Source organism: Arthrobacter sp. TMS2-4 (assembly GCF_054511075.1).
On record NZ_JBTNDI010000016.1, the window covers coordinates 1 to 47,591 of the forward strand.

A 47,591-nucleotide genomic window follows, 5' to 3' on the forward strand; every position below is an offset into this window, starting at 1 on the left:
GGGTGAGGGGAGGGAAAGGCGGGGTGGGACCTACCGGGGGGGGGCAGACACCTCCCCCCCCCCCCCCCCCCCCGCACGACGGTGGATCCTGCCGATCGTTCGCCCGTGCACGACGGCATCCCTTAACCTGAAGTGGTGTCCTCCTCCGTCGAAGCCCTTGCCAATCTGCCCCTGCGGGACGACCTCGTCGGGCTGCACCCGTACGGCGCCCCGCAGCTGGATGTTCCCATCCTCCTCAACGTCAACGAGAACACCCACGGCGTGCCGGCCGACGTGCACGCGGCCATCGTGGAGGCGGTCGCGACGGCGACCCGGGGCCTCAACCGCTACCCCGACCGCGAATTCACCGAACTGCGGAAGAATCTCGCGAACTACCTCGGGCACGGGCTGACGCCGGAGCAGCTGTGGGCCGCCAACGGCTCCAACGAAGTGCTCCAGCAGGTTCTCCAGGCCTTCGGGGGCCCCGGACGCACGGCCGTCGGCTTCCCGCCGACCTATTCGATGTACCCGCTGCTCGCGAGCGGGACGGGCACGCGCTACGTCACGGCCCCCCGGGGTGCCGACTACACCATGACGCCGGAGGACACGGCCCATGCGGTCCGCGCATCGGGGGCGAACATCGTGTTCCTGTGCTCGCCGAACAATCCGACCGGCACGGCGCTCGGCCTCGATGTCGTCGAGGCGGCCTACGAGGCCGGCGAGGATGCGCGCGCGATCATCATCGTGGACGAGGCCTACGGCGAGTTCGCGCACGAGGGCACCGCGAGCGCCCTCACCCTTCTTCCGGGCCGCCCGCGCCTGCTCGTGTCACGGACCATGAGCAAGGCCTTCGCCCTGGCCGGGGCGAGGCTCGGCTACCTCGCGGCCGCGCCGGAGATCACCGACGCCCTGCGGCTCGTCCGGCTGCCGTACCACCTCTCCGCCGTCACCCAAGCGGTCGCGAACGCGGCCCTCACGCACGCGGACACGCTTCTGGCGAACGTCGAGGCGATCAAGGTGCAGCGGGACCGCATCGTGCGGGAGCTCGAGGCGCTCGGGCTCTCGCCGGCCCCCTCGGATTCGAACTTCGTCCTCTTCTCGGGCCTCGAGGATCCGCACCGCGTCTGGCAGGGCCTCCTCGCCGCGGGCGTCCTTGTCCGCGATGTCGGCATCCCCGGTTCCCTGAGGGTCACCGCGGGCACGGAGGACGAGACGACGGCGTTCCTGAGGGCGCTGGCAGCGCTGCTCTGACCCCCGACCGCCGGCCTGCCGAGGGCGCCGGGGACGGGTCCGACGGATCTTGCGCCGCCCGGGCGCATCGCCCATCATGACTCGCATGGATCGTCCGATCTTCGATGAGGCGCAGTCGTTCTTCGCCCGACTGGAGGCGGACAACACGCGCGAGTTCTGGGCCCGCCAGCGCAAGCTGTACGACGTCGGCATCCGGCCCGTCTTCACCGCCGTGTGCGCGGCCCTGACGGTCTTCTCGGACTGGCGGATCTACCGCCCCCACAACGACGTCCGTTTCCGTGCGGACAGCCCGCCGTACAAGACCTTCATCGGCGCCGTCGCGGAGCGACCGGACGGGGTGGGTGCGTTCCTCCGCGTGAGCAGCCTCGGCCTGCTGGTCGCCACCGGCCTGCCGTTCCCCGCAGCGGACCAGCTCGCCGCCTTCAGGGCCGCGGTGGCCGACGACGTCTCGGGAGCGGCCCTGATCGCCGCGGTCGGCGCAGTCACCACCAGGGGCATGATGGTCCGCCCCGGGCGTGCGGAACCGCTCAAGCGCGTTCCGCGGGGCTACCCGGCAGGCCATCCCCGCGCCGATCTGCTCCGATGGAAGGGCCTCGAGGTCAACCACCGCGTGCGCCGGCCCGCATGGGTGGACGTCGACTCCGCCGCGTCAGCCATCGACGAGCTCCTGCGCGAACCCGCGCCGCTGCACGAGTGGCTCGCCACCTACGTGGGACCATCCGCACTCACCGCGGAGCAGCGGTTCGGCCCGCGTCGCGGCATCGGAGCGCACTGACGTGAACCTGCCGGGCGCGTACATCTAGAATTGAAGGGCAGGACCGCCGGGTGGCTCGCGCCGTCCGTCCTGGTCCACGTCCATCCGCGCCTGAAGAACGCGCACAGAAGGAAGATGCTATGACTGTTGATGCCGCCCGCGGCCGTACGGCCCGTATAGAGCGCGTCACGAGCGAGTCCAAGGTCCTCGTGGAGCTCGACCTCGACGGCACCGGGGCGTCGTCGATCGACACCACCGTGCCGTTCTACGACCACATGCTCACCGCGCTGTCGAAGCATTCGCTCATCGATTTGACCATCGCATCCTCCGGGGACACGCACATCGACGTCCACCACACGGTGGAGGACACGGCCATCGCGATCGGAGAGGCCCTGCGCATCGCCCTCGGCACGAAGGCCGGCATCCGGCGCTTCGGCGAGGCGACCGTCCCGCTCGACGAGGCGCTCGCCAATGCCGTCGTCGACATCTCCGGGCGTCCGTTCCTCGTGCACGGCGGGGAACCCGCAGGCCAGGAGTACCACCTCATCGGTGGGCACTTCACGGGGTCGCTCACGCGCCACGTGTTCGAGGCGATCGCCCTGCACGCCCAGATCTGCCTCCACGTCACCGTTCTCGGCGGGCGCGATCCGCACCATATCGTGGAAGCCCAGTTCAAGGCCCTGGCCCGCGCCCTCCGCGCAGCGGTCGAACCGGACCCCCGGGTCGAGGGGATCCCCTCCACGAAGGGAGCGCTATGAGCGCGCGCACCGTCACGGTCCTCGATTACGGATCCGGCAACGTCCGTTCCGTGGTGCGCGCCCTCGAGCACGTGGGTGCCGACGTCGTCCTCAGTGCCAAGCCCGACGACGTCCTGAACGCCGACGGCCTGCTCGTCCCCGGTGTCGGTGCGTTCGCCGCCGTCATGAAGGGCCTGAAGGACGTCGACGCCCTGCGGATGATCGGGCGTCGGGTCGCGGGCGGCCGTCCCGTGCTGGGAATCTGCGTGGGCCTGCAGGTGCTGTTCGACGAGGGCGTGGAGCACGGCGTGCGCACGCCCGGGATGGGTGAGTGGCCGGGCACCGTCGAGCGGCTCAAGGCCGACGTCGTGCCGCACATGGGCTGGAACACCGTGGAGCCGCCGGAGGACACCGTCCTGTTCGACGGCCTCGCCGACGAGCGGTTCTACTTCGTGCACTCCTACGGGGTGCAGGACTGGTCCTTCGACGTCACCCAGCCCGCCATGAAGCCGCCGCAGGTCACCTGGTCCGACCACGGCGGACGGTTCATCGCCGCCGTCGAGAACGGACCGCTCAGCGCCACCCAGTTCCACCCCGAGAAGTCCGGTGATGCGGGAGCCCAGCTCCTGCGCAACTGGATCGACGGTCTGCGCTGATCCGGTGGTGAACCGATGCTGAGCCTCGTGCTCATGGGCGTCGCCGGCCTCCTCATCGGCGGCGCCTTCTCCCTGCGCGGCCAGGACTTCCCGCGCTGGGTCTGGATCGCGTTCCTCGTCCTCGCCGGCCTGGCGCTCCTGGCCGCCTACCTGTTCACGCTGCCCGGCTGACCCCGCCCCGCACCCATCCAACCTCCCCGCGGCCCCGCCGCCCGTACGAAAGCAGACCATGAGCCCCTTCACCGAATCGCCCACCCTCGAGCTCCTTCCCGCCGTCGACGTCGCCGACGGTCAGGCCGTCCGTCTGGTCCAGGGCGAGGCGGGCAGCGAGACCGGCTACGGCGATCCGGTGGACGCCGCCCGCGCCTGGCAGGACGCCGGCGCCGAGTGGGTGCACCTCGTGGATCTCGACGCCGCCTTCGGCCGCGGGTCCAACAGGGAGCTGCTCGAGCGCGTCGTCAGGGACCTCGAGATCAAGGTGGAGCTCTCCGGTGGGATCCGCAACGACGCGTCGCTGGAGGCCGCGCTCGAGCTGGGAGCGACGCGCGTCAATCTCGGCACCGCGGCGCTCGAGGACCCCGAGTGGACGGAGCGGGTGATCGCCCGGTACGGGGACGCCATCGCCGTCGGGCTCGACGTCCGGGGGACCACGCTCGCGGCGCGCGGCTGGACCGAGGAGGGCGGCGACCTGTGGGAGGTCCTCCAGCGCCTGGAGGATGCCGGCTGCGCGCGCTACGTCGTGACGGACGTGACGAAGGACGGCACGCTCAAGGGCCCGAACCTCGCCCTCCTGAGGGACGTGCTCGCGAAGACCTCGCGTCCCGTCGTCGCCTCGGGCGGCATCTCCAGTCTCGATGACATCGCCGCCCTCCGCGACCTCGTGCCCCTCGGGCTCGAGGGCGCGATCGTCGGCAAGGCCCTCTACGCCGGGGCCTTCACCCTGCCGCAGGCCCTGGACGTGGCAGGGCTGCCCGCCTCGGACGCGTGAGCGGCCGGCAGCTCCCGGCCCACATCGCCGCGGCTCTCGCCGGCAACACGACCGACTCCGCCGGGCAGCCGTGGGCGGGCCGCGACCTGACCGGTCCGGAGAATCCACTGCACGCCTTCGACGACGACGACGGCGCGGCCGATCCCGGTCTCGTCGCGTCGCTGGCAGGGCTCCTGGGCTCCGCCGGCCGGCCGGGCGATGCCGAGCGCGCCGTGTTCGGTGCCCTCACCACGGCCCGGGTGTTCATCCCGATCGTCGCCCGGCTCAGCGAACAGGCGGAGGCCGCCACCGGGCTGCACGCCGACAAGGAAGCCGAGATGGCGCTCGTCACCCTCGCGGCACCGGACGGCCGGAAGGCCCTCCCGGTCTTCTCCTCGACCGCGGCGTTGGCCCGCTGGCACCGCGAGGCGCGGCCCGTCGCGGCGTACGCGTCGCGGGCAGCCCTCGCGGCCGCCGCCGAGGATGCGCAGCTGATGGTGCTCGACCCGGGGGCCGACCTCACGTTCGTCCTGCGTCGCCCGGCCATGTGGTCCCTGGCGCAGCAGGTCCCGTGGACGCCGTCCTACGAGGACCCCGTACTGGCGTCGCTCGTCGAGAAGGCGGCCGGCCAGGAGAAGGACATCCTCGCGGTGGGCCTGCGCCCGGCGGGCGGGGTGCTGACGCGGACGGCCACCGGTAGCATTGCCTCCGGTGGGGGGCCGGGCCCCGAACTCCGGATGGATCTCCAGCTCCGCCCGGGGCTGTCGCCCGAGGGGGTGCGCGACGCCGTCGCGTCCTTCCGCGGGAAGCTCCTGGAGCTCACCGGCTTCGTGGACCGCGTCGACTCGCTCGACATCAAACTCACCCGCTGACGGGGTCGTCGGCCAGAAAGACGGAACGTGAACTTCGCCGTATACCGGGACCTGCTGCGCATCCGCTCCGTCCGGAGGCTGCTCCTCGTCGGGATGATCGCCCGCTTCCCGCATTCGGCCGCCGGAGTGCTGCTCACCCTGCACGTGGTCCAGACCCTCGATCGTGGCTACGCGGAAGCCGGCGCCGTCGCCGCCGTCGTCACGATCGGTATCGCCGTCGGTGCGCCATGGCGCGGCCGGCGGATCGACAGCGCAGGACTGCGCCGCGCACTCGTCCCCTCCATCGTCGCGGAGGCCGTCATCTGGTCCGTGGCGCCGCACCTGTCCTACCAGTGGCTGCTCGTCGCGGCGCTGGTCGGCGGTCTCTTCACCCTGCCCGCCTTCTCCGTGATCCGCCAGGCGCTCGGCGTGCTCGTGGACGGGGACCGGCGGCGTACCGCCTTCACGCTCGACGCCATCACCACCGAGGTCGTCTTCATGGCCGGTCCCGCGGTAGGCGTGGTGCTGGCCACCCAGGTGTCCACGGTGCTCGGCCTGACCCTGGTGGGGATCGCCACCGCCTCGGCGGGCCTGTTCCTCATGTGGTTCAACCCTCCGACGCGGTCCGATCAGCTGCCGGACGCCGTCACGGTCGCCGCCTCCGCGCCGGCCGGCATCAACGAGGCCGCGGCCGACCTCATCGGCGCCGGGGACGCCGGCCCGCAGGCGCGCCGCTCTGCCTCGACGCTGCGCAGGGGAGTGCGCCGGGTACTTCCCTGGCTGACCGTCCCGCTGGTCATGGTCATGGTCACAGCCGCCGGTGCCGGGCTCCTCCTCTCGGGATCCGAGGTGGGCATCGTCGCCGCGCTCGAGCAGACGGGGAACGAGAGCCAGCTCGGTCTCGTGTTCGTGGCGTGGTGCGCCGCGTCGGTGGTCGGCGGTCTCGTCTACGGCGCCCTGCACCGGCCGATCCCTCCGTCGCTCCTGCTGCTGGGCATGGCCGTACTGACGCTCCCCATGGGGTTCGCCGAGACCACGCTGTCCCTGGCCCTGCTGTCGATCCCGGCCGGCCTGCTCTGCGCGCCCGTCCTCTCCGCCGCCTCCGAGAAGGTCGCGGACCTCGTGGCCGAGGACCGGCGCGGCGAGGCGATGGGCTGGTACGGTTCCGCGCTGACCTCCGGCGTCGCTCTCGGAGCGCCGGTCGCAGGGCTCCTCATCGATGCCGTCGGCCCCTGGGGCGGCTTCACCGCGGTGAGTGTGGTCGGGGCGATCATCGGGGTCGCCGGTTTCCTGGCACGCGACCTGGGCAGCCGGACGACGACGCCGGCCACCGCCGACGCCACCCGCTAGCCGGGCGGCGCGCGCATGCCCCACAACGCGGACGGCCCGCACCCGGGTGGGTGCGGGCCGTCCCGGACCTGGCAGCCGGGGGAGGGGTCAGTTGACGGGACCCGTGTACTTCTCGCCGGGCCCCTGCCCGGGTGCATCCGGGATGATCGAGGCCTCACGGAAGGCAAGCTGTAGCGAGCGGAGCCCGTCACGCAACGGCCCTGCGTGCTGCGAGCCGATCTCGGGAGCTGCCGCCGTGACGAAGCCGGCCAGCGCGGTGATCAGCTTCCGGGCCTCGTCGAGGTCCTTGAGCTGCTCGGCGTTCTCCTCGTGGCCGAGGCCGCACTTGACGGCAGCAGCGCTCATGAGATGCACCGCCGAGGTCACGATGACTTCCACCGCGGCGACCTCGGAGATGTCCCGCATCTGCTGGCGGACGCCCTGCTCGGCCTCGGCCGACGCATCGAAGCCGTGGTCCTGCTCCTCGGAGAAGCTGCGGCGCGAGGTGGCAGCTGCTGCGTCGGGGGGCGTGTGCTGCGGGTTGTCGTGTGGCGTGTTCATACTGGTAAGCTTGGCATAGACCAACCGGTCGCTGTTAGCCGCTGTGCTCTTCGCGCAGGCTGACGTGCCGGTATGCAAGCGGAGTCCTCTCCCACCCGCGTTTGCCTGGTGCGACCTCAGGTCGCATTGCAGGTAGCCGGGTTCCTGGTCGGTCCTGGCGGTGATCGCGCAGGGAGCTCAGGCTCCCACCGATCGTCGATGACCGGTCGTCGAGGCCTCCGATTGCGCATGCGATGGGAGGCCTTCTTTCGTCTGCAGGCGGTTTTCAGCTCGAGAATCCCCAGGAGTCACACATTAGCGAGCCAAGAATCAATGATCGTATCCGCGTTCCCGAGGTGCGGTTGGTCGGACCTGCCGGCGAACAGGTAGGAATCGTCCGTATCGAGGACGCACTCCGACTTGCCGCCGAATCCGACCTGGATCTTGTCGAGGTAGCACCGCAGGCGAAGCCCCCGGTTGCCAAGCTCATGGATTTTGGTAAGTACAAGTACGAAGCGGCCGTCAAGGCCCGCGAGGCGCGGAAGAACCAGACCAACACGGTCCTGAAGGAGATCCGCTTCCGCCTCAAGATCGATACGCACGACTACGAGACCAAGCGCGGGCATGCCATGCGCTTCCTCGGCGCCGGCGACAAGGTCAAGGCCATGATCCAGTTCCGCGGACGTGAGCAGCAGCGACCCGAGATGGGCATCCGCCTGCTGCAGAAGTTCGCGGACGACGTGGCCGAGGTCGGCATCGTCGAGTCCTCGCCGCGCATCGACGGACGCAACATGGTCATGGTGATCGGTCCCACGAAGAACAAGGCCGAGGCCAAGGCGGAGGCCCGCCGGGAGACCCAGCGTGCCGAGGCGAAGGCCGCCAACGAGGTCGCGAAGTCCGGTGGCGAGCCCAAGCGGGTCGACACCTCCGGGTCCAGCGGTGCGCCGCTGACGCAGTCCCTCGCGGACCTGCTGCCCGAGGGTTACGAGATCCGGAGCGAGCCGGAGCCGGCGAAGGCTCCCGCGCAGGAAGCCCCCGAGGCTCCCGCGCAGGAGGCTGCTCCGGCGGCCACCGAGGCTGCGCCCGTCCAGGCCGCACCTGCCCGCCAGGCCGCACCTGCCCGTCAGGCACCGCGTTCCACCTCGTCGGCACCGCGGTCGACGTCGTCGAGGCCGGCGGCCGAACGGCCCGCGCCCAGCCGCTCCTCCGCCCCGGCGGCCAGGACCGGGGACGCCCCCCCGGCAGCCGCACCGGAGCCGGCGCTAGCGCCGAAGCCGGCCGTGGCCGCCAAGCCCATGGCCATGCCGAAGCCCGGAGCGCCCAGGCCGCCGGCAACCCCCAAGCCCGCCGGACGGACGGCTCCTCCCAAGAGCCCGACCAGCCGCCCCAAGCCCGGAAGCACGGACTAGGGCCGCGGCCCTGTCCCTTCGGACACGACACACCAGCAGGCACCCCCGGGTGCCGAACTCCGGGTGCATCCGCCCCGGCTATCCAAAGGAGATCGGTTCCCATGCCGAAGATGAAGACCCACAGTGGCGCCAAGAAGCGCTTCAAGCTCACCGGTAGCGGCAAGCTCAAGCGCCAGCAGGCCAACCGCCGCCATTACCTCGAGCACAAGTCCTCGACCGTGACGCGGCGTCTCGCCGGCGACAAGATCGTCTCGAAGGCCGACACCAAGACCATCAAGAAGATGCTCGGCGTCTAACCACCAATCCACCCCCTCCCGGGAAAGCGTCGGCACCCACGGTGCCGCGCTCACGGCTCGGCCGTGACCGGAGAAGAACTGAAGGAGTACGCACGTGGCACGTGTGAAGCGGGCAGTCAATGCCCACAAGAAGCGTCGGGTCATCCTCGAGCGCGCCAAGGGTTACCGCGGCCAGCGCTCGCGCCTGTACCGCAAGGCGAAGGAGCAGCTGCTCCACTCGTTCGTCTACAGCTACGGCGACCGCCGCAAGCGCAAGGGTGACTTCCGTCGCCTCTGGATCCAGCGCATCAACGCTGCCTCCCGCGCCAACGGCCTGACCTACAACCGCCTGATCCAGGGCCTCAAGGCCGCCGACATCCAGGTGGACCGCCGCATGCTCGCCGACCTCGCCGTCACCGACGGCGCAGCGTTCGCGGCCCTCGTGCAGATCGCCAAGGACGCCCTCCCGGCGGACACCTCGGCGCCGCTCAAGGCCTCGGCCTAGGCGCATCGGCTGCTGCGGGCCGTCGAACCCGCGCACCGGACGACGATGACTGTGAACGGACGCCCCCAGGCGCCACTGATGACCAACACCCATGCTGACCGGGTGAAGGAGGTGGCACGCCTGGCCGGGCGTCCGTCGCGTTTAAGGCGGCGGGAGTTCCTGGCCGAAGGCCCCCAGGCGGTCCGGGAGGCGCTGCGCCTGCATCTCACCCGTCACGCTGCAGGGCAGGACGGCGTCGTCGTCGATGTGTACGCGACCGCCGACGCGCTCGACCGGCACAGCGACATCGCGCACCTCTCCGGGCAGGACGGCGCGCCCGCCGTGCGACTCGTGACCGCCGACGTCCTCGCCGCCATGTCGTCGACCGTCACCCCCCAGGGCTTCGTCGCGGTGTGCCGGTTCGTCGACGTCCCGCTCGCCGACGTCCTCTCCACCACGCCACGCCTCGTCGCCGTCCTCGTGGAGGTGCGGGACCCCGGGAATGCCGGCACCATCATCCGCGCAGCGGACTCCGCGGGCGCCGACGCGGTCATCCTGACCGGCGCCAGCGTCGACCCCTACAACCCCAAGACGGTACGCTCCACCGTCGGCTCGCTGTTCCACCTCCCGCTCGTTCTCGGCGTCGAGCTCGCCGGGCTCATGGACGCGCTGAGGGACGCCGGGATGACCGTCCTCGCGGCCGACGGCTATGGAAGCACCAGCCTCGACGACCTGCAGGATGCCAGCGCCCGGCGACGGTTCGCGGTCGATGCGCCGCAGGACCGGGCGGACGCCGCTCCTGTACGCCTCGAGGAACCCGGAGCCTGGCTGTTCGGCAACGAGGCCCAGGGGCTGCCATCCGAGGTCACCGCCGCAGCCGATGCGCGGGTCGCGGTGCCCATCTACGGCAGTGCGGAATCCCTCAACGTCGGGACCGCCGCCACCGTCTGCCTGTACGCCTCAGCCCGCGCGCAGCGGCTCCGCTGAGTCGCTCTGCTCCGTCTGGTCCGTCGGCTCGGTTGCTCCGGGATCGGTGCCTCCCGAACGATCCTGCGTGCCGCGCCTGTCCATCCTGCCGCTGACCAGGGCGACGCCGAGCCCCAGGACCGCGAGCACCGCGCCGACGAGGGCGGGCGCGGTGAAGCCCCACCCGGCCGTGATGACGGCGCCGCCGAGGGCCGCGCCGAGCGCGTTGGCGGTGTTCAGCGACGAGTGGTTCATCGAGGAGGCCAGCGACGGCGCTCCCGGCGAGACGTCCAGCAGGCGGGCTGTCAGGGGCGGGATGAGCGCCGATCCGCTCGTGCCGACCAGGAAGACGAAGAGGCAGGCCGTCCAGGGAACGGTCGCCGCGAGCGGGAACAGCAGCAGCACCACCGCGATGGCCACCATGACGCCGTAGATGCTGCCCATGATGGACCTGTCCGCGAGACGTCCGCCCAGAATGTTGCCGGCCACCATGCCCATTCCGTACAGCGCGACGACGAGGGGCAGCACCGAGGCGTCGAGGCCGGCCACCTCCGTCATGGTCGGGGAGATGTACGAGTAGACGGCGAAGAACCCGCCGAAACCGACGATGCCGACGAGCAGTGTCATCCACAGCTGCGGGCGGCGCAGGGCGCCCAGCTCCGTGCGGATGCTCGCGCCCGGCCGCACGGGGATGTCCGGGACGAAAGCGCGGATCAGCACCAGCGTCGTCGCCCCGATCAGTCCGACGAGCAGGAACATCGAGCGCCAGCCGAACTGCTGGCCCAGCCAGGTCGCGAACGGGACGCCCACCACGTTGGCGATGCTGAGTCCCAGCATCACCATGGCGATCGCGCGCCCCCGCCGCGCGGGATCCGCGAGGGACGCGGCGATGACGGCGGCGACGCCGAAGTACGCCCCGTGGGGGAGGCCGGACAGGAACCGTGACGCGAGCATCCAGCCGAAGCCGGACGCGAAGAAGGACGACAGGTTGGCCAGCGTGATGAGGCCCATGAGCCCCAGGGCGACGGCGCGCTGGGGTTTCTTCGCGCCGAGGGTCGCGAGGACCGGAGCGCCCACCACGACCCCGAGCGCGTAGGCGGAGATGACGTGCCCGCCCTGCGCGTAGTCCACGCCGAGATCCGCCCGCATCTCCTCCAGCAGACCCATGATGGTGAACTCGGTGGTGCCGATCGCGAAGCCGCCCACCGCGAGCGCGCCGATGGCGAGGAGGAGCGGGCGGCCGGTCAGCCGGTTCGACGTCGACGGGCGAGCGGAAGCGGTCATGGGTGTCCTTGCGGCTGGATCTGGGGAACGGGAGGATCGGCCGCCGGACTGCTCCGAGGTGGGGAGTGGGACGGCGACACGGACGCCGTCGTCCCATCCAGCCTAGGCGACGACAGGGTGCCGCCCCGAAATGCAAACTGCCCGGCGCCCGGCCGCGCGATTTGTGCTGCGCTCGTCGGCAGGTTCAGGGTGGTGGGGCGATCGTCGACGTGACCGACGACTCGACACCGATCGATGGGAGAGAATCATGGGCTGGACGCCGAATGCCGACCACCTGCCGCAGAGCGAGCATCTGCGGGACGACATCAACCTGCCGCAGGAGCCGGACGCGGGGAGCGCAGCGGAGTTCTCGGAGGAGACCTATACGTCCACCGAGCTCAATGCCGGGCAGCAGGTGCCCGGGGTGAGTCCGCACGGGGAGTACCGACGCGGGGACGATCCGGACCGCCGTACGGCCCCGCCGGCAGACGGGATCGGATCCGCCGAGGAGAGCTGAGCCTTCCTCCCGGACGGTGCCGCGGTCCGGCGTGCCTGCCGTCATCGATAGACTCGGCGGGTGACGCAACCACCTCCGCACCAGCTCCTCCAGATCGTGGGGGCGGCCGTCGTCGACTCCCTCGCGCATCCCACCCGCCTGCTCGTCGCCCGACGGTCCGCGCCGCCACAGTTCGCCGGGATGTGGGAATTCCCCGGCGGGAAGGTGGAGGCGGGGGAGCGCTGCGAGGACGCCCTCCTGCGGGAGCTCGAGGAGGAGCTCGGCGTCACCGCACGGCTCGGTCCGGAGATCACCGGGCCCGGACCCCAGGGGTGGCCGCTCAACGAGCGGGCCGCGATGCGGGTCTGGCTGGCCGAGGTCACTGTCGGTGAGGCGCAGCCGCTGCAGGACCACGACGATGTGCGGTGGTTGCCGCTGAACCCGCCCGGGGAGCTCGAGGCACTGCCCTGGATCCCCGCCGATCGGCCCATCCTGACCGCGCTGCGGTCGGCCGTCGCTTCCCGCGCCGTCTCCTGACGGGCGTCCTCTCAGAAGAGCGATGCCTGCACGGCACCAGGGGCCGAGGCGGTCGGAACGACGGCGTCCGCGCCGAGGGGTCCCGCCGCCGACAGGTTGCGGAAGAACCCGGCGCCCGCCACGAGGCCGTGCCTGCGGCGAAAGATCCGGATTCTCCCGGAGAGCCAGTCCCGGTATTCCTTCGACGCGTAGCTGCCGCCGCGGTAGAGCTCCTCGTACCGCGGGACGAGGAGCGGGTGGTGCGCGGCGAGCCACTGCAGGAACCATTCGCGGGAGCCGGGCCGCAGGTGCAGTGGGCCCGCGGTCACGCCCGTGGCTCCGGCACCGGCCAGGGCTCCGAACAGCTGGTCGAGCGATTCGTCGCCGTCGGTGAGCCAGGGGAGGATCGGCATCGCCATGACCCCGCACGGCAGCCCGGCCTCGCGGAGCCGGGAGATGAGGGCGAGCCGCGCCTTCGGGGCAGGTGTGCCGGGTTCGATGGCCTCGGCGAGCACCGGATCCACCAGCGCGAGGGAGATCCCCATGCCCACGCCGACCGACTGCGACGCCGCCTTGAGGAGGGGGACGTCGCGGGCGAGCAGGGTGCCCTTGGTCAGGATGGAGAAGGGGGTCCCCGAGTCCGCGAGCGCGGAGATGATGCCCGGCATGAGCCGGTAGCGTCCCTCGGCCCGCTGGTACGGATCGGTGTTGGTGCCCAGGGCCACGTGCTCGCGCGTCCAGGATGCCTTGCCCAGCTCGCGGGCGAGCACCTCGGCGGCGTTGATCTTGACGACGAGCTGCGCGTCGAAGTCGAGCCCCGTGTCCAGGTTCAGATAGCTGTGCGTCTTCCGGGCGAAGCAGTACACGCAGGCGTGGGAGCAGCCGCGGAACGGGTTGATGGTCCAGGAGAAGGGCATCGACGACGTGGGCGGAACCCGGTTGAGGACCGACTTCGCAGCGACCTCGTGGAAGGTGATCCCAGCGAAGTCCGGCGTTCGCACTGTTCGGACGAGCCCGGCGAGCGGCAGCAGCGGAGGTGCTGTGGGCGCGTCGTCGTCGCCGGTGATCTTCTGCCCTTCCCATCGCATGGATCTATTAGAACATGCGTACTAATATTCCGTCACTGTGCTCTGCGGGCGTCTAGGCTGGATGCATGATCCTGCTGACCGGCTTCGAACCCTTCGGGGGAGAATCGACCAATCCGTCCTGGCTCGCAGCGCAGCGTGCCGCCGACCTGCTGACGGCGCAGGGCCGGGAGGCGGTGGCGGTCGAGGTGCCGTGCGTCTTCGGCCGGAGCATCGAGGTGCTGGAGGACGCCCTCGCGCAGTTCGAGCCGGTGATCGTCCTGTGCGTCGGGCAGGCCGGCGGACGGGGGAGCGTTTCGCTGGAACGCGTGGCCATCAACGTCGACGACGCCCGCATCCCCGACAACGCCGGCAACCAGCCCATTGACGAACCCGTCGTCGCGTCCGGCCCGGCTGCGTACTTCAGCACCCTGCCGGTCAAGGCCTGCCGGGAGGCCGTCGCCGGGCTGGGCATCCCGGTGGAGGTGTCGCAGACCGCGGGCACCTATGTGTGCAACCACCTCTTCTACGGGCTCATGGACCTGCTGGAGGACCGGCGGGGCACCCGTGGTGGGTTCGTCCACGTGCCCTTCTCCCCTGAGCAGGGTGCCGCCCACGGCCGGCCGGGCCTCGCCGTCGAGGCGATGGCCGAGGCCCTCGCACTGATCGCGGTGACGACGGCGGAGACCGCCGTCGACGCGCGGGTCACCGCAGGCGCGGAGCACTGACCGGCGTCACCGGCCGGAGCGAGAACCGACCCGGCCCGACCGGGCCGTGGCCCTGACCGACGCCGCGACCGACGCCGCGAGCGGACGCACGGGCCGCTCACGGTAGCCGCCCGCGGAGAGTCCGGCCCCGCGCTCGAAGAGGTTGCGTGAGGCGGGGTCCCCGGTGCGCAGGAGCGAATAGCCCGCCGCGACGAGATACGCCGGGAGGAACGGCAGACCGAGGCACGCCGCGTACTGGCGAGTGTGGCGCGCCTCGTGCTCGAGGAGCCGGAGGAACCCCCGCGACGGGGCCTGGGGTGCGGTGCCCCGCAGCAGCACCACGCTGCCCACGGTGAAGGCCCGCGCCTTCGGCAGGCGACGACGGTAGCCCTCCGCGAGCAGGACGCCGTACGGCCCGGCCGAGACGCGGCAGCCGGACAGGGCGGCGACGGCGAGGCCGCACGGCGTCGACAGGTTGACCCAGTTGAGGAACGGCACGAGCCTCCGGTTCATGCCGCCATCGTAGAGGCTGTTGCTCCATCGCTGAACCCGTCGCCTAGACTTGAGACGCCGGTGCGCCCCGCTGCGTCCCGGCGTTTTCCTGTCCACGGCATGGCCCGCCCCAGCGCACGGCCTGCCGCTCGTCCCGAGAGTGCAAGGTACGCAACCCCATGGCCGAAATCCCAGAGCACGCCGGGCCCGCCGGCCGCGATGCCCAGGTCCCCGATCCGCTGGATGCCGGGTCGGTGGCCTCCGCTGTCGACGCCGCGCTCGCCGACATCGCGGCCGCGGCCGACCTCGACGGGCTCAAAGCGGTCCGGATCGCGCACACCGGTGAGAAGTCGCCCCTGAGCCTCGCCAATCGGGGCATCGGTGCCCTGCCCAAGGACCAGAAATCGGCGGCCGGCAAGAACATCGGCCCGGCCCGCGGACGGATCAACCAGGCGCTCGCCGCCCGCACGGTCGAGCTCGAGGCCGAGCGCGACGCGCGGATCCTCGTCGAGGAGGCCGTGGACGTCACAGCCGCCCCCCGCCGCCGTCGGGCCGGTGCCCGGCACCCGCTGTCCACCCTGCAGGAGCGCGTCATCGACGTCTTCGTCGGCATGGGCTGGGAGATCGCCGAAGGACCCGAGCTCGAGTCCGAGTGGTTCAACTTCGACGCCCTGAACTTCAAGCCCGACCACCCGGCACGCGAGATGCAGGACACGTTCTTCGTCGAGCCGCCCGAGGCGCACCTCGTGCTGCGCACCCACACCTCGCCGGTCCAGGTCCGCTCGATGCTCGAGCGCGACCTGCCGATCTACGTCCTGTGCCCGGGCAAGGTGTTCCGCACGGACGAGCTCGACGCCACCCACACCCCGGTCTTCCACCAGTTCGAGGGCCTCGCCATCGACAAGGGGCTCACCATGGCGGATCTCGTGGGCACGCTCGAGCACTTCACGCAGCAGCTCTTCGGCGACGACGCCAAGGTGCGCCTGCGCCCCAACTTCTTCCCCTTCACGGAGCCGAGCGCGGAGCTCGACATCTGGCACCCCGGCGCCAAGGGCGGCCCGCGCTGGATCGAGTGGGGCGGCTGCGGCATGGTCAACCCCAACGTGCTGCGTGCCACCGGCATCGACCCCGAGGTCTACTCCGGGTTCGCCTTCGGCATGGGGATCGAGCGGGCACTCATGTTCCGCAACGAGGTCATCGACATGCGGGACATGATCGAGGGCGACGTACGTTTCAGCGAACACTTCGGGATGGAGATCTAGGTGAGAATCCCACTGTCCTGGCTGCGCGAGTACGCAGCCGTGCCTGCGGATGCAACCGCGGAAGACGTGATGGCCGACCTGGTGAAGGTGGGCCTGGAGGAAGAGGACGTCCACCGTCCCACCGACGAGCTGACGGGTCCGATCGTCGTCGGCCAGGTCCTCAGCATCGCCAAGGAACCACAGTCCAACGGCAAGACCATCAACTGGTGCGAGGTCCGTGTGGCGCCCGAGGGCGCCGGGCAGACCCTCACAGGGGACGGCATCGACCCCTCCGGCGTGCAGGGCATCGTGTGCGGCGCCCACAACTTCGTCGAGGGTGACAAGGTGGTCGTCACCCTGCCCGGCGCGGTGCTGCCGGGCGACTTCCGCATCAGCCCCCGCAAGACCTACGGTCACGTGTCCGCCGGCATGATCGCCTCCGTCCGCGAACTCGGCATCGGCGACGACCACGACGGTATCCTCGTGCTGTCGACCCTGGGGCTCGACCCCGAGGTCGGCACCGATGCCCTCGAGCTCCTCGGCCTGTACGACCAGGCCGCGGAGATCAACGTGACCCCCGACCGCGGGTACTGCTTCTCCATCCGCGGTGCCGCCCGCGAGTACGCGCACGCCACCGGGACGGCCTTCACCGACCCGGCGGCCGCCGTCGTCGTCCCGCCGGCCGCGGCCGGGGGCTACCCGGTGCGGCTGGAGGACGCGGCTCCCGTCTACGGCACGCCCGGCTGCGACCGGTTCGTGGCGCGCACGGTCCGCGGGGTCGACCCCACGCGCCCGACGCCGCCGTGGATGTCCGCGCGGCTGCGCCTCGCCGGCATCCGCTCCATCTCGCTCGTCGTCGACATCTCCAACTACGTGATGCTCGAGCTCGGCCAGCCACTCCACTTCTACGACCTCGACACGCTCTCCGGCGACATCGTGGTCCGCCGTGCTGCGGCGGGGGAGACGCTGCGGACGCTCGACGACAAGGAGCGCACGCTCGACGTCGAGGACCTCCTCATCACCGATGCCTCGGGCCCCATCGGCATCGCCGGCGTCATGGGCGGCGCCGCCACGGAGGTCTCGGCGGGCACCGACAGCGTGCTCATCGAGGCCGCCCACTTCGACCCCGTCAGCATCGGCCGGTCCCGGCGTCGTCACCGGCTGCCGTCCGAGGCATCCAAGCGCTTCGAGCGCGGCGTGGACTGGAGCGTCGCGGACGTCGCCGCGCAGCGCGCCGTCGACCTCCTTCTGGAGTTCGCCGGAGGAACGGTCGACGACGCCGTCACCGACGTCGGGCAGGCACCGGACCCGCGGGTCATCGACCTGGCCGCCGACTTCCCGGCACGCCTGATCGGACGCGAGTTCACCGACGAGGAGATCCGGGGCACGCTCACGGACCTCGGCGCGACGGTCGAGGAGATCGACGGCGGCTACCGCGTCACCGCGCCGAGCTGGCGCAGCGACCTCGAGACGCGTGAGGACCTGACCGAGGAGATCATCCGGCTCGTCGGCTACGACACCATCCCGTCGTCCCTGCCCGTCGCGCCGCCCGGGCGCGGCCTGACGCGCGTGCAGCAGCAGCGCCGGCGGCTCCTGAATTCCCTCGCGGCGGCGGGGCTCACGGAAGTGCTCTCCTACCCGTTCGTCAGCGAGGCGTCGAACACCGTGTTCGGCACACCCGCCGAGGGCGTGGCACCGGCGTCGGTGAGGCTCGCGAACCCGCTCAGCGCCGAACTGGGCTTCCTGCGCCGGTCGATCCTGCCCGGCCTCGTGGAGCTGGCGAAGCGGAACCACTCGCGTGGCTTCCGCGACCTGGCCCTGTTCGAGGCGGGGTCGGTCTTCCTGCCCGACGGCGCCCTCGGCTCCGAGTCCATCCCACCGCTGGGCATCAGGCCCGACGACGCCGTCCTCGACGGGCTGTACGCCGGGATCCCGCACCAGCCGCTGGTCGTGGCCGCGCTCTTCACGGGCCATGAGGCGGCACCGTCGGCCGGTGTCGCCCCGCGCGCCTGGGACTGGGCCGACGCCGTCGACGTCGTCCAGCTGATGGCGCAGGTCACCGGTGTCGACGTCGTCGTCCGGCAGGGCAGCCACCAGGCGTTCCATCCCGGGCGCACGGCGGAGTTCTCGCTGCGCAGCGGCGAGGTGCTGGGTTACGCCGGCGAACTGCATCCGAAACTGATCGCCGCGCAGGACCTCCCCGCGCGCACGGTCGCCCTGGAGATCACGGCGGACCTGCTCTTCGAGGCCGCCGCCGACGTGATCGTCGCCCGCTCGCTGTCCACGTACCCGCCGGCCACCCAGGACGTCGCGCTCGTCGTCGGGTCCTCAGTGGTCGCGGGCGAGGTGCTCGAAACCCTGCGCGAGGGTGCCGGAGCGCTCCTCGAGGATGTCAGCCTGTTCGACGTCTACACGGGACAGGGCATCCCGGAGGGGCGGAAATCCCTCGCCTTCGCCCTGCGTTTCCGCGCTCCGGACCGGACGCTGACGGCGGACGAGGCCAGTGCGGCTCGTGACGCCGCGGTGGCCCTGGCGGCCGAGCGGTACGGTGCCGTGCAGCGCTGATCGCTGCTGCATGTCGACTGGCGGAAGGCCCGCTCCCTGCGTGGGTGTGGGCCTTCCTGGTTCCGGGGTCGATCGCCCGTGGTTCCCTATCGGTCCGCGAGTGCAGCACGCGTCTCGTCACGTGACGGGGCGCAGCGCGGACAGCACGACGACGACGTCGGGTCCGTACCTGGCATCCATGAGCGCTTGGAAGGACCCGTCGTCGTACACCACGGTGACCACGGCGAAACCGCGGTCGACGCTCCCGCTGACCGGGTAATCGCCGAAGCCGACAAAGATGTCCTGCAGGATCCGCTCGAGCTCCTGCGGGTTGCCGGAGCCCTGCCGGTTGGCCAGGGGGTCCTCAAAGGGCATGGCGTCATAGAGTGACAGTGGTATCGGCACCGTCGTGGGCGTGAATGCTATGCCGTCCCAGGTCCCGGTGACCGCGTACGTACCCCAGGTGACACCCGACGCCGTCTCCCTCTGCTGCGCCAAGTCCCAATTCCACCCTACGAGGGCCGGTCCGGTGCACTGCGGCGGATAGGACTCCTGCACCCCGCCGAGGCAGAACCGAGGCAACGCTTCACCGTCCTGGAGGACAGTGCCCTGGCCCCTTACTTCACCCTCCGCCGCAGGAGGGACGAATCCAGAAGGGCTCGTGTCAGGATCGGCGTCGGGTGAGGCTGCCGGCCCAGCGGCGGGAAAGCCGCTGGGTGCCTCCAGCGGCTCGTTCCCCGGATCCGCAGGAGTGGCGCATGCAGCGACGAAGGTCGTCGTGAGGAGCGCGATTCCCAATCGTGTAGACCATCTCATTCCCCCATGATCAGCCGGAACCATGCGGGACACTACTGTTCCGCGGGGATCAGCACCGAATCGCAACAGGCGGGCGCCGCACAGATCGTGCAATCACGACCTTCGTTCTTCAGACCTCGCCTGTGACCTGAGATCAACAGGACCACGAATGGTCTGTTGAGGCAGTACTCTCCGAGAAGCACCGACTTTGGGCGCTCATAGCGAGGTTGTAGCAGTATCTCGGCGGGCGCTAGGTCTGTTCACCGATCCGGCGTTCAAGACGCTCAAGGTCGGCTGCGACGATGTCGATGTCTCGAGCGAACTCGTCGTCGTCGAGCTCTCTTTGGCGAACCGTGAAGACCACCTCGGCGCCCTCCGGATGAGACACCACGCGGACCGGGTTCGTCACCACCGTTCCGGACGGCAACGTCACGTCGTGGTCGAGGACACCGAAGTGATTTCGTTCTACGAAACGAACCGACACGCTGCCCATCGGCGACTCCACGAGGAGTGTGTCGCCGTCGCGAATCACGTCGGTCTGAGCGAGACCGACCGCCCACTGTGGAAGGTTCGCGACATTCGACGCGTAGTCGTACACGACATCGGGCGCCGCGGCGATCACTCGACTCACATGATGGCTCCGCATGGCGGCATCATGCCATACCGCGGTCGGCAATCAAGCGCGGCCGCCCTTCACGGTGCATCTTCCCGTGAGTATGTGCACAGGAATTCTCCTACGCGCATCGGCTTTGAGGTTGCGCTCCCTGACCACACCGAGTCTGCCGACATGACGTTGTCACCGTGGCCAGTCCGCACGGACAGCGGCTCGTATCGACCCCGATAATGTCGGTGGTGGTTGGGAGAATTCAGTATGGACAGCAGCCGGAACGCTCCTCCCGAAGTGGTCACCGTCAGCGGTGGTTCTGCGGGGCCGGGTGCGGTTCCGGCCGGTCAGGTGAGGGTTGGCTGTGTGCGGGAGCTGATCGACGCGATGGGCTCCCTGCCCATGTCGGCGGATGATGCTTCATTGATCGATGAGCTGCGTGCCCTGGAGGAGTTGAAGTCCGCGATCGCGGGCCGGCAGGCGCGGGCTGCGGTGGCGTTCGATCTGGTCCGGCGCCAAGCGCAGGCGCAGGCTGGTGTCCCGGCCGTTGAGCGGGGGCGTGGGGTGGCCGCGCAGATCGCCCTCGCCCGCCGCGAGTCCCCAGCACGCGGTGGCCGGCTCCTCGGCCTGGCCCGGGCACTGGTCACGGAAATGCCCCACACAATGGCAGCCCTGGAGGCGGGACGGTTGAATGAGTGGCGGGCGACCCTCATGGTCCGGGAGACGGCGTGCCTGTCAGCGGCGGACCGGTGCGCGGTCGACGACGAGGTGGCAGTGGATGCGGGGACGTTCGACGGCGCCGGGGACCGGGCACTGGTCGCCGCGGTGCGGGCGGCGGCGTATCGCCGGGATCCGCGGTCGGTGACCGAGCGGGCGCGCCGGGCGGCGGCGGACCGGCATGTGAGTCTGCGCCCGGCCCCGGACACCATGACGTACCTGACCGCCCTGCTCCCGGTCGCGCAGGGGGTGGCGGTGCACGCGGAGCTCACCCGGCACGCCGACATGGAGCGCGCTAAAGGTGATACCCGGAGCCGGGGCCAGTTGATGGCCGACGCCCTCGTGGAGCGGACCACCGGGACCCCGGGTGGGTTCTCCCGCATCGAGGTGCAGCTGATCATGACCGACCGGACCCTGTTCCAGGGCGAGAGCGAACCGGCCCGACTGCCGGGCTACGGGATCGTCCCCGCCGGCTGGGCCCGAGACCTCCTCACCCAGAAGAACGCAGGGCCCCCCGGACAGCAGGCCGGGCAGCCGGCAGGGCACCGGGCGGAGCACGCACCCGGTCAGCCCACCGGGCGGCCCGGACAGGGTGCAGGACACATGTCGGGGAGCGAAGCCAATCCCGCAGCCGATCCCGCAGCCGCGCAAGCGTTTCAGGTCTGGCTCCGGCGCCTCTACACCGCCCCCGGGACCGGGGAGCTGATCGCCGCCGACTCCCGGGCCCGGCTCTTCACCACCGGGCAGTGCCGCTTCCTCCAGGCCCGGGACCACCTCTGCCGCACCCCGTACTGCGACGCCCCGATCCGGCACTACGACCACATCATCCCCTGGCACACCAACGGACCCACGAGTCTGTCCAACGGGGCAGGGCTGTGCGAGGCGTGCAACCACACCAAGGAACTCCCCGGCTGGACAACCACAGCACCACCCAGCAGCCTCAATCCCGACCCCGACAGCAGCCCCAATGCCGGTGCCGGCCCCGGATCCGGGGCAAGGCACGCCCTCGCCATCAGCACGCCCACCGGCCACACCTACCACTCCACCGCACCACCCCTCCCCGGCAACGGACCGAACGGGAGGGACCACGAGCAGTCGGCCGGCAGCCGCGCCCACCCAACGCACCCGCCCACATCTCCGAGCCACGCGCCGGACCACGCGTCAGAGGATCAGGGCACACCCGCGTATCCCTCCGCGCGACGGAGCCGACGCGCCGAACTGCTCTACGCCTGACCTCCCGGCAGATCGACGTGACCTACCGGTGCGAACGACTGCGCAACCCGCCACCAACCTGTCGACGAGCAGGACTCAGGGAACGAGAAGCACTTTGCCCGTGGTGCGCCGGGCCTGGAGGTCCTCATGCGCGCGGGCGGCGTCGGCGAGCGCGTATCGGGCGCCGATGCGGACGTCGAGCTGGCCGGCCGCGACAGCGCCGAAAAGCTCTTCCGACCGCCAGCGGCGCTCCTCGGCAGAGAGCAGATGATGCGCGAGCGTCGGTCGGGTCACGAAGAGCGAGCCACCGCTGTTGAGGCGCTGCAGGTCCAGCGGGGGCACAGCGCCTGACGCCGCGCCGAACAGCACGAGGGTGCCGCGGATCCGCAGCGAGCGCAGCGAATCGTCGAACGTCGCCCGGCCCACGCCGTCGAACACGACGTCCACCCCGACCCCCTCCGTCAGGGTCTTCACGGCGTCGGCGAATCCCTCATAGCGGAGCACCTCGTCGGCGCCGGCGACACGTGCGAGCTCCTCCTTCTCCGGCGTCGACACCGTGGTGATCACCCGGGCGCCCTTGGCCTTGAGCAACTGGATGAGCAGCAGCCCCACGCCGCCCGCACCTGCATGGACGAGCACCACGTGCTCGGGCCGGACCGGGAAGGTGGAGTTGATCAGGTAGTGAGCGGTCATGCCCTGCAGGGGGAGCGCGGCCGCGGTCTCCAGCTCCACGCCGTCGGGGACCGGCAGCGCCCGCTCCGCATCCACGACGGCGTACTCCGCGTAGGTCCCCGTCCCCTCCGCGAACGCGACACGGTCGCCGACGGCGAAGCCCGTCACATCCTCGCCGAGCATCTCCACGGTTCCGGCCGCCTCGGCTCCGGGGGTGAACGGGTGGTCGACGGCGTACGCTCCGCTGCGCTGGTACGTCTCGATGAAGTTCACCCCGGCTGCGGCGACCCTCACCAGTAGCTGGCCCGGGCCGGCGGTGGGGCGGTCGACGGTCTCGAGGGTGAGGACGTCCGGACCGCCCGGTGCGGTGACGACGATGGCTGACGGCATGGTGGTTCCTTTCGGTGGCGTTCCCTCATGCTATTCGGCGGCGAGTCCGAGTGAACCCAGGTGAGGACTCAGCCTAGGGCTGGCGACACCAGGAAGGGTGCAAGCAGGCACCCAATCAATGCCAGGACGATGACAACTCCCAGCAGGATTTGCTCCCGCTGAGCTGCGGTCGCGTCAGGCAGCGTGAGCGGCGGGCGGGCCCGGAACTCCCAGTCGATCGCCTCGAGTTCGGGCGAGGCGCCCCCATCCTCTTCCGCGCCGGCCATCAGACCGGCAGGGCCACGGGCACCCCCTCCGATACCGTCCTTTGGTGCTCCGACTAAGCGATGTGCCTCGAGCAGGTGCAGGCCCTGCAGGAGGGCGAGCACGGCTTCCAGTGGTTGGTTCGTCAGGTAGCTGTGGCTGGTCCAGGACACCTTCGCCCGCTCGAGCGGAAAGCCGAGGACGACTTCCTGATCATCTCGGCGCACAACGAAGGCCACCCGGTGGGCCGACCGGCCACCCGTGGTGGAAGGCTCGTCTGGTGCGGTGATCCTCCGGATGTGCATCCAGTGGAACGCCGCCGCGGTCCTTGGGCGGGTTCCTGCTCCGAGGAGCACGACTCCATCGCGTTCCGCCACCCACGTGACCAGCCGAGGAAGGCCCGCATGCCGGGAGCGGGTGAACATGTCCGGGCGCACCTGACGCAGTGCTGCCAGGAACTGCGCATCCCGGCGCCCTTGAAGGACCGTGTGGTTGCTCATTGCGCGTGCCGACCGGAAGAAGGCCTCCGCGCGAGCGTCGAGCAGGAGGGCCAGGGCGATCGCCGCGGTCATTCCCAGCAAGGCCGCGAGGACGACGGCACTGAATGCCGCACCCTGCGACGCCACCACTGCTGAGGACCAGAAGAACATCACGCCGACGACGGCACCGCCCGCAGTGAGCGCTGTTCGATGGCCCCTTGTCCGCATGGCCCAGCCCCTGCGGGTCAGCCGCTGTTCGAACTCTTCACCGGCGGTTCTGGGGGCGCCGGAGAACCTGGACACGACGAACGCCGATCGCGCCTCGTCCTTCTTGCCCGCAGACTCAGGTGGACGACGTCGGCCATCCCCGTCGACGGGTCCCCACGAGGCGAAAGGGGCGCTGATCGCGGGCAGGGTGTGCCGCAGCTTCACGAGTTCAGTCCGCAAGCGGGTGCTGTCGATATCGGTGGGTGAGATCCCGAAAGTGTTCAATCGCCCGCGTGCGGCCAGGACGACGAATTTCTCGGAGCTGGGCCGCCTCCTCAGGAGGTACGCCGCGAGACGGGCACTCATGAAGTGACAGGCGTCGAGCGCGTCTGCATACGCGTCGATCCCGGAGTAGCCCATGGACGGGGTGATATGGGCCGAGGTCCTGTGCAGCTGCACGGGCGCCAGGGACGCCGCGATATCCAGCAGCAGAAACACGTTCTCCACCCCGTACTCGAGGAAGCCCGATTCGGCGAGACTCGCGTCCGCAGGCAACCCCAGTGCGTCCTTGACGCCCCTCACGCACCGGTCGAACATCGTGTCGCCGTGGGCGATCCGGATTTCCCGGAAGACCAGGGTGTCCAGCACATCGTTCCGCAGGACGGGAACAGGAGTCCTTGGGTGGTAGCGGGAGGCGGGCACCGCGGCTGCATAATGACGTCCAAGGAAAGCAGCGAGGCCTACAGTGCCCCAGCCGGGTCGGGGTGTGGAGATCATGCTGTCGGGTCGAGCCAGTTCGTTCTCCAGCTCGCGCAGCGTGCGGAGGTCAAGCTCCCCGAGGAACGTCAAGGCATACTCGAGCTCCTGGTGCCCTTTCGCGCTGTCCGCGGCGTCAGCACGAGCCGTTGCACCCAGCCGTTCCACCATGGCTGCGCGCTCACCCTGATCGTTCCCGTCCATGCGAGCCTCGTCCCCCACTGAAACCGATATTCACCCCATGTGGTCTGCACGGCAGATGCTACTGGGCCCGGGCACCGAGACACGGTGACGCGCCGTCGACACACCCGGGATGCCCGCCGTCGACGAAGTACTGTTCGCAAACAGGACCGAATCCATTGCCGAACGTCAGGAATGCTCACCATGACTGCACCCCTCGTCTACCTCAGCTTTCCCGGGACCGCCCGGGAGGCCCTGGGCTTCTACGCTGATGTCTTCGGGGGCGAGCTGACCTTGCACTCCTACGAGGCGTTCGGCCGCACCGACGGCCCGCCCGAGGCCGTCGCCCACGGCGTACTCGACGGCGTCGTCGCCCTCGCAGGATCCGATGCGGCAGCAGGAGAGCCGACCGTCCGGTTCGAGGGCCTCATGCTGTCGCTGCTGGGCACCGCCGATCCCGAGGTCCTCCACACCTGGTTCGACAGGCTGTGCGAGGGCGGATCGCGGATCGACCCGCTGACCTCGAAGCCCTGGGGCGCCTCGGACGGCCAGGTCACCGACCGCCACGGCCTCCGCTGGCTCATCGGCTACGAACCCCAGACCCAGAGCTGAGCAACCGACCGCCACGAGAGGACGACCCATGCCGCAATTCGCCATTCTCATCTACGCCGACGACTCCCTGCATGCGCTGGATGCAGCAGCGGCGGAACTCGAGGAGAACGACCAGCATGCCCGGGACCTCTCAGCCGCCGGAACCATGTCACTGGCCTACGCCCTGACTCCCCGTGCCCAGGCGGTGTCCATCCGACGGGATGGCACCGAGGCGGGTCCCTTCGTGCAGGCCGACCAGTTCGTCGCCGGCTTCTATGTCGTAGATGCCCCGGACCTCGATGCCGCCGTCGCGGTCGCACGCCTGAACCCGGCGGTCCGCACCAGCACGGGCGGGGTCGAGGTCCGCCCCGTCCACAGCGGAGGCGTCACGGCTGGAGGCCCGGGTAGTCCACTGGACAAGAGTGCATAACTATGTGCGGGCGTGCATGATGATGTTGTAGGCTGGCGTCATGACGTTCACCGCAGCCGTGTCCGGCGCAAGTGGCTATGCCGGGGGAGAGATCCTGCGCCTCCTCGCCAACCATCCCGACGTCGAGGTCGGCGCGATCACGGCCCACAGCAATGCCGGAGCACGCCTCGGCGACGTCCAGCCCCACCTGCACTCCCTCGCCGATCGGGTGCTGCAGGAGACGACCCCCGAGGTACTCACCGGGCACGACGTCGTGTTCCTCGCCCTGCCGCACGGCGCCAGCGCCGAGGTCGCTGCCCAGCTTCCGGCGGACACGCTCGTGATCGACGCCGGAGCCGACCACCGGCTGCAGGACCCGGCGGCGTGGACGAAGTTCTACGGCTCGGCCCATGCCGGCACCTGGCCCTACGGACTGCCCGAACTGCCCGGCCATCGGGCAGGCCTCACCGGAGCACGCCGCATCGCCGTCCCGGGCTGCTACCCGACGAGTGTCCTCCTCGCCCTCACCCCTGGCTTCGCCGCAGGACTCCTCGAGCCCGACGACGTCGTCGTCGTCTCCGCGTCCGGCACCTCCGGGGCGGGCAAGGCGGTGAAACCCAACCTCCTCGGATCCGAGGTGATGGGCGGCATGAGCCCCTACGGCGTCGGCGGCGGGCACCGCCACACCCCGGAGATGGAGCAGGGCCTGAGCCGCGCGGCCGGCACGCGTGTCTCCCTGTCGTTCACGCCCACCCTCGCCCCCATGGCACGGGGGATCCTGACCACCGCGACCGCCCGGGTCACGCCCGGCACCGGGTACGCACAGCTGCGGCAGGCATGGGAGGACGCCTATGCGGCCGAGCCCTTCGTGCGGGTGCTGCCCGAGGGCCAGTGGCCCACCACCAAGGCGGTGCTCGGGTCGAACTACGCGAACCTCCAGCTCGCTTTCGACGACCACGCCGGCCGGGTGATCGTCAGCTGCGTCATCGACAACCTCACCAAGGGGACCGCCGGTGGCGCCGTCCAGTCCATGAACATCGCCCTCGGCCTCGACGAGACCGCGGGCCTAACCATCCAGGGAGTCGCACCGTGAGCATCACCTACCCGGGCGGGTTCCGCGCTGCGGGCGTCGCCGCCGGCCTCAAGAGCACCGGCAAGCCCGACGTCGCGCTCGTCGTCAACGACGGACCGCTGCACAACGCGGCCGCCGTCTTCACCTCCAACCGCGTCGCGGCCGCGCCCGTGCACTGGTCCCGGCAGGTCGTCTCGGACGGCCGGGTCGACGCCGTGGTCCTGAACTCCGGCGGCGCCAACGCCTGCACCGGCCCCGAGGGCTTCCAGAACACCCACCGCACCGCCGAGGTCACCGCCAAGCTCCTCGGCGTCTCCGCAACGGACGTCGTCGTCTGCTCCACCGGTCTGATCGGCGAACAACTCCCGATGGAACGGCTGCTCGCCGGGGTCACCGACGCCGCCGGTTCGCTGGGCAGGGGCGGCGGGCCGACCGCAGCCGAGGCGATCATGACCACGGACACCGTGGCCAAGGAGGCCCGCTACCCTGCGACGGCCGACGCCGCGAGCGAGGGCTACGCGATCGGCGGCATGGCCAAGGGCGCCGGGATGCTGGCCCCGGGCCTCGCGACGATGCTCGTGGTCCTCACCACGGACGCCGCCCTCGACGCCCGAGCCCTGGATGCCGCCCTGCGGGAGGCGACCCGCGTGAGCTTCGACCGCACCGATGCGGACGGCTGCATGTCCACCAACGACACCGTGGTGCTGCTGGCCTCCGGGTCCGCCGGTGTCGCGCCCGACCAGGCTCAGTTCACCGCAGCCCTCACGCAGGTCTGCCTCGACCTCGCCGCGCAACTCATCGAGGATGCCGAGGGGGCGAGCCACACCATCGCCGTCACCACGGTGAACGCCGCCACGGAGCGCGATGCCGAGGTGGTCAGCCGCGCCGTCGCCCGCTCCAACCTGTTCAAGACCGCGATCTTCGGCAATGACCCCAACTGGGGGCGCGTCCTCGCGGCAGTCGGCACCACAGACGCCGTGTTCGAGCCGGACGCCCTGAACGTCTCGATGAACGGCGTGCAGATCTGCCGGAACGGCGGGATCGGGGACTCGCGCGACCTCGTGGACCTCACGTACCGGAACGTGACCGTCGAGATCGATCTCGCCGCCGGATCCGCGACTGCCACCATCTGGACCAACGACCTCACGCACGAGTACGTGCACGAGAACTCCGCCTACTCGAGCTGACGGGAGACGCCATGACGAAGAGTGACACGACCCCGACGGCGACGCCCTCGGCCTCGACCCTGAGAGCCCAGGACAAGGCCGCCACACTGGTGGAGGCGCTGCCGTGGATCCAGCGGTTCGCGGGCACCACGATGGTCATCAAGTACGGCGGCAACGCCATGGTGAACGAGGAGATGCGCCGGGCCTTCGCCGAGGACGTCGTCTTCCTGCACCACGTGGGCATCCGGCCCGTCGTCGTGCACGGCGGCGGCCCGCAGATCAACGCGATGCTCGCCAAACTCGGCATCGAGTCGGAGTTCAGGGGCGGCCTCCGCGTGACGACCCCCGAGGCCATGGACGTGGTGCGGATGGTCCTCACCGGCCAGGTGGGCCGCGAGCTCGTGGGCCTCATCAACTCCCATGGCCCCTACGCCGTCGGCCTGTCCGGCGAGGACGGCGGCCTGCTCCGCGCGGTACGCACCGGAACCGTCGTCGACGGCGAGAACGTCGACCTCGGGCTCGTCGGGGACGTGACCGAGGTCCATCCCGGCGCCATCCTCGACCTCCTCCAGGCCGGGCGCATCCCGGTGATCTCCACCGTCGCCCCGGAGTACGACGCCGACGGCGAGGCCGTGCAGCAGGTGCTCAATGTGAACGCCGACTCCGCAGCGGCCGCGCTGGCGGCAGCCCTCGGAGCCTCGAAGCTCGTGATCCTCACGGACGTCGAGGGGCTCTACGCGGAGTGGCCGGACCGCAGCTCCCTCATCTCCTCCCTGACCGCGGGCGAGCTCCGCGCGCTCTTGCCCGGCCTCGAATCGGGCATGATCCCGAAGATGGCCGCATGCCTGCAGGCCGTGGAGGCCGGAGTGGAGCGTGCGCACATCGTCGACGGCCGGTTGGCCCATTCGATGCTGCTCGAGACGTTCACCACCGCGGGCATCGGCACGCAGGTGGTCCCCGACGACGCGACGGCCCTGGACGAGGCAACTCCGGGAGGGGCGGCATGAGCGACACCGCGATCACCGGGACCGCGGATCTGCTCACGGGCGGGGCATCCGGCGCCGACTGGCTGACCCGCTACACCTCCTCGCTCATGGGCGTCTTCGGGACGCCGCAGCGCGTCCTGGTGCGCGGCGCCGGCTGTGTCGTGTGGGACGCCGATGGCGGGCAGTACCTCGACCTCCTCGGCGGCATCGCGGTCAACGCCCTCGGCCACGCGCACCCCTTCGTCACCTCCGTCGTCGCCGGCCAGCTCGCGACCCTCGGCCACATCTCCAACTTCTTCACGAGCCCCACCCAGGTGGCGCTCGCGGAGAAGCTCCTGACCCTCGCCGCGGCACCCGCCGGGTCCCGCGTGTTCTTCACCAACTCCGGGGCCGAGGCCCTCGAGGCCGCGGTCAAGCTCGCGCGCCGCAACAGCACGCCGGAGCGGCAGCGCATCCTCGCTCTGGACGGCGCCTTCCACGGCCGCACCATGGGGGCCCTCGCACTGACGTCCAAGAAGGCCTACCGCGAACCGTTCGAGCCACTACCGGCCGGCGTCGAGCACATTCCCTTCGACGACATCGGGGCCCTCCGCGCTGCCATGGACGACTCCGTGGCAGCACTGGTGATCGAACCCATTCAGGGCGAGGCCGGCGTCCGGCCGCTCTCGCCCGGGTATCTGCAGGCTGCGCGGGAGCTGACCCGCGAGCACGGTGCGCTGCTCATCCTCGACGAGGTCCAGTCAGGCGTCGCCCGGACGGGACGATGGTTCGCCCACCAGTGGGTCGACGGCGTGGTCCCGGACGCCATGACGCTCGCCAAGGGCCTCGGCGGTGGCTTCCCGATCGGGGCGCTCGTGACGTTCGGAGACGACGTCTCCTCCCTGATCGGCGCGGGCCAGCACGGCAGCACGTTCGGGGGGAACCCCGTGGCCACCGCGGCGGGCCTCGCCACCCTGCACGTCCTGGAGACGACGGGCGCACTGAAGCACGCGTCCGACGTCGGCGCCCTTCTCGCCACGCGCCTGGCCGCTACCGAGGGGGTCACCGCCGTGCGGGGACAGGGCCTGCTCATCGGGTTCGACGTCGACGGCGGGTACGCGCCGGCGGCGGTCCAGGCGGCCCTCGACGCCGGGTTCATCATCAACGCGACAGGGCCCTCGACCCTCCGGCTCGCTCCACCGCTCATCCTCACCGCCGAGCAGGCCGCGACGTTCCTGGACGCACTGCCCGCCATCCTCACCACCGCACGCACCGTCCACGCCGACAGCCGGGAGGCAACCCCATGACGCGCCACTTCCTCGTCGACACGGATCTCTCGCCCGCCGAGCAGGCCGAGGTCCTGGACCTCGCCGCCGAACTCAAGGCGAAGCCCTACGGCCACGCGCCGTTCGCGGGGGAAGGCGCGGGCCGCAAGACGGTCGCCGTGATCTTCGACAAGACGTCCACCCGCACCCGGGTGTCCTTCGCCGCCGGAATCGCCGACCTCGGCGGGGTACCGCTGATCATCGGGGCCGGGGACTCGCAGCTCGGTCACAAGGAGTCGATCACCGACACTGCCAAGGTCCTCGACCGCATGGTCGCGACGATCGTCTGGCGCACCTACGCCCAGGCCGGACTCGAGGAGATGGCCGCGGCGTCCAGCGTCCCCGTCATCAACGCCCTCTCGGACGACTACCACCCGTGCCAGCTGCTCGCGGACCTGCTCACCATCCGTGAGCACAAAGGCACGCTCGCCGGGCTCACCCTCACGTACCTGGGGGACAGCGCCAACAACATGGCCAACTCCTACCTCCTCGCCGGGGTCACGGCCGGCATGCACGTCCGGATCGCCGGGCCCGAGGGTCACCTGCCCGACCCGGCGATCGTGGCCGCCGCCGAGGAACGGGCCGCCGGGACCGGCGGGTCCGTCCTCGTGACCACCGACTCGGCCGTCGCGCTCGCCGGGGCCGACGTCGTCGCCACCGACACCTGGGTGTCCATGGGCCAGGAGGACGAGAAGGCCGCCCGGCAGGAGCTGTTCCGCACCTACGCCGTGGACGCCGCAGCGATGGCGCAGGCCGCACCGGACGCCGTCGTCCTCCATTGCCTTCCCGCCTACCGCGGCTACGAGATCGCGGCCGACGTCATCGACGGCCCCCAGTCGCTCGTGTGGGACGAGGCCGAGAACCGGCTGCACGCCCAGAAGGCCCTCATGACGTGGCTCGTGCAGCAGTCGGCCCGGCCCGGCGGGCAGGGGAGCGGCTCATGACCATGCAGCGCGACTCCGCCCGCCTCACCACGAAGACCGCGCGGCAGGCCCGCATCACCGACCTCCTGACGGCCCAATCGGTGCGCTCGCAGGTGGAGCTGGCCACCCTCCTCGCCGCCGACGGCGTGCAGGTCAACCAGGGCACGCTCTCACGGGACCTCGTGGAGCTCGGTGTCGTGCGCGTCCGCGGAGCCGACGGCGCACTCATCTACGCGGTGCCCGTCGAGGGCGGCGGCCGGCACGCCCGCAGCGGCGTGTCCCAGGAGATCCTCGACGCCCGGCTCGCGAAGCTGTGCAACGAGCTGCTGGTGACGGCCGAGGCCTCCGGGAACATCGTCATCCTGCGGACGCCGCCGGGAGCCGCGAACTTCCTCGCCCTGGCCATCGACCACTCGGTGATGCCTTCCATCCTCGGCACCATCGCCGGGGACGACACCGTGATGCTCGTCAGCCGCGATCCCGACGGCGGTGCGGCGGTCGCCGATCGGTTCCTCGGACTCGCCCGGGAACCGCAGGGATCCGCCGACCCGTCCTGACCCCGTCGTGACGCCCGGCCCCTGCGGCGCCTGCGGCATGACACCCTGAACACCTGACACCCCCGGGCGCACCGCCCGGACAATAGAAGGAGCACCTCCCGTGACCGAACGCATCGTCCTCGCCTACTCCGGCGGACTCGACACCTCCGTCGCCATCGGCTGGATCGCCGAAGCCACCGGGGCCGAGGTGATCGCCGTGGCCGTCGACGTCGGACAGGGCGGTGAATCCCTCGAGACCATCCGGCAGCGCGCCCTCGGCTGCGGCGCCGTCGAAGCCTACGTGGCCGACGCCCGTGAGGAGTTCGCGACCGAGTACTGCATGCCCGCACTGAAGACGAACGCCCTCTACATGGACGCGTACCCCCTCGTCTCCGCGCTCTCCCGGCCCGTGATCGTCAAGCACCTCGTCGCCGCCGCGCGCGAGTTCGGTGCCACGACCGTGTCCCACGGCTGCACCGGCAAGGGCAACGACCAGGTGCGCTTCGAGGTGGGGATCCAGACCCTCGGCCCCGACCTGAAGTGCATCGCCCCCGTCCGCGACCTCGCCCTCACGCGCGACAAGGCCATCGCCTTCGCCGAGGAGAAGGGCCTGCCGATCGAGACCACCAAGAAGAACCCGTTCTCCATCGACCAGAACGTCTGGGGCCGCGCCGTCGAGACCGGATTCCTCGAGGACATCTGGAACGGACCCACCAAGGACGTCTACGACTACACCGCATCGCCCGAGTTCCCGCCCGCCGCGGACGAAGTCGTCATCTCCTTCAAGGAGGGCATCCCCGTGGCCATCGACGGCAACGCGGTCACGCCGCTGCAGGCCATCGAGGAGCTCAACCGCCGGGCCGGCGCCCAGGGCATCGGCCGCATCGACATCGTCGAGGACCGCCTGGTCGGCATCAAGAGCCGCGAGATCTACGAGGCCCCGGGGGCCATGGCCCTCATCGCCGCGCACCGCGAGCTCGAGAACGTCACGATCGAACGCGAGCAGGCCCGCTTCAAGAAGACCGTCGATCAGCGCTGGACCGAACTGGTGTACGACGGCCAGTGGTTCTCCCCGCTGAAGCGCTCGCTGGACACCTTCGTCGACGACACGCAGAAGTACGTCACCGGCGACATCCGCATGGACCTGCACGGCGGCCGTGCCACCGTGACCGGCCGCCGTTCCGACGTCGCGCTCTACGACTTCAACCTCGCGACCTACGATTCCGGGGACACCTTCGACCAGTCGATGGCGCGCGGCTTCATCGAGATCTTCGGCCTGTCCTCCAAGGTGGCCTCGAGCCGGGACCAGCGGGCGGGCGCCTGATGGCGCCAGAGCACCAGGGGACGAACGAGGGCTCGCTGTGGGGCGGCCGGTTCTCCGGCGGCCCGGCCGACGCCCTCGCCGCCCTCAGCAAGTCGACGCACTTCGACTGGCGGCTGGCGGTCTACGACATCGAGGGCTCACGCGCCCACGCCCGCGTCCTCCAGCGCGCAGGCCTGCTCGACGACGACGAACTCGCCGGGATGATCGACGCCCTCGACCACCTCGACGCCGACGTGCGGTCCGGCGCCTATACGCCGGCGCAGAGCGACGAGGACGTGCACGGGTCGCTGGAACGCGGCCTCATCGAGCGCGCCGGACCGGCACTCGGTGGGAAGCTGCGCGCGGGCCGGTCCCGCAACGACCAGGTGGCAACCCTCGGGCGCATGTACCTCCGGGATCACGCCCGGATCATCGCCCGCGGCGTCCTCGCCACGATCGGCGCCCTCGTGGACCAGGCCGAGGCGCACCTCGAGGTTCCCATGCCGGGGCGCACGCACCTGCAGCATGCGCAGCCGGTCCTGCTGAGCCACCACCTGCTGGCCCACGCGTGGGCCCTGCTGCGGGACGTGCAGCGCCTGCAGGACTGGGATCGTCGTGCCGGGATCTCACCCTACGGGTCGGGCGCCCTCGCGGGGTCCTCGCTGGGCCTCGATCCGGAGTCCGTCGCCGCGGATCTCGGCTTCCACTCCGCGACGCACAACTCGATCGACGGGACGGCAGCACGCGACGTGTACGCGGAGTTCGCCTGGGTCGCGGCGATGATCGGGGTGGACCTCTCCCGTGTGAGTGAGGAGATCATCATCTGGGCCACGAAGGAGTTCTCCTTCGTCACGCTCGACGATGCCTTCTCCACCGGCTCGTCGATCATGCCGCAGAAGAAGAACCCCGACGTCGCCGAACTCGCCCGCGGCAAGGCCGGGCGCCTCATCGGCGACCTGACGGGACTGCTCGCCACGCTCAAGGGACTGCCCCTGGCCTACAACCGCGACCTGCAGGAGGACAAGGAGCCGGTGTTCGACGCCGTCGACACCCTCGAGGTCCTGCTGCCCGCGGTGTCCGGCATGATCGCCACGCTCGTGTTCGACACGGAGCGACTCGCCTCCCTCGCACCCCAGGGGTTCGCACTGGCGACCGACATCGCCGAGTGGCTCGTCCGGCAGGGTGTGCCGTTCCGGGAGGCGCACGAGCTCTCCGGTGCGGCCGTCCGGATCGCCGAGCAGCGAGGCGTGGAGCTGTGGGACCTGACGGACGACGAGTTCGCGGGGATCTCCGCGCACCTGACGCCGGCGGTACGTGAGGTGCTCACGGTCGAGGGATCACTGGCCAGCCGTGACGCGCAGGGCGGGACGGCCCCGGCCGCAGTCCGCCGCCAGCTCACCGCGCTGCGAACCGAGGTCGACGGCGTCCAGGCATACGGCGCCGGCTGACCGTCGACGTCTCACCACCGCGCGGCTCCTCATGGGGGCCGCGCTGCGGTCCCTCGACACTTTCGCCGGGCGGCTCGCCGGGCTGGTCCACGACACGCGTAGGGGCCGGTTCGTCAGAGCCGGCCCCTACGCGTGTGCTATCCGATCGTGCTACGCCTTGACGGCGCGGTGGCGGCCGCGACCCGCGAGGACCACGCCGGCACCGAGGGTCAGAAGGCCGGCACCGAGGCCCCCGGCAACCACCAGGCCGTCGTCGGTTCCGGTGTAGGCAAGCTGCCCTGGGGTCTCAGCGCGGTCGCCGGCAGCGGCCACCAGACCTGTACGGCTGCCGGTGTCGCCCTCGGCCCCGCTGCCATTGCTATCGAGCTCACAGCCGATACCGTCCCCGTCCCGGTCGAGTGCGGAACGGAAGCCTTCCTCACCCAGGAGGATGGAACGGCCCAGTACGTCCCGAACCTCGGTGCAGTTCTCGTAGGAGACACCCGCCGCTGCATGGTCGAGCACGGGGAGAACGTTGTCGGGGGTGTCCACGACGACGACGGGCGTGACGGGCACGTCCACTGTCACGACGACCTCTACCTCGACGGGTGCCTTGTCGGCAGGGACCCCTTCGGCAGGAGTCTCCGCGACGGGACCGTCCTCGGCGGGGGTCTCCTCTTCGGGAACCTCGACAGGTACCTCTTCGGCCGGGATCTCCTCCACGGGATGTTCGGGAGTCGGCTGCTCCGGCACCTCGGGGGTTTCCGGAACAGGTACTGCGGGATTCTCCGGTGCCTCAGGCGTTTCCGGTACCTCGGGGGTTTCCGGGGTCGGGGTTTCCGGGCCAGGGACCGAGGGTGTTTCCGGTACCTCGGGGGTCTCCGGGGTCGGGTTCTCGGGTACCTCGGGGGTGACCGGTACCTCGGGGGTCGGGGTTTCGGGTACTTCCGGGGTTACCGGTACCTCCGGGACAGGTGTCGGGGGAGTCTCCGGAACCTCGGGGGTTTCCGGAACGGGAGTGACGACGACCGGCGCGGGAACCAGCGTGTAGGAGTAGTGGGAGATGTCCTTCCCGCTGGTGTGACTGATCGGCACCTCGGCCAGGGGGGTGGGCAGCTCGACGATCTCGGGACCTTCGCCCTGGTTCGAGGAACCGGCCTTGACGCAATAGCTCGCGATGAGCTGACCCTCCGGGGCGGTGATGGTGAGCGTGCTGTGTGCCCCGGTGACGTCCACCTTGCCGCTCGTGCCTTCGCCGCAGACCTGCTCGACGGGTTCGTTCACACCGCCTGTCGCGAACGCCGGGGCGGCGGAGAACGTGCTGAGACCGGCAGTGACGGCGAGGGCGAGAAGCCCAGTGCGCTTGTTCATAGTTACCTGTTGTTCCTGTTTGTGGAGTTCGGGTATGGACTTGCGCGCAGGTCGCCCCAGCGGAAGCAGCCCATGATCATCGAGGGCTGCGGGAATACGTTTCGCTTTCCTCATCCATGTCCGGCGAAGTGGTAGTGACATATCGCTGCGCCCTGTGGAACGTGGTCATCGAATGCCAGATCCGAGACGCAGCGAATGCTGCAATTACCTTCCGGAAGAATGCAGAAGGCGCGGTCCCCTCGCGCAAAGTATTCAGTAGTACATCGATCAATCTATGAATACGGGGAGTAATACACACGAGCAGTACCTACGTGTTTTTTGCGAAAGTGGCAGGGGAAGACGAGTAATCACTACTAATTGCCCGGTCAATAACTACTCGAGAAACGAGTGCAAACTACGCATGGAAAATTGCATTCCACTGCAGCGTTTACGCTCCACCCGGTGGTGACAACCGATGGCGGTGACGGGAGCTCGTCCTCAGGTATCGGTGATGATCGCGTCGATGGCGGAGACCAGGGCCGCTTCGCTGATCCGGATGTCCATGAAGACCGTGGCGCTGATCATTCCGTCGACCATCCCGACGATCAGGGCGGACTTCTCCTCCGGGCGCGTGGCACCGATGGATCGCAGGGCGTCCGCACCCCAGGCGATCAGTCGCAGCCGGCCCTCGGCAAGGGCTGTCCCGGATGAGGGCGTGTCGGACGCATGGACCAGAAGTGCCTGCCGAGCCCGCGCATACTCCCGCCCGGTTGTCCGGGATGCCGAGACGAAGCGGGCCAGGGCTGTCGCCAGGTCCTTCGCGTTCTGCGGGTTCTCGTTCCGGAGCCGTCCCAGCCCGCGATAATCGGCTTGCACCAGGAAGTCGACAACACCGCCCACAAGAGCTTCCTGCGTCCGGTACAGGTTGGACGTCGAGCCGAGCGGCACGCCCGCTGTGCGGTCCACGGCACGGTGTGTCAGGGCACGCGGCCCGCCCGCGGCGAGCAGGGACACCGCAGCGGTGCAGAGTGATTCTCGACGGTCCATCCCATGAAACTACGCCTGTTGTGGAGAAACTACAGACGTAGTACGGTCACGGCATGACGACAGCGACAGTGGTGGGAGCGGGGATCGCAGGACTCACGATGGCGGTCGGCCTGCACCGCGCGGGGTGGTCGGTGCAGGTGCTGGAGCAGGAGACGGAGGTGCGTACGTCCGGTACCGCGGTCCTCCTGCACCGGGCGACGGTGAGGGAACTCCGAACCTTCGGGCTAGGCCCCGGTATCGATGCCCAGGCAGCCCTCCTCACCGGCCTTCGGCTTCGCACGCGTCGTGGTCTGCCCATCGCACCGTCGTGGCCCACCGCCGGCTCCGTCCTGATCGAACGGTCGGACCTCATCGGTTTTCTCCGGGGCGCACTCCCGGATGCCGCCCTCGCTCTCGGTCACCCCCTGATGGCACACGACCTTCCCGTCGCCTGCGTCGAGACCGATCTGGTCATAGGAGCCGACGGCGTCCACAGCGCCCTGCGCCGCCGCCTGTTCGGTCCCGCATTCAGCGCGACCGCTACAGGCACCACCGTGTGGCGCGGAACGGCGGAGGTGCCGGCGTCGGGCCTGACCGAGTACTGGGGTCGACGTCGCCGCTTCGGTATCAGCAGCCGACCGGGCGGAGGGACGAACTGGTATGCGACAGCAACCCTGCCACCCACATGGCTCGCGTCATCACCACCGGCCCCCGAGGAGCTTCGGAGTCTGTTCGGGCATTGGAACGGGGCGGTCGCCGCGACCATCGCACGCATCAACGAGGGGAGCATCCTGCGGCACGAGATCCACCATCTGGCGCGGAGGCTGCCACGGTATTACCACGGCACTGTGGCCCTCATCGGAGACGCAGCCCATGGCATGACGCCCGACCTCGGGCGCGGCGCCAATGAGGCGATCCTCGATGCGATGTCCCTGGTGCACAATCTCGACGCGCATGACAGCCTCGACCGCGCACTGGCCGCCTATGACACGTCCCGGCGCCGGGACAGCCAACGGGTCGCGACCGGATCCCTGGCCGTGCACACCCTCCTTCACGGCACGCCGCGGCGACCGCCTGCGTTGGTGCGCCCACATCACGCCGGGCCATGATCCGGTGCAGCGGGGACGACGTCCCGCCGGACGCGCTACGCCCGTCGCGAAGTGCTTTGACACCGACCTCCTCCCGGCGCATCGTGTGAGCATGCAGCCCACCGTCCCGCGTGCCACGCTCCGGGAATTCTTCCCCTACCTGCGGGGGCATGTGCGCGTCCTCGTCCTGGTCGCTGTCGTCTCCCTCGTCTCCACGGGCCTCTCGATCGCTCAGCCGCTCATGGTGCAGCAGCTCGTCAACGCCGTCTCCGCGAGCCGCCCCGCCACCGTCTTCGTCTGGCTCCTCGTCGTCGTCACCCTTCTCGGGGCCGTCTTCGGGGCGGCGCAGTCCTACCTCCTGCAGCGGACCGCGGAGTCCGTGGTCCTCGGTGTGCGCCGGTCCCTCGTGGGTCAGCTGCTCGCGCTGCCCGTGCGCGAGTTCGATCGCCGGCGGGTCGGTGACCTCATGTCGCGGGTCGGCTCCGACACGACGCTGATGCGCAGCGTCATCACGTCCGGCCTGTTCGAGATCGTCTCGTCGGTCCTCATGTTCTGCGCCGCCGTCGTCCTCATGGTCCTCATCGACCCCCTGCTGTTCGGCATCACGCTGTCCGCCGTCCTGGCAGGCGTCGGCGGCGTCGTGTTCCTCGGGCGCCTCATCCGCAAGCGCAGCCGCGACGTGCAGGACGCCGTCGGCTCCATGACCGCCGCCGTCGAGCGGGGTCTCTCCGGCATCCGCACCATCAAGGCGTCCGTCGCCGAGGAGCGCGAGGCCGCGGTGATCGACGTCGAGGCGACCACCGCGTACAACGCCGGCATCGCCATGGCCCGCCTGCAAGCCGCCGTCCAGCCGATCATGTCGATCTGTGTCCAGGGTGCGTTCATCGTGGTCCTCGCCGTCGGTGGGATCCGGGTGGCCGCGGGCGAACTGCTGCTCGGCGACCTCATCGCCTTCATCCTGTACCTGTTCCTGCTCGTGATGCCCATCGGGTCGGCCATGAGCGCGTTCGTGCAGATCCAGTCCGGCCTCGCAGCGCTGGACCGCATCCAGGAGATCGCCCGGCTGGAACCCGAACGGGCGGACGAGGAACACAGGGAACGCTCCGCGCCCGCGGCACCGTCCTCGAGCCGGGCACCCTCCCGCGGCAGCAGCATCGAACTGCGCGATGTCAGCTTCCGCTACGACGACGACGACGACGTCGAGATGGGCGCCGCGGACAGGTCACCGACGTCGGCGGATGAGCCGGGACCACCCGTGTCTCCCGTGTCTCCCGTGTCTCCCGTGTCTCCCGTGTCTCCCGTGTCTCCCGTGTCTCCCGTGTCTCCCGTGTCATCCGTATCGCCCGTGGCTGGCCCATCGGCGGGGCACGGAACGGACCGCGCGGGCCTGCCGGTCCTCGACGGCGTCAGCTTCAGCGTCCCCGCGGGCAGCAGGACGGCCCTCGTGGGGCCTTCGGGCGCCGGGAAGTCCACGGTGCTGGCCCTGCTGGAGCGGTTCTACGAACCGACGGCGGGCAGCATCCTTCTCGACGGCATCGCCCTGCCGGCGATCCCGCGCTCCGACCTGCGCTCGCGCATCGGCCTCGTGGAGCAGGAAGCCCCCGTCCTCAGCGGCACCCTGGCCGACAACCTCCGGCTGGCCGCTCCGCACGCCACCGACGACCAGCTGCGTCGCGTCCTCGCGGCCGTTGGCCTCGACGTGCTGGGCGACCGCTCGGACGACGGACTGGAGCTCAACCTGGGCGAGGACGGGATCCGGCTCTCGGGCGGCCAGCGGCAGCGCCTGGCATGGGCCCGGGTGATCCTCGCCGATCGTCCCGTCCTGCTGATGGACGAGCCGACGTCGGCCGTCGATTCACGGACCGAGCAGCTGCTCCAGCAGACGCTGGGAGAGGCGTCGCGGAACCGCACCGTCGTCGTCGTGGCCCACCGCCTGTCCACCGTGGCGGACTTCGACCAGATCGTGGTGCTCGACCAGGGGAGGGTCTCGGCCGTCGGCACGCACGACGAACTCCTTGGAGCCAGTGACCTCTACCGCGACATGGCGGCCCGGCAGCGGCTGGTCGCCCACGCCTGAGACCCGGCGGATCAGCCGGCGGGCATCCGGCCGGCCTCCCGGTCGAGGAGCCGCTGCTTGACCGGCAGCCCCCAGCGGAAGCCGCCCAGGGAGCCGTCCGTCCTGATGACCCGGTGGCAGGGGACGAAGAGCGCGGCCGCGTTCTTCGCACACGCTCCGGCCGCGGCGCGGACCGCCGAGGGGTTGCCGGCCCGGGCGGCGTACTCGAGATAGGTGACCGGTGCGCCGGGAGTGATGGTGCGCAGGACGTCCCAGGCGTGGGCGCGGAACGGTCCCGAGACCTGGCGCACCCGCACCGCCGTGATGGCATCGACGTCGCCGTCGTAGTAGCGGGCCACCGCATCGAGGATCGGCTGGACGACGGACGCCGCAGGGTCGAAGCGGGCGGCCAGGAGGCTCGGGTGGATCTGCCCGGTCAGGTCTTCCGGGAGGGAGGTCCAGCCGGACGAGAGGACCGCTCCCTCCGCCTCGATGATCGTGAACGGCCCGTCGGGTGTGTCGACGGTCTGCGTGGTGGCGCCCTTGAGGGCGGCTGGTGGGGCGAGGGTGGCGCTCATGGCGGGGGCATCCGTTCGGTGGGTCGGTCCAGGGTACGCGAGGAGGTGCTCAGGCAGCGTCATCGGCGGTTTCTGTCGCCGTGGTCGGCGGAACGGCGTTCCGCCACAGATGCAGGGTCGCGTAGGAGCGCCAGGGCCGGACACGGGCCATCGCCGCATCGAGGGTCGCGGGGGAGTCGGTCACGGAGCCCTGCGTGAGCCGGGCCCAGCCGTTGCGGACGGCGGCGTCGCCCGGCAGGTGGATGTCGGGGTGGCCGAGCACCCGCATGGCGACGTAGTCCGCCGTCCAGGGCCCCACGCCGTCCAGCCCCAGCAGGTCCTTCCGCAGCTCGGCGGCGTCGGAACCGATCCCCAGCGCAAGGCTACGGGCGGCGAGTTTCCCGGCCGCCGCGCGCAGCGACGCATCCCGGCGGTGCGGCCCCCGTAGGAGCGGGCCCGGCACTGCGGCGAGGTCCTCCGCGGAGGGGAAGAACCGGTCCAGCCGGGTGCCCGGCACGCTGACGGCGGTTCCCGCTGCGGCGAGCCGGCCGAGGGCCGTCGTCGCCGAGGCCACCGTGACCTGCTGCCCCGTGATCGCACGGATCAGCGTCTCGTGTGGATCCAACGACCCGGGAAGGCGCACGCCCGGCCTCTCCGCGACCAGGGTCGCGAACTCGGCGTCGCGGGACAGTGCGGCGTCGGCAGCCAGGGGGTCGGCATCGAGGTCGAAGAGCCTCCGGATGCGGCTGAGGAGCGGCGGGAGGTCCGCCAGCCCCGCCACGGAGACGGTGACGGGCAGGGCGGCGCGTCCGTTGCCCTGCGGTGCGACGGCGCCCGCCCTGAACCAGGCAGGGCCCGCCGGCAGGCGGAGCAGGCGCTCGTAGCTCGTCGCCGTGCCGAGCTCGGGGCCGGTGACGGCGCGGGCGGCGAGGAAGCGGAAGATGCCGTTGTCGTACGGCAGGCGTACGGGCAGGGACAGCCGGAGCCTGAGCGGCCCGCCGGGTTCCGTCGCCGGCGAAACGGTCCCGTGCCGCTGCAGTGAGGTCTCCCGCAGTTGTCCGGGGGTGAGGTCGAAGACCTGCTGGATGGTGTCGTTGAACTGGCGGATGCTCCCGAAGCCTGCGGCGAAGGCGACGTCGGCGAAGCGGAGCGTCGTGGCGGTGAGGAGGGTCCGCGCGGTCTGGGCGCGGTGGGCGCGGGCCAGAGCGAGCGCTCCGGCGCCGAGCTCATCCCTGAGGATGCGGTTGAGCTGTCGGGGGGAGTACCCGAGCCTCGCCGCCAGGCCGGGCACGCCCGCGCGGTCCACTTCGCCGTCGGCGATGAGCCGCATCGCCCGCGCCGCGGCATCGCTGCGCAGATTCCACTCCGGGTCCCCGGGGACGGCCTCGGGCAGGCACCGCTTGCAGGCGCGGTACCCGGCGTCGTGCGCGGCGGCCGAGGTACGGAAGAAGGTGACGTTGGCGGGCTTCGGCGTCCTGGCGGGGCAGGAGGGGCGGCAGTAGATGCCCGTGCTCGAGACAGCGGTCACGAACTGCCCGTCGAAACGGGCGTCGCGGGCGTCGATCGCCCGGTACTGCTGCCAGAAGTCCATGCCGTCATCCTGCCACCCGGCCGCAGGCCGTCCTAGCGGAATTCGGACACGATGGTCGGAGGGACGGAGGAGGCCTTGCTACGGTCGAAGCGTGATCGATGACAGCAGGACGGCCCCGGACCTCCGCGCACGGCTGGGCCGCAGCGCCCTCGAGGTCGCTCCCTCTCTGCTGGGCGCGCTCCTGACCCACAGCACCGACGACGGCGACGTCACCGTCCGCATCACGGAGGTGGAGGCCTACCTCGGCCCGGACGATCCGGGCTCCCATGCGTTCAGGGGCAGGACCGCGCGGAACGCGACGATGTTCGGGCCCGCCGGGCACCTCTACGTCTACTTCACCTACGGCATGCACTACTGCGCCAACATCGTGTGCGGCGACGAGGGGTGGGCCACGGGCCTGCTCCTGCGGGCGGGGGAGATCGTCGACGGCGCGGGTCTCGCCCGCGTTCGACGCTCGCGGCCCGCGACGGATCTCGACCTCGCCCGGGGGCCCGCACGCCTCGCCCAGGCGCTGGGCCTCGACCGCCGCAACGACGGCGCGGACGTGCTTGCGCATCCCTTCCGGCTGGTCCTGCCGGAGCAACCCGCGACGGCGGTCCTCAGCGGACCGCGCGTGGGCGTCAGCGGTATCGCCGGCACGGAGGAGTACCCCTGGCGGTTCTGGCTCCCGAAGGAACCCACGGTCTCCCGCTACCGTCCGGGAAAGCCCCCTGCAGCCGGTAGGGTTGATCGGTGATGATCAGCGAGACGGACCCCGCTCCCGCGCCGACCCCGGGCGTATCCGCACTGACCGTGCAGGCCCGGGAGGCTGTCGGCCGCCTGTGCGCGGTGGTTCCCGACTTCCCCTCGCCCGGCATCATGTTCAGGGACCTCACGCCGGTCTTCTCCGACGCGCAGGGTTTCCGGGCGGTCGTCGACGCGCTCGCCGAGGCCTTCGCGGACCAGTTCGACGCCGTCGCGGGCGTGGAGGCCCGCGGCTTCCTCCTCGCCGCCGCCATCGGCTACGCGACCGGCACCGGCGTCGTCACCGTCCGCAAGGCGGGCAAACTGCCCCGCGCCGTCTACCGGGAGTCCTACGACCTCGAATACGGTCAGGCCTCCCTCGAGATCCACCAGGCGGACCTCCCCGCCGGCACGCGCGTGCTCCTGCTCGACGACGTCCTCGCCACGGGGGGAACACTCGCCGCCGCGGGCGCGTTGCTCGAACAGGCCGGCGCCGTCGTCGTCGGCTGCGGTGTGGTCCTCGAACTCGCGGACCTCACCGGACGCAACGCCCTGGCGGGCCGACGGGTGCACGCGCTCGAAACCGTGTAGCGTCCACCACGCTAGGATTGACGGTCTGCCTTTGATGGAAGGGAATGTCCGATGCACGAGACCTCGCAGGCCAGGGCCGAGTTGGAGCACGAGCGCGGCTACGTCGATGGCCTGTACCACCGTCTCGACGAACTCCGTGCGGAGAAGGCCCGGCAGCTCGCCGAGGTCCGGCGCACGCAGGCGGCCGGATCGCACCAGAACCGCTCCGAGCGCGACGCCTTCGCGACGATGTACGAGGACCGCCTCGCGCAGCTCAACGCAGTCGATGACCGCCTCGTGTTCGGGCGCCTCGACCTCGACGGCGGCGACCAGCGGTACATCGGCCGCATCGGGCTCTCCGACGAGGACCTCCGGCAGCTCATGGTCGACTGGCGGGCACCCGAGGCCGGTACGTTCTACCAGGCGACGGCTTTCGAACGCATGGGCGTGCGACGCCGGCGGCACCTGATCCTCTCCCGGCGCGACGTCGTCGCCGTCGAGGACGACGTCCTCGACGCGGACCTCCTCGGCGACGACGACTCGCTGCAGGGCGAGGGCGCCCTGCTCGCCGCGCTGAACACGCGGCGCACCGGCCAGATGTCCGACATCGTGGGCACCATCCAGGCCGAGCAGGACCGCATCATCCGGGCGCCGCTGCCGGGAGTGACCGTGGTCCAGGGCGGCCCGGGCACCGGCAAGACGGCGGTCGCGCTTCACCGCGCCGCCTACCTCCTCTACACGCACCGCGATCGCCTGAAGTCCGCCGGCGTGCTGCTGGTCGGTCCCACCGACGCCTTCATGAAGTACATCGAGCGTGTCCTGCCCTCCCTCGGCGAGACCGGCGTCGTGATGGCCGGAATCGGTACCCTCATGCCCGGTGTCCACACGGTGCAGGAGCCCGACGAGATCGCGGCGGCGATCAAGGGTCGGCTGGAGATGGCCGAGGTCATCCGCAACGCCGTCGCGAACCGGGAGCGGGTACCGCCGGAGAACAAGCGCCTCAACGTCGAGGGCACCATGCTCACCCTCACGCCCCGCCAGGTCTCCCGGGCGCGCGAGCGAGCCCGGGCCACCGGGAAACCCCACAACGAGGCGCGGGTCACCTTCGTCAAGATCCTGCTGCGCGAGCTCACCGAACAGCTGCTGGACAAGCTTGAGGAGTCCTCGGGCGTCGGCAACAACGCCGACCGCTCGTATCTCGCCGAGGACGTCCGGAGCTCCCGCGACGTGAGGATCGCCCTCAACCTCGCGTGGATGCCGCTCACGCCGCAGAAGCTGGTGTCGGAGCTGTTCGCCCGCCCGGAACTGCTGCGGGCGGCGGCCCCCCACCTGGGCGAGGACGAACTGGCGGTCCTCGCCCGGCCCGCCGGTGCGCCCTGGACGGAGGCGGACGTGCCATTGCTCGACGAGGCCGCGGAACTGCTCGGCGACCTCGACCCGTCGGCGGGGCGGGACACCGCAGCCCGCGAGCAGGAGCAGAAGCGGGACCTCGCCAACGCGGAGCGGGCCCTCGAGAACGTCAATGCCTCCCTCGAGGATTCCGGCGTGGACGGCGTGCTGACCGCCGAGGACCTCGCCCAGCACAACGCCGTGGCCGCCACGCGGCTGTCGGCCGCCGAGCGCGCGTCCGTCGACCGCACGTGGGCGTACGGGCACATCGTGGTCGACGAGGCCCAGGAACTCTCCCCGATGCAGTGGCGCCTGCTGATGCGGCGCTGCCCGCTGAAGTCCTTCACCATCGTCGGGGACATCGCGCAGACCAGCTCGGCGGCCGGGTCACGGTCCTGGCAGCAGGCCCTCGAACCCTTCGTGGGGGATCGCTGGCAGCTCGAGGAACTCACCGTCAACTACCGGACCCCGGCGCAGATCGCCGAGGCGGCGGTGCGCATGGCGAATGCGGCAGGGCTCGTCGTGTCCGCCCCGAAGGCCGTGCGGGAGGGGCGGTTCGCCCCGGTCCTGGACACGGTGGGCGACGCCGTCGCCGGGCTCGTGCACGCCATGCCCGCGGAACTGGCCGCCATCGACGGCGGACTGCTCGCCGTCATCGCGCCGGAGCACCTGCTGCCCGCCGTCCGGGACGCGCTCGCGCCGGTGTACGGTGACCGCGTCGGATCCGGAGCGGGCGGGCCCGGCCAGGACATCGTGGTGATCAGTCCGCGCGAGTCGAAGGGCCTGGAGTTCGACGGCGTCGTGATCCTCGAGCCGCAGGACATGCTCGACTCCGCGACTGCCAGGGTCGGAGACCTCTACGTGGCGATGACCCGTCCGACGCAGCGCCTCCGCGTCATTTCGAGCGGCCGGATTCCTGCTGGTATTGCCGACTGATAATTTGGTCTCGTGTCCCAGCAAACAGATATCCCGGTCAGTGGCCTCGCGGGCCAGCGCAACGATCCGTCCTTCGACGGCATCTACGACGAACTCCTGTGGCGTGGTCTGATCCATGTGTCCACCGACGAGGGGGAGCTGAAGGAACTGCTGGGCGGGCCGCCCATCACGTTCTACTGCGGGTTCGACCCCACGGCGGCGAGCCTCCACCTGGGCAATCTGGTGCAGCTCCTGACGATGCGACGACTCCAGCTCGCCGGTCACCGTCCCCTCGGCCTGGTCGGCGGTTCCACCGGCCTGGTCGGGGATCCGCGACCGACGGCGGAGCGCACCATGAACACGAAGGAGACCGTCGCCGAATGGGTCAGCTCCCTCGAGGCCCAGGTGCGCCGGTTCCTCGACTTCGAAGGCGCCGGTGCGGCGCGGATGGTGAACAACCTCGACTGGACCGGGCCGATGAGCGTCATCGACTTCCTGCGCGATGTCGGGAAGTACTTCCGCGTGGGCACGATGATCAAGAAGGAGACGGTCGCCAAGCGGCTCAACTCCGACGAAGGCATCAGCTACGCCGAGTTCAGCTACCAGATCCTCCAGGGCATGGACTTCCTGCAGCTGTTCCGCGACTACGACTGCGTCCTCCAGACGGGAGGCTCCGACCAGTGGGGCAACCTCACCAGCGGTACGGACCTGGTCCGGAAGGTCGAGGGCACGAGCGTCCACGCCATCGGTACGCCCCTGATCACCAATTCGGACGGCACCAAGTTCGGCAAGAGTGAGGGCAACGCCATCTGGCTCGACGCCTCCATGACCAGCCCCTACGCGATGTTCCAGTTCTGGCTCAACACCTCGGACGCGGACGTGGCGGAGCGCCTGCGCATCTTCACTTTCCGCAGCCGTGCGGAGATCGAGGCGCTCGAACAGGCAACCACCGACCGGCCGCACGAGCGGGCCGCGCAGCGCGCTCTCGCCTTCGACGTCACCGCCCTGGTGCACGGCGTCGAGGCGACCGAGAAGGTGATCGCGGCGTCCGCGGCTCTCTTCGGGCAGGGCGACCTCGCATCCCTCGATCTCGCGACCCTCGAGGCGGCGACGGCCGAGCTGGACTCCGCGGCGGTCTCCCGGGACGGACTGGGTATCGTGGAGCTGCTCGTCGCCTCCGGGCTGTCGGCGAGCAACTCGGCGGCCCGTCGTACGGTCGGGGAGGGTGGTGCCTACGTGAACAACACCAAGATCACCGATGTCGACCACACGGTCGGGGAGGGCGATCTGCTGCACGGCCGCTACCTCCTCGTGCGCCGCGGCAAGCGCAACCTGGCCATGGTCGACGTGAGCTGACGTCCCTGTCTCCTCCTGCGGCGCCGGCACACCCCTTGGGTGGGCCGGCGTTCCTGCTCGTGATCCAGCCGACACCGGGTGGGTTTGCTTGGGGGGTGTGGGGGGGTGTAGTGTTTTCTGAGTTGCCCCGGTGAGGGTGACCATCCCCTTCATTTTATTCCGGTTGGTTCGTGCGCTGTTTTTATGGTGGCGAATTAGGCGTTGTATTTGTGGTGGGTTGTTTCTTTGTCGTATTTCTTTTTGTTGGTGGTGTAGACCACGGCGGGGGGATTTGACAGGGGAAAAGAAAGTGAAATAGGCTGTGAACATAACGGCGAGGGAAAGCGAAGCCGAGTGGCGCTGATGGTGCCGGGTTTCGTGAGTAATCGGTTGTTCCTGTTGTTTGAGAACTCAATAGTGTGCCAAGTTTGTTGATACCGATTGTTTTTTGATTGGTTGAATTGGCTGGTTGCCGCGCATTTTGTGTGTGGTGGCTGG

The 47,591-nt window shown here is 70.3% G+C and carries 47 protein-coding genes; 34 read left to right on the forward strand and 13 right to left on the reverse strand.

The genetic code is table 11. The features are described 5' to 3' along the window. Positions 1–135 precede the first annotated feature (135 nt). The 8 genes from ACX80F_RS15370 (at position 136) to ACX80F_RS15405 (ending at position 6,545) form a co-directional block, all read left to right on the forward strand. Entirely contained in the window at positions 136–1,230 is a 1,095-nt protein-coding gene (locus ACX80F_RS15370) for a histidinol-phosphate transaminase (protein ID WP_459337269.1), read from the forward strand. Positions 1,231–1,315: 85 nt separating this feature from the next. Continuing rightward, on the forward strand, positions 1,316–2,005 hold the full coding sequence (locus tag ACX80F_RS15375) for a DUF2461 family protein (RefSeq protein WP_459337270.1): 690 nt from the start codon (positions 1,316–1,318) through the stop codon (positions 2,003–2,005). A 119-nt stretch (positions 2,006–2,124) separates the two neighbouring features. Beyond that, a complete protein-coding gene (hisB, locus tag ACX80F_RS15380; protein WP_459337271.1) occupies positions 2,125–2,742 on the forward strand; it encodes an imidazoleglycerol-phosphate dehydratase HisB in 618 nt (205 codons plus the stop codon). Then, complete coding sequence (gene hisH / locus ACX80F_RS15385; protein WP_459337272.1) at positions 2,739–3,377, forward strand: imidazole glycerol phosphate synthase subunit HisH; 639 nt, start codon at positions 2,739–2,741, stop codon at positions 3,375–3,377. The genes hisB and hisH overlap by 4 nt, the downstream gene beginning before the upstream one ends. Before the next feature lie 15 nt (positions 3,378–3,392). Next, positions 3,393–3,548 (forward strand): hypothetical protein, encoded by a 156-nt coding sequence (locus tag ACX80F_RS15390; RefSeq protein WP_459337273.1) that lies wholly within the window; start codon positions 3,393–3,395, stop codon positions 3,546–3,548. Between the two features lie 58 nt (positions 3,549–3,606). After that, entirely contained in the window at positions 3,607–4,365 is a 759-nt protein-coding gene (gene priA, locus ACX80F_RS15395) for a bifunctional 1-(5-phosphoribosyl)-5-((5-phosphoribosylamino)methylideneamino)imidazole-4-carboxamide isomerase/phosphoribosylanthranilate isomerase PriA (protein ID WP_459337274.1), read from the forward strand. Continuing rightward, positions 4,362–5,216, forward strand: a complete 855-nt coding sequence (locus ACX80F_RS15400) for an SseB family protein (RefSeq protein ID WP_459337275.1) — start codon at positions 4,362–4,364, stop codon at positions 5,214–5,216. The genes priA and ACX80F_RS15400 overlap by 4 nt, the downstream gene beginning before the upstream one ends. Before the next feature lie 27 nt (positions 5,217–5,243). Continuing rightward, positions 5,244–6,545 carry an MFS transporter gene (locus tag ACX80F_RS15405; protein ID WP_459337276.1) on the forward strand — a complete coding sequence of 434 codons (1,302 nt, stop codon included), beginning with the start codon at positions 5,244–5,246 and terminating at the stop codon, positions 6,543–6,545. A gap of 87 nt (positions 6,546–6,632) precedes the next feature. Here the strand turns inward: ACX80F_RS15405 and ACX80F_RS15410 are convergent, their stop codons facing one another. Next, on the reverse strand, positions 6,633–6,950 hold the full coding sequence (locus ACX80F_RS15410; protein ID WP_434992936.1) for a DUF1844 domain-containing protein: 318 nt from the start codon (positions 6,948–6,950) through the stop codon (positions 6,633–6,635). A 470-nt stretch (positions 6,951–7,420) separates the two neighbouring features. Here ACX80F_RS15410 and infC point away from each other — a divergent pair, with 470 nt between their 5' ends. The 4 genes from infC to ACX80F_RS15430 all read left to right on the forward strand — a co-directional run bounded on the left by infC (position 7,421) and on the right by ACX80F_RS15430 (position 10,219). Next, positions 7,421–8,473, forward strand: coding sequence for a translation initiation factor IF-3 (gene infC / locus ACX80F_RS15415; RefSeq protein WP_459337277.1), 1,053 nt, complete (start codon positions 7,421–7,423; stop codon positions 8,471–8,473). Between the two features lie 101 nt (positions 8,474–8,574). After that, positions 8,575–8,769, forward strand: coding sequence for a 50S ribosomal protein L35 (rpmI, locus tag ACX80F_RS15420; protein ID WP_104120869.1), 195 nt, complete (start codon positions 8,575–8,577; stop codon positions 8,767–8,769). 94 nt (positions 8,770–8,863) lie between these two features. Beyond that, the gene (gene rplT, locus ACX80F_RS15425) at positions 8,864–9,253 is read left to right on the forward strand and encodes a 50S ribosomal protein L20 (RefSeq protein ID WP_459337278.1); all 390 of its coding nucleotides are present in this window, start codon (positions 8,864–8,866) and stop codon (positions 9,251–9,253) included. A gap of 45 nt (positions 9,254–9,298) precedes the next feature. Then, positions 9,299–10,219, forward strand: a complete 921-nt coding sequence (locus ACX80F_RS15430) for a TrmH family RNA methyltransferase (RefSeq protein ID WP_459337279.1) — start codon at positions 9,299–9,301, stop codon at positions 10,217–10,219. Here ACX80F_RS15430 and ACX80F_RS15435 read toward each other — a convergent pair. Next, a complete protein-coding gene (locus tag ACX80F_RS15435) occupies positions 10,193–11,482 on the reverse strand; it encodes an MFS transporter (RefSeq protein ID WP_459337280.1) in 1,290 nt (429 codons plus the stop codon). The genes ACX80F_RS15430 and ACX80F_RS15435 overlap by 27 nt on opposite strands. A gap of 247 nt (positions 11,483–11,729) precedes the next feature. Between ACX80F_RS15435 and ACX80F_RS15440 the strand changes: the two genes are divergently transcribed. Together ACX80F_RS15440 and ACX80F_RS15445 are read left to right on the forward strand one after the other, a co-directional pair. Continuing rightward, a complete protein-coding gene (locus ACX80F_RS15440; RefSeq protein WP_459337281.1) occupies positions 11,730–11,978 on the forward strand; it encodes a hypothetical protein in 249 nt (82 codons plus the stop codon). 60 nt (positions 11,979–12,038) lie between these two features. After that, entirely contained in the window at positions 12,039–12,494 is a 456-nt protein-coding gene (locus tag ACX80F_RS15445; RefSeq protein ID WP_459337282.1) for an NUDIX domain-containing protein, read from the forward strand. Between the two features lie 11 nt (positions 12,495–12,505). On the opposite strand, the gene ACX80F_RS15450 is transcribed toward ACX80F_RS15445, so the two are convergent. Then, positions 12,506–13,561 (reverse strand): Rv2578c family radical SAM protein, encoded by a 1,056-nt coding sequence (locus ACX80F_RS15450; RefSeq protein ID WP_459337283.1) that lies wholly within the window; start codon positions 13,559–13,561, stop codon positions 12,506–12,508. A gap of 65 nt (positions 13,562–13,626) precedes the next feature. On the opposite strand from ACX80F_RS15450, the gene pcp reads away from it, so the two are divergent. Further along, positions 13,627–14,265 (forward strand): pyroglutamyl-peptidase I, encoded by a 639-nt coding sequence (gene pcp / locus ACX80F_RS15455; RefSeq protein WP_459337284.1) that lies wholly within the window; start codon positions 13,627–13,629, stop codon positions 14,263–14,265. A 6-nt stretch (positions 14,266–14,271) separates the two neighbouring features. Here the strand turns inward: pcp and ACX80F_RS15460 are convergent, their stop codons facing one another. After that, complete coding sequence (locus tag ACX80F_RS15460; protein WP_459337285.1) at positions 14,272–14,757, reverse strand: eCIS core domain-containing protein; 486 nt, start codon at positions 14,755–14,757, stop codon at positions 14,272–14,274. Positions 14,758–14,915: 158 nt separating this feature from the next. On the opposite strand from ACX80F_RS15460, the gene pheS reads away from it, so the two are divergent. Both pheS and pheT read left to right on the forward strand, forming a co-directional pair. Next, entirely contained in the window at positions 14,916–15,998 is a 1,083-nt protein-coding gene (gene pheS / locus ACX80F_RS15465; RefSeq protein ID WP_459337286.1) for a phenylalanine--tRNA ligase subunit alpha, read from the forward strand. Then, positions 15,999–18,542, forward strand: a complete 2,544-nt coding sequence (gene pheT / locus ACX80F_RS15470) for a phenylalanine--tRNA ligase subunit beta (RefSeq protein WP_459337287.1) — start codon at positions 15,999–16,001, stop codon at positions 18,540–18,542. A 117-nt stretch (positions 18,543–18,659) separates the two neighbouring features. Here pheT and ACX80F_RS15475 read toward each other — a convergent pair whose 3' ends face one another. Together ACX80F_RS15475 and ACX80F_RS15480 are read right to left on the reverse strand one after the other, a co-directional pair. Then, positions 18,660–19,019 (reverse strand): hypothetical protein, encoded by a 360-nt coding sequence (locus ACX80F_RS15475; protein ID WP_459337288.1) that lies wholly within the window; start codon positions 19,017–19,019, stop codon positions 18,660–18,662. 547 nt (positions 19,020–19,566) lie between these two features. Then, positions 19,567–19,962: an SRPBCC family protein gene (locus ACX80F_RS15480; protein WP_459337289.1), complete on the reverse strand. Its 396-nt coding sequence runs from the start codon at positions 19,960–19,962 to the stop codon at positions 19,567–19,569. Between the two features lie 225 nt (positions 19,963–20,187). Here ACX80F_RS15480 and ACX80F_RS15485 point away from each other — a divergent pair, with 225 nt between their 5' ends. Continuing rightward, positions 20,188–21,870 (forward strand): HNH endonuclease, encoded by a 1,683-nt coding sequence (locus tag ACX80F_RS15485; RefSeq protein WP_459337290.1) that lies wholly within the window; start codon positions 20,188–20,190, stop codon positions 21,868–21,870. Between the two features lie 75 nt (positions 21,871–21,945). On the opposite strand, the gene ACX80F_RS15490 is transcribed toward ACX80F_RS15485, so the two are convergent. Together ACX80F_RS15490 and ACX80F_RS15495 are read right to left on the reverse strand one after the other, a co-directional pair. Next, positions 21,946–22,911: a quinone oxidoreductase family protein gene (locus ACX80F_RS15490; protein ID WP_459337291.1), complete on the reverse strand. Its 966-nt coding sequence runs from the start codon at positions 22,909–22,911 to the stop codon at positions 21,946–21,948. 68 nt (positions 22,912–22,979) lie between these two features. After that, on the reverse strand, positions 22,980–24,800 hold the full coding sequence (locus ACX80F_RS15495; RefSeq protein WP_459337292.1) for a hypothetical protein: 1,821 nt from the start codon (positions 24,798–24,800) through the stop codon (positions 22,980–22,982). A 180-nt stretch (positions 24,801–24,980) separates the two neighbouring features. Between ACX80F_RS15495 and ACX80F_RS15500 the strand changes: the two genes are divergently transcribed. The 10 genes from ACX80F_RS15500 (at position 24,981) to argH (ending at position 34,514) form a co-directional block, all read left to right on the forward strand. Continuing rightward, positions 24,981–25,388, forward strand: a complete 408-nt coding sequence (locus ACX80F_RS15500) for a VOC family protein (RefSeq protein WP_459337293.1) — start codon at positions 24,981–24,983, stop codon at positions 25,386–25,388. 28 nt (positions 25,389–25,416) lie between these two features. Then, complete coding sequence (locus ACX80F_RS15505) at positions 25,417–25,797, forward strand: YciI family protein (protein WP_459337294.1); 381 nt, start codon at positions 25,417–25,419, stop codon at positions 25,795–25,797. Between the two features lie 40 nt (positions 25,798–25,837). Further along, the gene (gene argC / locus ACX80F_RS15510; RefSeq protein WP_459337295.1) at positions 25,838–26,869 is read left to right on the forward strand and encodes an N-acetyl-gamma-glutamyl-phosphate reductase; all 1,032 of its coding nucleotides are present in this window, start codon (positions 25,838–25,840) and stop codon (positions 26,867–26,869) included. After that, positions 26,866–28,035, forward strand: coding sequence for a bifunctional glutamate N-acetyltransferase/amino-acid acetyltransferase ArgJ (gene argJ, locus ACX80F_RS15515; protein WP_459337296.1), 1,170 nt, complete (start codon positions 26,866–26,868; stop codon positions 28,033–28,035). The genes argC and argJ overlap by 4 nt, the downstream gene beginning before the upstream one ends. 11 nt (positions 28,036–28,046) lie before the next feature. Further along, positions 28,047–29,021, forward strand: a complete 975-nt coding sequence (gene argB, locus ACX80F_RS15520; protein ID WP_459337297.1) for an acetylglutamate kinase — start codon at positions 28,047–28,049, stop codon at positions 29,019–29,021. Then, positions 29,018–30,286 carry an acetylornithine transaminase gene (locus tag ACX80F_RS15525; RefSeq protein ID WP_459337298.1) on the forward strand — a complete coding sequence of 423 codons (1,269 nt, stop codon included), beginning with the start codon at positions 29,018–29,020 and terminating at the stop codon, positions 30,284–30,286. Before argB ends, ACX80F_RS15525 begins: the two co-directional genes overlap by 4 nt. Then, positions 30,283–31,248 (forward strand): ornithine carbamoyltransferase, encoded by a 966-nt coding sequence (argF, locus tag ACX80F_RS15530; protein ID WP_459337299.1) that lies wholly within the window; start codon positions 30,283–30,285, stop codon positions 31,246–31,248. The genes ACX80F_RS15525 and argF overlap by 4 nt, the downstream gene beginning before the upstream one ends. Next, positions 31,245–31,784, forward strand: coding sequence for an arginine repressor (locus tag ACX80F_RS15535; RefSeq protein WP_459337300.1), 540 nt, complete (start codon positions 31,245–31,247; stop codon positions 31,782–31,784). Before argF ends, ACX80F_RS15535 begins: the two co-directional genes overlap by 4 nt. 100 nt (positions 31,785–31,884) lie before the next feature. Beyond that, positions 31,885–33,087: an argininosuccinate synthase gene (locus tag ACX80F_RS15540; RefSeq protein ID WP_434992613.1), complete on the forward strand. Its 1,203-nt coding sequence runs from the start codon at positions 31,885–31,887 to the stop codon at positions 33,085–33,087. Further along, entirely contained in the window at positions 33,087–34,514 is a 1,428-nt protein-coding gene (gene argH, locus ACX80F_RS15545; RefSeq protein WP_459337301.1) for an argininosuccinate lyase, read from the forward strand. Before ACX80F_RS15540 ends, argH begins: the two co-directional genes overlap by 1 nt. 150 nt (positions 34,515–34,664) lie before the next feature. Here the strand turns inward: argH and ACX80F_RS15550 are convergent, their stop codons facing one another. Both ACX80F_RS15550 and ACX80F_RS15555 read right to left on the reverse strand, forming a co-directional pair. Next, entirely contained in the window at positions 34,665–35,864 is a 1,200-nt protein-coding gene (locus ACX80F_RS15550) for an excalibur calcium-binding domain-containing protein (RefSeq protein WP_459337302.1), read from the reverse strand. Positions 35,865–36,341: 477 nt separating this feature from the next. Further along, complete coding sequence (locus ACX80F_RS15555; protein ID WP_459337303.1) at positions 36,342–36,890, reverse strand: TetR/AcrR family transcriptional regulator; 549 nt, start codon at positions 36,888–36,890, stop codon at positions 36,342–36,344. Between the two features lie 53 nt (positions 36,891–36,943). Between ACX80F_RS15555 and ACX80F_RS15560 the strand changes: the two genes are divergently transcribed. Both ACX80F_RS15560 and ACX80F_RS15565 read left to right on the forward strand, forming a co-directional pair. Beyond that, positions 36,944–37,978, forward strand: coding sequence for an FAD-dependent monooxygenase (locus tag ACX80F_RS15560; RefSeq protein ID WP_459337304.1), 1,035 nt, complete (start codon positions 36,944–36,946; stop codon positions 37,976–37,978). 91 nt (positions 37,979–38,069) lie between these two features. Next, positions 38,070–40,034, forward strand: coding sequence for an ABC transporter ATP-binding protein (locus tag ACX80F_RS15565; RefSeq protein WP_459337305.1), 1,965 nt, complete (start codon positions 38,070–38,072; stop codon positions 40,032–40,034). 11 nt (positions 40,035–40,045) lie between these two features. On the opposite strand, the gene ACX80F_RS15570 is transcribed toward ACX80F_RS15565, so the two are convergent. Both ACX80F_RS15570 and ACX80F_RS15575 read right to left on the reverse strand, forming a co-directional pair. Further along, positions 40,046–40,591, reverse strand: a complete 546-nt coding sequence (locus tag ACX80F_RS15570; RefSeq protein ID WP_459337306.1) for a methylated-DNA--[protein]-cysteine S-methyltransferase — start codon at positions 40,589–40,591, stop codon at positions 40,046–40,048. A gap of 49 nt (positions 40,592–40,640) precedes the next feature. Further along, positions 40,641–42,161, reverse strand: coding sequence for an Ada metal-binding domain-containing protein (locus ACX80F_RS15575; protein ID WP_459337307.1), 1,521 nt, complete (start codon positions 42,159–42,161; stop codon positions 40,641–40,643). Between the two features lie 94 nt (positions 42,162–42,255). Here ACX80F_RS15575 and ACX80F_RS15580 point away from each other — a divergent pair, with 94 nt between their 5' ends. The 4 genes from ACX80F_RS15580 to tyrS are packed head-to-tail and all read left to right on the forward strand — an operon-like array spanning position 42,256 to position 47,114. Beyond that, on the forward strand, positions 42,256–42,897 hold the full coding sequence (locus tag ACX80F_RS15580) for a DNA-3-methyladenine glycosylase (protein ID WP_459337311.1): 642 nt from the start codon (positions 42,256–42,258) through the stop codon (positions 42,895–42,897). After that, the gene (locus tag ACX80F_RS15585; RefSeq protein WP_459337312.1) at positions 42,897–43,475 is read left to right on the forward strand and encodes an adenine phosphoribosyltransferase; all 579 of its coding nucleotides are present in this window, start codon (positions 42,897–42,899) and stop codon (positions 43,473–43,475) included. The genes ACX80F_RS15580 and ACX80F_RS15585 overlap by 1 nt, the downstream gene beginning before the upstream one ends. Before the next feature lie 51 nt (positions 43,476–43,526). Then, a complete protein-coding gene (locus tag ACX80F_RS15590) occupies positions 43,527–45,779 on the forward strand; it encodes a HelD family protein (RefSeq protein ID WP_459337308.1) in 2,253 nt (750 codons plus the stop codon). Positions 45,780–45,791: 12 nt separating this feature from the next. Further along, the gene (tyrS, locus tag ACX80F_RS15595) at positions 45,792–47,114 is read left to right on the forward strand and encodes a tyrosine--tRNA ligase (protein ID WP_459337309.1); all 1,323 of its coding nucleotides are present in this window, start codon (positions 45,792–45,794) and stop codon (positions 47,112–47,114) included. A gap of 194 nt (positions 47,115–47,308) precedes the next feature. Here the strand turns inward: tyrS and ACX80F_RS15600 are convergent. Beyond that, positions 47,309–47,591, reverse strand: a 283-nt coding sequence (locus ACX80F_RS15600; protein WP_459337310.1) for a hypothetical protein, incomplete at its 5' end; no start/stop codon positions are given.

Excerpts from the sequence above, each read along its gene's own strand:
- ACX80F_RS15375 (WP_459337270.1), top strand. The coding sequence starts at position 1,316 with ATGGATCGTCCGATCTTCGATGAGGCGCAGTCGTTCTTCGCCCGACTG.
- hisB (WP_459337271.1), top strand. The coding sequence starts at position 2,125 with ATGACTGTTGATGCCGCCCGCGGCCGTACGGCCCGTATAGAGCGCGTC.
- hisH (WP_459337272.1), top strand. The coding sequence starts at position 2,739 with ATGAGCGCGCGCACCGTCACGGTCCTCGATTACGGATCCGGCAACGTC.
- ACX80F_RS15390 (WP_459337273.1), top strand. The coding sequence starts at position 3,393 with ATGCTGAGCCTCGTGCTCATGGGCGTCGCCGGCCTCCTCATCGGCGGC.
- priA (WP_459337274.1), top strand. The coding sequence starts at position 3,607 with ATGAGCCCCTTCACCGAATCGCCCACCCTCGAGCTCCTTCCCGCCGTC.
- ACX80F_RS15410 (WP_434992936.1), bottom strand. The coding sequence starts at position 6,950 with ATGCGGGACATCTCCGAGGTCGCCGCGGTGGAAGTCATCGTGACCTCG.
- rpmI (WP_104120869.1), top strand. The coding sequence starts at position 8,575 with ATGCCGAAGATGAAGACCCACAGTGGCGCCAAGAAGCGCTTCAAGCTC.
- ACX80F_RS15430 (WP_459337279.1), top strand. The coding sequence starts at position 9,299 with ATGACTGTGAACGGACGCCCCCAGGCGCCACTGATGACCAACACCCAT.
- ACX80F_RS15435 (WP_459337280.1), bottom strand. The coding sequence starts at position 11,482 with ATGACCGCTTCCGCTCGCCCGTCGACGTCGAACCGGCTGACCGGCCGC.
- ACX80F_RS15440 (WP_459337281.1), top strand. The coding sequence starts at position 11,730 with ATGGGCTGGACGCCGAATGCCGACCACCTGCCGCAGAGCGAGCATCTG.
- ACX80F_RS15450 (WP_459337283.1), bottom strand. The coding sequence starts at position 13,561 with ATGCGATGGGAAGGGCAGAAGATCACCGGCGACGACGACGCGCCCACA.
- pcp (WP_459337284.1), top strand. The coding sequence starts at position 13,627 with ATGATCCTGCTGACCGGCTTCGAACCCTTCGGGGGAGAATCGACCAAT.
- ACX80F_RS15460 (WP_459337285.1), bottom strand. The coding sequence starts at position 14,757 with ATGAACCGGAGGCTCGTGCCGTTCCTCAACTGGGTCAACCTGTCGACG.
- pheS (WP_459337286.1), top strand. The coding sequence starts at position 14,916 with ATGGCCGAAATCCCAGAGCACGCCGGGCCCGCCGGCCGCGATGCCCAG.
- ACX80F_RS15480 (WP_459337289.1), bottom strand. The coding sequence starts at position 19,962 with ATGCGGAGCCATCATGTGAGTCGAGTGATCGCCGCGGCGCCCGATGTC.
- ACX80F_RS15485 (WP_459337290.1), top strand. The coding sequence starts at position 20,188 with ATGGACAGCAGCCGGAACGCTCCTCCCGAAGTGGTCACCGTCAGCGGT.
- ACX80F_RS15490 (WP_459337291.1), bottom strand. The coding sequence starts at position 22,911 with ATGCCGTCAGCCATCGTCGTCACCGCACCGGGCGGTCCGGACGTCCTC.
- ACX80F_RS15495 (WP_459337292.1), bottom strand. The coding sequence starts at position 24,800 with ATGGACGGGAACGATCAGGGTGAGCGCGCAGCCATGGTGGAACGGCTG.
- ACX80F_RS15500 (WP_459337293.1), top strand. The coding sequence starts at position 24,981 with ATGACTGCACCCCTCGTCTACCTCAGCTTTCCCGGGACCGCCCGGGAG.
- ACX80F_RS15505 (WP_459337294.1), top strand. The coding sequence starts at position 25,417 with ATGCCGCAATTCGCCATTCTCATCTACGCCGACGACTCCCTGCATGCG.
- argC (WP_459337295.1), top strand. The coding sequence starts at position 25,838 with ATGACGTTCACCGCAGCCGTGTCCGGCGCAAGTGGCTATGCCGGGGGA.
- argB (WP_459337297.1), top strand. The coding sequence starts at position 28,047 with ATGACGAAGAGTGACACGACCCCGACGGCGACGCCCTCGGCCTCGACC.
- ACX80F_RS15525 (WP_459337298.1), top strand. The coding sequence starts at position 29,018 with ATGAGCGACACCGCGATCACCGGGACCGCGGATCTGCTCACGGGCGGG.
- argF (WP_459337299.1), top strand. The coding sequence starts at position 30,283 with ATGACGCGCCACTTCCTCGTCGACACGGATCTCTCGCCCGCCGAGCAG.
- ACX80F_RS15535 (WP_459337300.1), top strand. The coding sequence starts at position 31,245 with ATGACCATGCAGCGCGACTCCGCCCGCCTCACCACGAAGACCGCGCGG.
- argH (WP_459337301.1), top strand. The coding sequence starts at position 33,087 with ATGGCGCCAGAGCACCAGGGGACGAACGAGGGCTCGCTGTGGGGCGGC.
- ACX80F_RS15550 (WP_459337302.1), bottom strand. The coding sequence starts at position 35,864 with ATGAACAAGCGCACTGGGCTTCTCGCCCTCGCCGTCACTGCCGGTCTC.
- ACX80F_RS15555 (WP_459337303.1), bottom strand. The coding sequence starts at position 36,890 with ATGGACCGTCGAGAATCACTCTGCACCGCTGCGGTGTCCCTGCTCGCC.
- ACX80F_RS15560 (WP_459337304.1), top strand. The coding sequence starts at position 36,944 with ATGACGACAGCGACAGTGGTGGGAGCGGGGATCGCAGGACTCACGATG.
- ACX80F_RS15565 (WP_459337305.1), top strand. The coding sequence starts at position 38,070 with ATGCAGCCCACCGTCCCGCGTGCCACGCTCCGGGAATTCTTCCCCTAC.
- ACX80F_RS15570 (WP_459337306.1), bottom strand. The coding sequence starts at position 40,591 with ATGAGCGCCACCCTCGCCCCACCAGCCGCCCTCAAGGGCGCCACCACG.
- ACX80F_RS15575 (WP_459337307.1), bottom strand. The coding sequence starts at position 42,161 with ATGGACTTCTGGCAGCAGTACCGGGCGATCGACGCCCGCGACGCCCGT.
- ACX80F_RS15585 (WP_459337312.1), top strand. The coding sequence starts at position 42,897 with ATGATCAGCGAGACGGACCCCGCTCCCGCGCCGACCCCGGGCGTATCC.
- ACX80F_RS15590 (WP_459337308.1), top strand. The coding sequence starts at position 43,527 with ATGCACGAGACCTCGCAGGCCAGGGCCGAGTTGGAGCACGAGCGCGGC.